45 protein-coding genes are annotated in these 44,539 nt (G+C 70.0%); 19 read left to right on the top strand and 26 right to left on the bottom strand.

Annotation, left to right across the window (positions count from 1 at the left end; genetic code table 11):
- From arfC to purF, 5 genes are all read right to left on the bottom strand, one after another.
- A partial coding sequence (gene arfC / locus N803_RS17715) for a channel accessory protein ArfC (protein ID WP_052112399.1) occupies positions 1–1,443 on the bottom strand: 1,443 nt, incomplete at its 3' end.
- On the bottom strand, positions 1,440–1,595 hold the full coding sequence (gene arfB, locus N803_RS18645; protein WP_035907270.1) for a channel accessory protein ArfB: 156 nt from the start codon (positions 1,593–1,595) through the stop codon (positions 1,440–1,442). The genes arfC and arfB, both read right to left, overlap by 4 nt.
- A 10-nt stretch (positions 1,596–1,605) precedes the next feature.
- Positions 1,606–2,733, bottom strand: a complete 1,128-nt coding sequence (gene arfA, locus N803_RS16270; RefSeq protein ID WP_035907268.1) for a channel-forming protein ArfA/OmpATb — start codon at positions 2,731–2,733, stop codon at positions 1,606–1,608.
- Between the two features lie 203 nt (positions 2,734–2,936).
- Positions 2,937–4,067 carry a phosphoribosylformylglycinamidine cyclo-ligase gene (gene purM / locus N803_RS16265; RefSeq protein ID WP_035907264.1) on the bottom strand — a complete coding sequence of 377 codons (1,131 nt, stop codon included), beginning with the start codon at positions 4,065–4,067 and terminating at the stop codon, positions 2,937–2,939.
- Between the two features lie 25 nt (positions 4,068–4,092).
- On the bottom strand, positions 4,093–5,712 hold the full coding sequence (gene purF / locus N803_RS16260) for an amidophosphoribosyltransferase (protein ID WP_084764627.1): 1,620 nt from the start codon (positions 5,710–5,712) through the stop codon (positions 4,093–4,095).
- Between the two features lie 31 nt (positions 5,713–5,743).
- Here purF and N803_RS16255 point away from each other — a divergent pair, with 31 nt between their 5' ends.
- The 5 genes from N803_RS16255 to N803_RS16235 all read left to right on the top strand — a co-directional run bounded on the left by N803_RS16255 (position 5,744) and on the right by N803_RS16235 (position 10,495).
- The gene (locus N803_RS16255) at positions 5,744–7,321 is read left to right on the top strand and encodes a molybdopterin-dependent oxidoreductase (protein ID WP_052112397.1); all 1,578 of its coding nucleotides are present in this window, start codon (positions 5,744–5,746) and stop codon (positions 7,319–7,321) included.
- A gap of 101 nt (positions 7,322–7,422) precedes the next feature.
- Entirely contained in the window at positions 7,423–8,067 is a 645-nt protein-coding gene (locus tag N803_RS16250; RefSeq protein WP_035907258.1) for a fasciclin domain-containing protein, read from the top strand.
- Between the two features lie 39 nt (positions 8,068–8,106).
- Positions 8,107–8,697, top strand: coding sequence for an ECF RNA polymerase sigma factor SigK (gene sigK / locus N803_RS16245; protein ID WP_211253541.1), 591 nt, complete (start codon positions 8,107–8,109; stop codon positions 8,695–8,697).
- Entirely contained in the window at positions 8,694–9,488 is a 795-nt protein-coding gene (locus tag N803_RS16240; RefSeq protein ID WP_035907252.1) for an anti-sigma factor, read from the top strand. Before sigK ends, N803_RS16240 begins: the two co-directional genes overlap by 4 nt.
- Before the next feature lie 44 nt (positions 9,489–9,532).
- On the top strand, positions 9,533–10,495 hold the full coding sequence (locus N803_RS16235) for an NAD-dependent epimerase/dehydratase family protein (protein ID WP_035907251.1): 963 nt from the start codon (positions 9,533–9,535) through the stop codon (positions 10,493–10,495).
- 40 nt (positions 10,496–10,535) lie between these two features.
- On the opposite strand, the gene N803_RS16230 is transcribed toward N803_RS16235, so the two are convergent.
- The 3 genes from N803_RS16230 to N803_RS16220 are packed head-to-tail and all read right to left on the bottom strand — an operon-like array spanning position 10,536 to position 12,078.
- Complete coding sequence (locus N803_RS16230) at positions 10,536–10,781, bottom strand: hypothetical protein (RefSeq protein ID WP_156969834.1); 246 nt, start codon at positions 10,779–10,781, stop codon at positions 10,536–10,538.
- Positions 10,782–10,791: 10 nt separating this feature from the next.
- Complete coding sequence (locus tag N803_RS16225) at positions 10,792–11,682, bottom strand: LLM class flavin-dependent oxidoreductase (protein WP_035907280.1); 891 nt, start codon at positions 11,680–11,682, stop codon at positions 10,792–10,794.
- 15 nt (positions 11,683–11,697) lie between these two features.
- Positions 11,698–12,078 carry a sterol carrier family protein gene (locus tag N803_RS16220; RefSeq protein WP_035907247.1) on the bottom strand — a complete coding sequence of 127 codons (381 nt, stop codon included), beginning with the start codon at positions 12,076–12,078 and terminating at the stop codon, positions 11,698–11,700.
- Between the two features lie 204 nt (positions 12,079–12,282).
- Here N803_RS16220 and N803_RS16215 point away from each other — a divergent pair, with 204 nt between their 5' ends.
- The gene (locus N803_RS16215; protein ID WP_035907245.1) at positions 12,283–14,043 is read left to right on the top strand and encodes a bifunctional metallophosphatase/5'-nucleotidase; all 1,761 of its coding nucleotides are present in this window, start codon (positions 12,283–12,285) and stop codon (positions 14,041–14,043) included.
- A gap of 94 nt (positions 14,044–14,137) precedes the next feature.
- Positions 14,138–15,001 carry a spermidine synthase gene (locus N803_RS16210; protein WP_035907244.1) on the top strand — a complete coding sequence of 288 codons (864 nt, stop codon included), beginning with the start codon at positions 14,138–14,140 and terminating at the stop codon, positions 14,999–15,001.
- A gap of 23 nt (positions 15,002–15,024) precedes the next feature.
- On the opposite strand, the gene N803_RS16205 is transcribed toward N803_RS16210, so the two are convergent.
- From N803_RS16205 to soxR, 6 genes are all read right to left on the bottom strand, one after another.
- Positions 15,025–15,768: a hypothetical protein gene (locus N803_RS16205; RefSeq protein ID WP_156969833.1), complete on the bottom strand. Its 744-nt coding sequence runs from the start codon at positions 15,766–15,768 to the stop codon at positions 15,025–15,027.
- A gap of 142 nt (positions 15,769–15,910) precedes the next feature.
- Entirely contained in the window at positions 15,911–19,816 is a 3,906-nt protein-coding gene (purL, locus tag N803_RS16200; protein ID WP_052112395.1) for a phosphoribosylformylglycinamidine synthase, read from the bottom strand.
- A gap of 77 nt (positions 19,817–19,893) precedes the next feature.
- Complete coding sequence (locus N803_RS16195) at positions 19,894–20,181, bottom strand: type II toxin-antitoxin system PemK/MazF family toxin (RefSeq protein WP_281175021.1); 288 nt, start codon at positions 20,179–20,181, stop codon at positions 19,894–19,896.
- Positions 20,182–20,202: 21 nt separating this feature from the next.
- Complete coding sequence (locus tag N803_RS16190) at positions 20,203–20,436, bottom strand: ribbon-helix-helix domain-containing protein (protein WP_035907238.1); 234 nt, start codon at positions 20,434–20,436, stop codon at positions 20,203–20,205.
- 81 nt (positions 20,437–20,517) lie between these two features.
- Entirely contained in the window at positions 20,518–21,390 is an 873-nt protein-coding gene (locus tag N803_RS16185; RefSeq protein WP_035907236.1) for a phosphoribosylaminoimidazolesuccinocarboxamide synthase, read from the bottom strand.
- 23 nt (positions 21,391–21,413) lie between these two features.
- Positions 21,414–21,875 carry a redox-sensitive transcriptional activator SoxR gene (soxR, locus tag N803_RS16180; protein ID WP_035907235.1) on the bottom strand — a complete coding sequence of 154 codons (462 nt, stop codon included), beginning with the start codon at positions 21,873–21,875 and terminating at the stop codon, positions 21,414–21,416.
- A 64-nt stretch (positions 21,876–21,939) separates the two neighbouring features.
- Between soxR and N803_RS16175 the strand changes: the two genes are divergently transcribed.
- The 5 genes from N803_RS16175 to N803_RS16155 all read left to right on the top strand — a co-directional run bounded on the left by N803_RS16175 (position 21,940) and on the right by N803_RS16155 (position 26,497).
- Positions 21,940–23,406: an MFS transporter gene (locus tag N803_RS16175; protein ID WP_169743117.1), complete on the top strand. Its 1,467-nt coding sequence runs from the start codon at positions 21,940–21,942 to the stop codon at positions 23,404–23,406.
- A gap of 43 nt (positions 23,407–23,449) precedes the next feature.
- Positions 23,450–24,040, top strand: a complete 591-nt coding sequence (locus N803_RS16170; RefSeq protein ID WP_035907233.1) for a biotin transporter BioY — start codon at positions 23,450–23,452, stop codon at positions 24,038–24,040.
- 11 nt (positions 24,041–24,051) lie between these two features.
- Positions 24,052–24,747 (top strand): energy-coupling factor ABC transporter ATP-binding protein, encoded by a 696-nt coding sequence (locus N803_RS16165; protein ID WP_035907231.1) that lies wholly within the window; start codon positions 24,052–24,054, stop codon positions 24,745–24,747.
- Positions 24,747–25,352 carry an energy-coupling factor transporter transmembrane component T family protein gene (locus tag N803_RS16160; protein WP_035907228.1) on the top strand — a complete coding sequence of 202 codons (606 nt, stop codon included), beginning with the start codon at positions 24,747–24,749 and terminating at the stop codon, positions 25,350–25,352. Before N803_RS16165 ends, N803_RS16160 begins: the two co-directional genes overlap by 1 nt.
- 74 nt (positions 25,353–25,426) lie before the next feature.
- Positions 25,427–26,497 (top strand): hypothetical protein, encoded by a 1,071-nt coding sequence (locus tag N803_RS16155; protein ID WP_035907227.1) that lies wholly within the window; start codon positions 25,427–25,429, stop codon positions 26,495–26,497.
- A 12-nt stretch (positions 26,498–26,509) separates the two neighbouring features.
- Here the strand turns inward: N803_RS16155 and N803_RS16150 are convergent, their stop codons facing one another.
- Positions 26,510–26,953, bottom strand: coding sequence for a VOC family protein (locus N803_RS16150; protein WP_035907226.1), 444 nt, complete (start codon positions 26,951–26,953; stop codon positions 26,510–26,512).
- 71 nt (positions 26,954–27,024) lie between these two features.
- On the opposite strand from N803_RS16150, the gene N803_RS16145 reads away from it, so the two are divergent.
- Positions 27,025–27,954, top strand: a complete 930-nt coding sequence (locus tag N803_RS16145) for an LLM class F420-dependent oxidoreductase (RefSeq protein ID WP_035907224.1) — start codon at positions 27,025–27,027, stop codon at positions 27,952–27,954.
- A gap of 23 nt (positions 27,955–27,977) precedes the next feature.
- Here N803_RS16145 and purD read toward each other — a convergent pair whose 3' ends face one another.
- Complete coding sequence (purD, locus tag N803_RS16140) at positions 27,978–29,258, bottom strand: phosphoribosylamine--glycine ligase (protein WP_035907223.1); 1,281 nt, start codon at positions 29,256–29,258, stop codon at positions 27,978–27,980.
- Between the two features lie 352 nt (positions 29,259–29,610).
- On the opposite strand from purD, the gene N803_RS16135 reads away from it, so the two are divergent.
- Together N803_RS16135 and N803_RS16130 are read left to right on the top strand one after the other, a co-directional pair.
- Positions 29,611–30,603, top strand: coding sequence for a helix-turn-helix transcriptional regulator (locus N803_RS16135; protein WP_211253540.1), 993 nt, complete (start codon positions 29,611–29,613; stop codon positions 30,601–30,603).
- A 117-nt stretch (positions 30,604–30,720) separates the two neighbouring features.
- Positions 30,721–32,934, top strand: coding sequence for a HelD family protein (locus N803_RS16130; RefSeq protein WP_035907220.1), 2,214 nt, complete (start codon positions 30,721–30,723; stop codon positions 32,932–32,934).
- A 106-nt stretch (positions 32,935–33,040) separates the two neighbouring features.
- Here N803_RS16130 and N803_RS16125 read toward each other — a convergent pair whose 3' ends face one another.
- Positions 33,041–33,223, bottom strand: coding sequence for a hypothetical protein (locus N803_RS16125; RefSeq protein ID WP_035907218.1), 183 nt, complete (start codon positions 33,221–33,223; stop codon positions 33,041–33,043).
- 145 nt (positions 33,224–33,368) lie between these two features.
- Between N803_RS16125 and fbaA the strand changes: the two genes are divergently transcribed.
- The 4 genes from fbaA (at position 33,369) to N803_RS16105 (ending at position 37,272) form a co-directional block, all read left to right on the top strand.
- Positions 33,369–34,397 (top strand): class II fructose-bisphosphate aldolase, encoded by a 1,029-nt coding sequence (gene fbaA / locus N803_RS16120; RefSeq protein ID WP_035907216.1) that lies wholly within the window; start codon positions 33,369–33,371, stop codon positions 34,395–34,397.
- A gap of 37 nt (positions 34,398–34,434) precedes the next feature.
- Positions 34,435–34,839 carry a DUF3151 domain-containing protein gene (locus N803_RS16115; RefSeq protein ID WP_035907214.1) on the top strand — a complete coding sequence of 135 codons (405 nt, stop codon included), beginning with the start codon at positions 34,435–34,437 and terminating at the stop codon, positions 34,837–34,839.
- A gap of 235 nt (positions 34,840–35,074) precedes the next feature.
- Positions 35,075–35,878, top strand: a complete 804-nt coding sequence (locus N803_RS16110; protein WP_035907211.1) for a helix-turn-helix domain-containing protein — start codon at positions 35,075–35,077, stop codon at positions 35,876–35,878.
- A 95-nt stretch (positions 35,879–35,973) separates the two neighbouring features.
- A complete protein-coding gene (locus tag N803_RS16105) occupies positions 35,974–37,272 on the top strand; it encodes an adenylosuccinate synthase (RefSeq protein ID WP_035907210.1) in 1,299 nt (432 codons plus the stop codon).
- A gap of 39 nt (positions 37,273–37,311) precedes the next feature.
- Here the strand turns inward: N803_RS16105 and N803_RS16100 are convergent, their stop codons facing one another.
- From N803_RS16100 to N803_RS16060, 9 genes are all read right to left on the bottom strand, one after another.
- On the bottom strand, positions 37,312–38,211 hold the full coding sequence (locus tag N803_RS16100) for a crotonase/enoyl-CoA hydratase family protein (protein WP_035907209.1): 900 nt from the start codon (positions 38,209–38,211) through the stop codon (positions 37,312–37,314).
- Between the two features lie 175 nt (positions 38,212–38,386).
- The gene (locus N803_RS16095; protein WP_084764626.1) at positions 38,387–39,382 is read right to left on the bottom strand and encodes an outer membrane protein assembly factor BamB family protein; all 996 of its coding nucleotides are present in this window, start codon (positions 39,380–39,382) and stop codon (positions 38,387–38,389) included.
- Positions 39,383–39,550: 168 nt separating this feature from the next.
- Positions 39,551–40,132, bottom strand: a complete 582-nt coding sequence (locus tag N803_RS16090) for a hypothetical protein (RefSeq protein ID WP_035907205.1) — start codon at positions 40,130–40,132, stop codon at positions 39,551–39,553.
- A complete protein-coding gene (locus tag N803_RS16085; protein ID WP_156969832.1) occupies positions 40,129–40,365 on the bottom strand; it encodes a hypothetical protein in 237 nt (78 codons plus the stop codon). The genes N803_RS16090 and N803_RS16085 overlap by 4 nt, the downstream gene beginning before the upstream one ends.
- A gap of 19 nt (positions 40,366–40,384) precedes the next feature.
- Positions 40,385–41,626 (bottom strand): AraC family transcriptional regulator, encoded by a 1,242-nt coding sequence (locus N803_RS16080; RefSeq protein WP_052112393.1) that lies wholly within the window; start codon positions 41,624–41,626, stop codon positions 40,385–40,387.
- Between the two features lie 103 nt (positions 41,627–41,729).
- A complete protein-coding gene (locus tag N803_RS16075) occupies positions 41,730–42,971 on the bottom strand; it encodes an RNA polymerase sigma factor (RefSeq protein WP_035907203.1) in 1,242 nt (413 codons plus the stop codon).
- On the bottom strand, positions 42,968–43,426 hold the full coding sequence (locus tag N803_RS16070) for a YciI family protein (RefSeq protein WP_035907201.1): 459 nt from the start codon (positions 43,424–43,426) through the stop codon (positions 42,968–42,970). The genes N803_RS16075 and N803_RS16070 overlap by 4 nt, the downstream gene beginning before the upstream one ends.
- Positions 43,423–43,812 carry a YciI family protein gene (locus tag N803_RS16065; protein ID WP_052112392.1) on the bottom strand — a complete coding sequence of 130 codons (390 nt, stop codon included), beginning with the start codon at positions 43,810–43,812 and terminating at the stop codon, positions 43,423–43,425. Before N803_RS16065 ends, N803_RS16070 begins: the two co-directional genes overlap by 4 nt.
- Positions 43,809–44,258, bottom strand: a complete 450-nt coding sequence (locus N803_RS16060) for a YciI family protein (RefSeq protein ID WP_084764625.1) — start codon at positions 44,256–44,258, stop codon at positions 43,809–43,811. Before N803_RS16060 ends, N803_RS16065 begins: the two co-directional genes overlap by 4 nt.
- Between the last annotated feature and the right edge of the window lie 281 nt (positions 44,259–44,539).

Here is a 44,539-nt window from a genome sequence, read left to right as displayed (position 1 = left end):
GTCGAACCAGATCTCCGCCTTGGTCCGGCCGTAGTAGGGGCTCTCTTCGGTGTGGTAGAGGTTCGAGTCCTCGTTGCCCTTGATGGTCCAGCCATCGGGGCCCGAACCATCCTCGGCCGGGTCAGCCGAACCCTTGCCGAACTTGCCCTCGGGAATGGCGACGAGCTTCGCGGCTCCACCCGAACCAGCCGAACCACCGGAGCGGTCCTTCTCGTCCCAGCGGACGAAGCCGGCACCGCGAGCGGACTCCTCGGTGTCGAACCACACCTCGGCCTTGGTCCGGCCGTAATAGGGGCTGTCCTGAGTGTGGAAGAGCATCGAGTCCTCGTTGCCCTTGATGATCCAGCCGTCGGGCCCGGAGCCGTCCTCGGCCGGGTCCGCGGATCCCTTGCCGAACTTGCCCGCAGCCACCGCTGCACCCACACCAGCGGCACCAGCGCCAGCCGCGGCCAGGCCGCCACCAGCACCAGAACCTGCATCGAGGTCGGCGTCGGCCGTGGCGATGTCACCACCGTCGTCGCTCAGTTCGAGCACGGGCTCCTCGACCACCGGCTCCTCGGCGACCGTCTCCGTGGCCAGGGGTTCCTCGACGACAGGCTCCTCGAGGACGGGCTCTTCGACCGCTGCCTCCTGGGCGGCTTCGAGATCGCCCGCGTCGCGCATCGGCATGACCGAGGTGTCGCCCGGGCGACCCGGAGCGCTGAAGCCCGGCTCGTCGATGGGCTCGACCTCGGTGGCTCCGCCCGTGAAACGGGCCGGCTCCGTTGCCTCGAACTCGGCGTCGGCGTCGGCGTCGGGGACGTCAACGTCGTCACTGCGCGAGGCCCACGAAGCCGCAGCCAGCCCGGTCGCACCGGCAGCCATACCCCCGACGCCCCCAGCCACGTCGGGAGTCTCCACGTCGGGAAGGTCGACATCGGGGGCGTCGACGTCCGGCAGGTCCAGGCTCGAACGTTGAACCGTCGGCGCCTCGACATCCGGGGCATCGAATCCCGCAGCATCGAATGCGGGAACATCGACATCCGGTGCCTCGACGTCCGGGACAGCGAGGTCGGGAGCGTCGATCTCGGGAGCGTCGACGTCGGGGAGGTTCGCCTCGGGGGCATCCCAGGACGGCGTCGGCTCGTCGATGGTGCGGTCGTAGACCTCCGTCGCCGGGGTGTCGACGTCGAGGTCGGCCCGTCGGGTCGTGAGATCCGCATCGGCGTCGAGGTCGACATCGGCTTCGACGTCCCGGTCGCGCAGGGCCGCGGCCCCAACAGCAGCCGCGCCCGCGACACCGGCGCCGACACCCGCCGCCTTGCCGCTGACGGAGAAGTCTCGGTCACGGTCGACCACCGTGCGGGGAACCTCCCGCGTCGCACGGCGCACCATCCAGAACCACGTGATGATCGCGCCGAGCAGGAACGACAGGAGCATGAGCCACCAGTTGACGTCACTCATCGGTTCTCTCCGATCACTCGAGCCTGCGGAAGATCCGCAAAGGCTTCGTCCTCATCGGTCGGCTCGATGCTGCGCGCAGCGAACCAGGCGACGAGTGCACCCACCGCGAAGGCGATGAGGTACCAGAACCACTGGATCAGGAACTCAGTCATGTTGGCCTCCTCAGCCGACCGTGATCTCGACGCGACGGTTGGCGTTCTGGCCAGCGGTCGTCGCATTGGACGCAATGGGGTTGGCCTCGCCCTTGCCGGCGGACGCCACGTTGGCCGCGGTCACGCCGTTGGCCTCCAGGGCCTTCTTGACAGCGGCTGCGCGGGCGGCGCTGATGCGCAGGTTGGTGGCGGTGGAACCCGGGCTGCTCGTGTAGCCGGTCACCACCAACTTCGCGGTGGTGCAGCCCTTCCACTTCTCCGCGACCGCCTTGACCGTCGCCTGGGACGACGCGGCAAGCGTGGTGCCGTTGTTGGCGAAGGTGAGCTTGGACGCGTCGGTGATCGCCTTGATGTCGGCACCGAGCGTCGCGCACCCAGCAGTCCCGGCTGCGTCTGCACCACCTGAGGCGGATGCGGACGGGCTGGCCGACGGAGTCGGCGTCGCCGCACCGGATCCGACCGTGAGCTGGTTGTCGATCGTGGCGTCGGGGAAGGCGGACTTCGCGGCGGCCTCAGCGGCGGCCTTGGCCTCCTCGGTGGCAGCCACACCCTTGAGGACGAGCGCGTTGCCGTCGAAGTCGAACGAGAAGTCGCCACCTGCCGCGGCCGCATCGGCCAGGGCTCCCAGCGCAGCGGTGGGCGCTGCCGCCGCTCCCGCGGTCACCGTGACCTGGTCGACGATGTTGACTCCGGGAACCTTGGCCTTGATGTCGTCGAGCAACGCCGTCTTCGCAGCGTCATCAGGAACGACGCCCTTGACCGTGAGGTCGTTGCCCACTCGCTGGAGCGAGAACGGCGTGGCCGAGGCGTTGGCACTCGACGCGTCGCTCGGGCTGGCCGATGAGGCGCCGCCTGAACCATCCGTGGTCTGGGAGGACGTCGATCCACCCGCCGCACCGTCGGTGTCGTTGTCGTCGCCGTTGATGCCAAGTCCCACGGCCGCGAGGATGGCCGGGACGCCGATGAGGGCGAGCCACCAGGGTCCGCCGAGCCCGCGCCTGTACCTTCGCGTGACCGTGTCCCACTCGGTCGTCGTCGTCTCTCTGACGGTGCTGCCGAAGGTGCCGTCAGCGCCAAGGGCGCCGCGGGCAGACTCGCTGTCGGAGTTGGTGATGGGGCGGTTCTCTGGTGTGTCCATGACGCCTCTCGTTTCACCGGGCCCGGCGGCCCGAACGATTCGGAAGTTACTCGGCGTCAGCCATGGAATGGGGCGCAGCTATCCCCAAGATTTGGCAAAGACCATTCCCCGGACAGCGTCCACGCCGCGTCAGAATCCAACGAGAGTCGCGATCGCAAAACCCTGGACAAGCCCAATCACGTTGGGACAGAGCAGAACTCGCGTCAGGCAGGATGCGTGCCGACGACCTGCACCGAGCCACCGTCGACGCCCTTGGCGCCACGCACGACCTCGACACCGTCCGCGACCTGGGCGTCCTCGAGCGCGGAAACCTCACCCATAACCCAGGTGTCGATGCCCCGTGCGGCGAGCGTCGCGACAGCCAGGTCGGCCTGTTCGGCAGGAAGCATGGCGACGAAACCGACCCCCATGTTGAGGGTGCGTTCGATGTCGGCCTGCGGCACCCGACCCAGCGCCTGGACGGTGGAGAACACAGCCGGCGGCGTCCACGTCGAGCGGTCGACGCGGGCGAAGGCGTCCGACGGCAGCACCCGCGCCAGGTTGGCCGCGAGGCCGCCCCCGGTCACGTGCGACAGGGCGTGCACATCGAGCCCGTCGGTCCGGATGAGCTCGAGCAGGTCACGCGAATAGACGCGCGTCGGCACCAGCAGCTCCTCACCCAGCGTGCGCCCGAACTCGTCGACGTGCCGGTCGAGCTCCCAGCCGGAGCTCGCCACGACCTTGCGCACCAGCGAATAGCCGTTCGAGTGCAGACCCGACGATGCGAGACCCAGCACGACGTCTCCGGGTCGGACGCGCTGCGGACCCAGCACACCGGCATACTCCACAACGCCGGTCGCGGCACCCGCGACGTCGTACTCGTCCGGCTCCAAGAGCCCCGGGTGCTCGGCGGTCTCGCCGCCCACGAGGGCGACGCCGGCCTGCTCGCACGCCCGGGCGATGCCGCCGACGATAGCGGCGATGCGCTCCGGCACGACCTTGCCGGTGGCGATGTAGTCGGTCATGAAGAGCGGCTCGGCGCCGCAGACGACGATGTCGTCGACCACCATGCCGACGAGATCGAAGCCGATGGTGTCGTGGATGTCGAGGGCCTGCGCGATGGCCACCTTGGTGCCCACCCCGTCCGTCGACGTCGCGAGAACGGGACGGTCCATGCGCGCCAGCGCACTCGCGTCGAACATGCCTGCGAAGCCACCGAGACCACCCAGGACCTCCGGACGGGTCGCCCGGCGGACGTCGGCCTTCATCAACTCGACGGCCTTGTCACCCGCCTCGACATCGACGCCTGCCGCGGCATACGTGATCTGTTCGCCCGAGGTGCCCTGGTCACTCACGCGGGTCAGCCTAGTCAGCGGGCGATCATGGCCGACGGACGGCCTCGGCCGCCCCACCCGACGCCGTGACGGAGACGCGCTCGACGTCGAGCGTGCCCGCATCGGTCGCGTTCGCCTCGCCCTCGGCGACGGGGAACTCCAACTCGAGCAAACCCTTGCCGAGCCGATCGGCCGACGGCAGCTCCAGCGGGTACTCACCCGTGAAGCACGCCGTGCAGAGACGCTCGCGCGGCTGCTCGGTCGCGGCGATCATGCCGTCCTGGGAGATGTAGCCGAGCGAGTCGGCCCCGATGGAGTTGCAGACCTCCTCGACCCCGATGCCGGTCGCGATGAGCTCCGCCCGCGTCGCGAAATCGATGCCGTAGAAACAGGGCCAGCGCACCGGCGGCGACGAGATCCGGACGTGCACCTCGGCCGCGCCCGCCTCCCGGAGCATCCGGACGAGCGCGCGCTGCGTGTTGCCGCGCACGATCGAGTCGTCGACCACGACGAGCCGTTTGCCCTTGATGACTTCCTTGAGCGGGTTGAGCTTGAGCCGGATGCCGAGCTGGCGAATCGTCTGCGACGGTGCGATGAACGTGCGCCCCACGTAGGCGTTCTTGACCAGACCCTGCCCGTAGGGGATGCCCGACTCCTGCGCATAACCGATCGCAGCGGGCGTGCCCGACTCCGGCGTCGGCATGACGAGGTCGGCCTCGACCGGGTGCTCGCGCGCGAGCGCCCGGCCCATCTCGACCCGGGACTCGTGGACGACCCGGCCGTTGATCGTGGTGTCGGGGCGGGCGAGGTAGACGTACTCGAACACACACCCCTTGCGGTCGGGCTCGGCGAACCGCTCGGACCGCAGCCCGTCCTCGTCGATGGCGATGAGTTCGCCCGGCTCGACCTCGCGGATGAAGGACGCACCGACGATGTCGAGCGCGGCCGTCTCGGACGCGACGACCCAGCCGCGCTCGAGGCGCCCCAGGACGAGGGGACGAATCCCCTGAGGGTCGCGGGCGGCATACAGGGTGTGTTCGTTCATGAAGACGAAGCAGAACGCACCACGCAGGCGCGGGAGGACGTCCTTGGCGGCGTCCTCGACCGTGCGGTCCGGGTCGGCGGTGAGCAGCGCGGTGACGAGCGCGGTGTCGGTGGTGTTGCCGCGACCGATCTCGCCGCGGTGACGGCCGTCGCCGTTGGCCTCGCCGACGAGGTCGCGCAGCTCGGCGGAGTTGATGAGGTTGCCGTTGTGGGCGAGGGCGAGGGTGCCCCCGTCGTGGCCGCCGAGCGTCGGCTGGGCGTTCTCCCAGGTCGAGCCGCCGGTCGTGGAGTAGCGACAGTGGCCGATCGCGAGGTGCCCCGTCAGCGACCCGAGCGAGCGCTCGTCGAAGACCTGCGACACGAGGCCCATGTCCTTGTAGACGAGCAGGCGGCGGCCGTTGCTCGCGGCGATACCCGCGGATTCCTGGCCGCGGTGCTGGAGCGCGTAGAGCCCGTAATAGGTCAGCTTGGCGACGTCCTCGCCGGGGGCCCAGACACCGAAGACGCCGCAGGCGTCCTGCGGCCCCTTCTCGCCCGGCATCAGATCGTGCGTGAGTCGTCCATCTCCGCGTGCCACACTCCCAGTGTCCCACGAGTCCGCGGGACACCCGTGCACACCCATCCGGTGTGCGGATCGCTCCGAACGGCTTGTCATGGACGTTTCTGTTTCCGCGTGGCGAAGAAGCTTCCCGTATGCCGTGAGCGGGCTTCTCGCCGCGGCCGCCGGTGCCGCTGTGGGCCACTTGGTGGCGGCGTTCGTCGCTCCGGAAGCCTCGCCCGTTCTGGCCGTGGGGTCGCAGGTCATCGATGCCACACCGACCCCGGTGAAGGAGTGGGCCGTCCGAACGATGGGCACGGCCGACAAGCCCGTCCTGATCGGCAGCGTCACCGTCGTCACCCTGCTGGCGGCGGCCCTCGCTGGCGTGGTCGCACGACGTCGTCCGACGGCCGGTCGGCTCATCCTCGTCGGGCTGGCGATGCTCGCCACGGCGGCGGCCGTGCTGCGGCCCGCTGCCGGGCAGCTCGATGTCCTCCCCGGACTCGTGACGGGACTCGTCGGCGTCCTCGTCCTCGGCTGGCTCCTCGGCCTCCTGCCCTCCGCGAGTGCTGAGTGCGCCGTCGGCCCCGAGAGTCCGACCGATCACAACGCCCGCGCCACCGGAGAACCCAGTCCGACCGGGCGGCGTGCCTTCCTCCTCGGTGCGGGAGGGGCGACTGTCGGCGCGGTGGGCATCGGAGCCCTCGGGCAGAAGCTCACCGTCGATGCCGTGGCCCCCTCGACCCTGACGCTCCCGGCGCCGTCGACCGCGTTGGCGCCCCTGCCGACCGGCCTGGAGTCGCGGGTCAAGGGACTCGAGCCCTGGCGGACGCCCAACGCCGACTTCTACCGGATCGACACCGCCCTGGTCATCCCCCGCGTCGACGTCGACGAGTGGCGACTGAGCATCGACGGAGAGGTCGACTCGCCCTTCGAAGTCAGCTACTCGGAACTGGTCGCGATGCCGCTCGTGGAGAAGGACATCACGATGTGCTGCGTCAGCAACGAGGTCGGCGGCGGCTACATCGGTGGTGCTCGCTGGCTCGGCGTGCCGGTGCGAGAACTGTTGTCCCGAGCGGGAGTTCGCGCCAGCGCCGACCAGATCCTCAGCCGATCGGTCGACGGCATGACGATCTCGACACCGGTGCAGGCGCTCATGGACGACCGCGACGCCCTGCTCGCGATCGGCATGAACGGAGAACCGCTCCCCCGGCGCCACGGCTACCCAGTGCGGCTCGTGACGCCCGGCCTCTACGGGTTCGTCGGGTCGACCAAGTGGGTCGAGCGTCTCACCGCCACGACCTACGACTCCGAGGAGGCCTACTGGACCCAGCGCGGTTGGGCCATCGACGGCCGCATCCTCACGCAGTCCCGCATCGACACGCCCCGCGGACTCGCCCGCCTGAAGACCGGAACGAACGTCATCGGTGGGGTCGCGTGGGCCCAGGGTCGCGGCATACAGAAGGTGGAGGTGCGCATCGACGACGGTCCGTGGCTGGAAGCCACGCTGGGACCGGACGGTGGCATCGACTACTGGAGCCAGTGGTACCTCGAGTGGGACGCGCCGTCGGGCAACCACGAACTGTCGGTCCGCGCGACCGACCGCACCGGCGCCGTCCAGACCGAGCAGCGAGCCGAGCCGTTCCCGCGGGGTGCCACCGGGTGGCACACCATCCCCGTCACCGTCGGATGACCGCCGCTGCAACTCAGCGAAAAAGGCTGCGGCACAGCCCATCCGGAGCCAGCACGGCGACGAACTCCTTGTATCTACACATCCTCTCAAGGAGAACGACCATGATCCTCACGCACCGCACCGCAGCACTCGGCCTGGCGCTCGTCCTGCCCCTCGGGCTCGCCGCCTGTGGCAGCTCGGATGACAACGCCGACACCGGCTCGTCCATGAGCGACTCGACCACGCCCTCCCCATCCACGTCACCGTCCGAGTCGATGAGCGACTCCATGTCCGGCGCACCGTTCGGCGCCGCCTGCGGCCAGGTGCCGACCACCGGCGCCGGTTCGTTCGACGGCATGATGACGGCGCCCGTCGCCACGGCTGCCAGCGCGAACCCGCTGCTGTCGACCCTCGTGACGGCCGTGAAGGAGGCCGGTCTCGTCGACACCCTCAACGGCGCACCGGAGCTCACGGTGTTCGCACCGACGAACGACGCCTTCGCCGCCGTGCCCAAGGCCACCCTCGACGCAGCCATGGCAGACCCGAAGGGCCTGCTCACGAAGGTCCTGACCAACCACGTGGTCGCCGGCAAGATCGCGCCGGACAAGATCGCCGGCGAGCACAAGACCCTCGGTGGCGGGACGATCACCGTCTCCGGCAGCGGAGAGGACTTCACCGTCGGCCAGGCCAAGGTGGTCTGCGGCAACGTCCAGACGGCGAACGCCACCGTCTACATCATCGACGGCGTCCTGCTGCCCGCGTCGTGAACCGGGACGGGCGAGGAGGAATGAGGGAGCATGGGTGACATGGCGGCATTCGGACGGGGCGATTCCGTGCCCAGTCCTGCCGTCGGCACTGACCTTGCCGACCTCCTCGCCCGGTCCGCTCGTGGCAACGAGCAGGCCTTCGCGGCCCTCTACGACGCCACGGCGGCCCGGGTGCACGGGCTCGTCGTCCGCGTCGTCCGGGATCCGGCCCAGAGCGAGGAAGTGACCCAAGAGGTCTTCCTCGAGATCTGGCGCCAGTGCACCCGCTTCGACCCTGCCAAGGGATCGCCCCTCTCGTGGATGCTCACCATCGCCCACCGCCGGGCCGTCGACAGGGTCCGGTCCGCCGAGGCCGCGAGGGCACGGGAGATCACCTGGGAAGTGAAATCCGCAGAGCGCGACCACGACCGCACCCTCGAGGAGGTCGAGGTCCGACTCGACCAGCAGCGAGTCCGGCGTGCACTCGCCACGCTCACGGAGACCCAGCGCGGAGCCGTCGAGCTCGCCTACTTCGGCGGCCACACGCACACCGAGGTTGCTGCCCTTCTCGGCATCCCCCTCGGCACGGCCAAGACCCGCATCCGGGACGGCCTCATCAGACTGCGAGACACCTTGGAGGTGACGGCATGAATCCCGATACCCACGCCCTGGCCGGCGCGCATGCCGTCGATGCCGTGACCGACGAGGAGCGCCGGTCCTTCGAACTGCACCTCGAGGAGTGTGCGGACTGCCGCGCCGAGGTGGCTGAGCTCCGAGCCACGGCAGCCGCCCTGGCCGCAGACACCGAACTCACGCCACCCCCGGCCCTGCGCGGCTCCGTCCTGTCCGCCATCTCCCGGACCCGTCAGCTCTCGCCCATCACGGACGGCGGCTCCTCGGCGTCCGCGCCCACCGATGCCTCCGCCTCGAGTGACGAGCAGGACACCGAGGCACAGGAAGCCGACGCGGTCGGGCAGACCGACGAACTTGCTGCCCGCCGCACTTCGTGGCGCCCCTGGCTCGCCGCGGCGGTTGCGGCTGCTGTCCTCGCGTTCGGCGCCGTGGTCTGGCAGCCCTGGGACGACGCCCCCGCCCAGATCACCGCAACGGATCAGATCCTCCGGGCTCCCGACGCCGAGCGGGTCTCGCTGCCGATGGACGGCTCGGAGATCACCATCGTCCGCAGCCCTGCGAAGCGGCAGGCCGTGTTCGTCGCGGACGACATGCCGGCGGCACCGGCCGGCAAGGCGTACCAGCTCTGGCTCGACCTGCCCGGCAAGGGCATGGTCAGCGCCGGAATGATCCCGACCGCCGGTTCCTCGGTCACGGTGATGCTCACCGGTGACGCGACGGCTGCCACAGGGGCGGGCATCACGCTCGAACCGGCTGCGGGCTCGACCCAGCCGACGAGCGACCCCGTCGCCCTCTTCGCCTTCACCTGACGCGTCCCGGACCAACGGGTCCGGGACGGGTCAATACTTCACCCATGCGCTACGCACTCACCGGGGCGACCGGATTCGTCGGGGGCGAACTCGCCCGCCAGCTGGTTGCCGACGGACACGACGTCGTTGCCCTCGTCCGCAACCCCGGCCGAGCCGGATCCCTCTCCGACCTCGGGGCCACCCTCGTGCAGGGCGACCTCGACGACCTGACCGCGCTGGACACGCTGGTCGACGGCGCGGACGGGCTCTTCCATGTGGCCGGTTGGTACAAGCTCGGCGAGCGCGACCGATCGCCCGGCCAGCGGGTCAACGTCGACGGCACCCGCAACGTGCTGACCGCAGCACTGAGTGCCGGCACGGCCAAGGTCGTCTACACGAGCACGCTTGCCGTCAACAGCGACACCGGAGGCGCTGTGCGGGACGAGAGCTACCGGCATACCGGATCGCATCTGACGGAGTACGACCGCACGAAGGCCGACGCGCACCGCATCGCCGAGGAGTTCGTCGAGCGCGGCCTGCCGGTCGTGACCGTGATGCCCGGCGGGATCTATGGCCCCGGCGACACCTCGCAGGTCGGCGAACTCATCGCCCTGGCGGCCCGGGGCGGGCGACCGATCGCCCCACGCGGCGGCGGAACCCTCGTGTGGACGCACGTGTCCGACGTCGCCCGCGGCCATGTCGTCGCCATGGAGCGCGGGACTCCCGGCGAGGCCTACATGCTCTCGGGTGAGCCGTCGTCCCTGGCCGGGCTGCTCCAGCGCGTGGCCCGGATCGCCGGCGGCAAGGGACCGCTGCTCGTCCCCGACGTGGCGCTGCGCGTCGGCGAGAAGCTCATGACCCCCGTCGCGGCCGCGCTGCCCGTGCCGCCGACGTACCACCCGGAGTCACTGCGCGCCGCCCTGTCGAGCTACGTCGGCACGCGGGCCAAGGCCGAGCGGGAACTCGGCTGGGAATGCCGCTCCCTCGACGAGGGCCTCGCCGACACGGTCGCCGCCCTGCGCAACTGAAGCCACGCGGTGCCGGGCATCCGGCCAGGGCTCGGGCGCGTCAGCGGTTGCGGCGCTCGGAGATCGACTCGATGAGCACCGACACCCCGGCCGCGAGCAGGCCGACGACGAGCGCGCCGAGCAGCCCGAGGTAGCCGACGGCCGACGCCGTGGAGTACTCGCCCTGCACCGCCGTCGAGTTCGTCTCGAGCCCGCGGTAGACCCCGAGGAACCCGCCCACGGCGAAGCCGACGGCGGCCCCGACGATGAGGATTCGCAGGTGGTTGGGGTGGCGGGGCGCGTTCACGGAGTCCACGCTACTTCGCCTCCGGTGCACAGCCGCCGCCGGTGCCGGTGTCTCCCCCGCTCACGAAGCGTGAGGCGACCTCGTCGAGCGTCGCCTCCGACCCGGCATACGGGGATCCCGAACGCGGCCAGTGCGTGATCGTGTCGGTGAAGCCCAACTCCGCCGCGCGCCCGGTCATCTCCTCATAGACGCCCACGGACTCCAGCGAGAACTGCGGCGACGCGTCGAGCAACAGATAGCGGTCCATCGAGTCCGTCCCGGGCAGGTCACTCAGCCGTGATGCCAACCCTGCGACACCGGACCACCACTCGTCGAGCGTCTCGACGCCACCCGGCCCCGTCGTCACCCACCCCTGTCCGAAGCGCGCGGCCAACCGCAACGACCGCGGCCCGTTCGCCGCAATGATGAAAGGCACCCGATCGCGCACGGGGCCGGGGAGCGTGCGGGCGTCGCGGACGGCATACCAGTCTCCTTCGTGGTCGACATGGTCCTCGCGCAGCAGCCGATCCAGCAACGGCACGTACTCGTGGAACCTGTCGACGCGCGCCTTGACCGTGTGCGACTCCCCGAGCACTGCCGAGTCGAGATCACCGCCCGTGCCGAGCCCGCAGATGAACCGGCCGGCGGACAGATCGTCGAGCGCGAACACGTCGCGCGCGAAGACATAGGGGTGCCGGAAGTTCGGCGACGTCACGAACGTGCCGAGCCCGATGGTCGACGTCACGCCCGCCGCTGCCGCAAGCGTCGGCACCGCCGGGAACCACGTCGAGTCCGGCAGCCCACCCCACACGAGGTGGTCATAGACCCACGCGTGCGCAAACCCCATCTCCTCGACCGCGCGCCACCGCGACCCCGCCTCGCGCCAGGGCAGGTCGGGAAGGATCGAGATTCCGTGTCGCAGCTCGGTCATGTGGGCTCAGTTCTCGTCATGGTCGGGGAAGAGCGGCAGGTATGCCGTGAGGTCGGCTCGGGTGCCCGACACCCGCAGGCGCCCCTGGGCCTCGGCCTCGGCGGGCTCGAGGTGCCCGACGGCGAGGGCGAGCCAGGTCGCGGCATCGGTCTCGACGACGTTGGGTGGGGTGCCGCGCCGGTGCTGGAGGCCCTCGATGCACTGCACCACTCCGAACGGCGGCACGCGCACCTCGACGCTGCGGCCGGGCGCCCGTTCGCCGAGTTCCTCGAGCGTGAATCGCACCGCGGTGGCTGTGGTCGTCCGATCGACCTCACCCGGGGCGGCCATCCAGGAGGTGAGTGCAGCGCGACCGGCCGCGACAGGCACACGGCGACGGGACGGCATACCGGGATGGTAGTTCGGCGCGGCGAGCGCTCCGCGAGGGGACATTCTTCATGCCCAGTTGACAAATAGTTATGCGGTCCTACTGCATCCGCACGTTTCGTCCGGCAGCATGGGCGGGCACACACCAGCGTTGCGGGCTCCCTGTCGTCACCCCTGTGACACCGCGCGCACCCACCCCGGCCATCAGGCCGAACAGGAGTAGGCATGACGATCTTGACCCCGCGCACCCTGAGTGCGTCCCTCCTGGCTGCCGCCTGTGCAGTCACCCTCGCCGCCGCGCCGGCCCTGGCCGACCGCCCCGCCGACAAGGGCAAGCCCACCACCAAGGGCAACCCCAACCTCACGACGGTGCAGCTGCTGTCGTTCAACGACTACCACGGCCACCTCGAGGCGACCGACCCGAAGCTCACGCCGGTCGAGGACCCGAGCCAGACGGCCGTCGGTGGCGCCGAGTACCTGTCGTCGACGCTCCAGGCGCTCCGCAACGCCCCGGGTCACGACGGCAGCCTGACCGTTGCCGCCGGTGACCTCATCGGTGGATCGCCGTTCCTGTCCGGCATGTTCCACGACGAGCCGTCCGTCGAGTCGCTCAACGCGATGAAGCTCGACGTCAGCTCGGTCGGCAACCACGAGTTCGACGAGGGCACCGACGAGCTGCTCCGCATGCAGAACGGTGGCTGCCACCCGACCGACGGTTGCTACTTCCCCGACCAGCCGTACGCCGGCGCCGACTTCCAGTGGCTCTCGGCCAACGTGGTCAAGAAGGACACGGGCAAGCCGCTCCTCCCGGGGACCTCCGTCAAGACCGTCAACGGCGTCAAGATCGGCTTCATCGGCATGACGCTCAAGGCCACCCCGACCCTGGTCAGCCCGGCCGGCGTCTCGTCGGTCAACTTCCTCGACGAGGTCGAGACGGCCAACGCACAGGCTGCGGCGCTCAAGAAGCAGGGCGTCAAGTCCATCGTCGTGCTCCTGCACGAGGGCGGCTACCAGACCGGCAACATCAACCAGTGCAACGGCATCTCCGCGCCGATCGCCCAGATCGCGGCCCAGATCTCGCCCGAGGTCGACCAGATCATCACCGGCCACACGCACCAGGGCTACATCTGCTCCCTCCCGGACCCGGCCGGCAACCCGCGCCTCGTGACGAGCGCCCACGACTACGGCCGCACCGTCACCGACACCAGCCTCGTGATCAACACCAAGAGCGGTGAGGTCATGCGTGACCGGTCGACCGCGGTCAACCGCCTCGTCGCCCAGACGGCGCCGAAGGACCCGGCCATCACGAGCATCATCAGCAAGTGGAACACCCTCGCCGGTCCGCTCAAGGCGCAGATCGTCGGCACCCACTCCGAGGACATCCTCGGCGACTCGAGCGGCAACCGCGGCATCGAGACCCCGATGGCGGACGTCGTCGCCGACGCGATCCTGGCCGGTACCGACGGTGCTGACGAGGGTGGCGCCGAGATCGCCTTCATGAACGTCGGTGGTGTCCGTGAGGACCTGCCGATGGCACCGAAGTACGCCGAGGCTCCCGGCCAGATCACCTACGCCGAGGCCTTCGACATCGCGCCGTTCAACAACATCCTCGTGAGCGTTGACCTGACCGGTGACCAGATCCGCCAGGTCCTCGAGCAGCAGTACCAGCCGGTGGCCGCCCGTGGCTCGCGCCCGATGCTCGCGCTCGGCGTGTCCAAGGGCTTCACCTACGCCTGGGACGCCTCGCAGCCGCAGGGCTCGCGCGTCGTCAACGGCACGATGGCCCTCAACGGCACGGCGATCAGCATGACCGAGACCTACCGCGTCGGCACGCTGAACTTCCTCGCCGATGGTGGCGACCTGTTCACGGCCTTCAAGGGCGGCACGAACCGTGTCGGTGGTCCGGAGGACCTCGCGAACCTCGTGGCCTACTTCGGCGCCAACCCGGGCCTGATCGCTCCGGCGAGCCGCGTCGACGGTCTCTGACCGGACCGAGTGGTTCACGGCAGCACCCAGCACGACCCGGTTTCACCAGCACCCCCTGCGTCCTCGCGGCGCAGGGGGTGCTTGGCTGTGTGCCGTGAGTGAAGCGTCCGACGCGCCCGTCTTCGAGCAGGACGGCGACGTCACGTGGATCCGCATCGGGGAGCACGCGCAGTCGGCGGTGTCGCTGGCCGATCCGGAGCTGCTCGTTTTCGAGTACGTCCAGTCGCTCGCCCTCTGCATCGACGCGGTGTTCGCGCGGCCGGCGCCGTTGCGAGTGACGCACATCGGTGGCGCTGGCCTCACGCTGGCGCGCTGGATCCACGCGACCCGACCGGGTTCGCCGCAGATCGTGCTCGAGCCGGACGTTGCGCTGACCGAGGCCGTGCGACGTGAACTGCCGCTGCCGCGCGGTCACCGAATCCGGGTGCGCCCGTTGACGGGTGAGGCCGGGGTGGCCGGATTGGCTTCCGGCAGTGCGGATCTCGTCATTCTTGATGCGTATGCCGGCGGGCGCGTCCCAGCCTCGCTCACCACGGTCGAGTGGCTGGGTGAGGTCGCGCGAGTCCTCGCACCGGGCGGGCTGTTCTTGGCGAACCTCGGGGATCGGCCCGGGCTGAAGTACTCCGCTCGCGTGGCCTCGGGTGCCCGCGCCGCACTGGGTCCGAACGGGGATGACAGGGCGGACGGGAGTCGCGAGGAGGTCGCGGGTCGCAGGGAAGGTGCGCGGACGGCATACGTGGGTTTGCACCACGTCCTCAAGGGGAAGGGCTACGGCAACGTCGTCCTCGCTGCGTCGCGTGGGCCACTGCCTCTCTTTGAGATGCGGCGCGCGACCGCACGGCTGCCGCTGCCGACCGGTGTCGTGGGCCCGGACGAGGTGCTGTCGCGTGGTGCCGGAGCGCAGCCGTTCAGCGAGGCCACCGGCGACACCGCGTGGTCCCCGGCGCCGCCAGACTGACCCGTCGGCAGGCATGAGACGACTCAGCTCGGACGTCGGAAGTCCTCCGGAGACCACTCCTGTGAGTGGTCCGCGTCAGAGTCCTGGTTCGGTCGGCCCGAGGCCATGGCGGACGCGCGCACTGGCGCTGCCTCGCTCGTCGTGGCCTCCTCAGCGTCCACGTCCTCAGGGTGCTCGGGTGTGCCCTCCGGTGCGTCGCGGGCCACGGCGTCCTCGTCCTCGGCCGGGTCCGACGCGTTCGAGGCGTCGTCGGGGTGCCGCCACCAGAGACCAGTGACGACCAGGATGACGAGGCAGGCGCAGAGCGTGAAGAGGCTCGACATCGCCAGCTCGGTCATCGGCGGGGGACCGAAGATGTCAGTGAAACCCTCGCCACCGTCGCCTCCGGTCACGACGTAGAGGTCGGCCAGCGTCAGCCCCACGACGGGGAGCGCCACGAGGACCCCGGCAATGAGTACCTCCCATCGGGGCCACCCTGCCTGCTTCCACGTGGAGAGGCGGCGGAGGAGCACCGTCGCCGCGAGCAGGAGCAGGCATGCGACGAGGAGGGTGACACCGTGCGGCCGGTAGGAGAGGTCGAGGGCGAGCCTCACCAGCCTCTGGCCGAACGGCACGGGATCGCCGATGGACTGGCCATCGGGCCCGTAGGCGTGGCTGCTCTGGTTCCAGGTGAATCTGAGATCGGACAGCACTGCGAGGGCGGTCAGCGCCGCAGCCCCGGCGAGCAACCGCCCCGTCAGCCGCGTCCGTGCAGGCTCTTCGGTCACGAGGTGAGCGTACGGCTCGGCCGCTCACGGCGCGTGCGTCGTCGAGCCTCCGCTTCATCCACCGAGCACGAGACGACCACTTCTGAGTGAGACGACCAGTTCGAACTGGTCGTCTCACGCAGAAGTGGTCGTCTCGTGGCCGTCAGCCGATGAAGGTGCGGGCGTTGCGGAACATCCGCATCCATGGCGAGACGTCCTCGATGCGTCCGTCCGTCCACGACATCTGGGCGTTCCGCTGCACCCGCTCGGGGTGCGGCATCATCGCCGTGAACCGGCCGTCCGTCGTGGTCACCGCGGTGAGCCCATCCGGGGAGCCGTTGGGGTTGAACGGGTAGGCCGTCGCGACGCCACCATCGTTGTGGACATAGCGAGCAACCCGCTGCACCGCGCCCGAGTCGCCGCGGGCGGCGAAGTTCGCGAAGCCCTCACCGTGCGCGACGGCGATCGGGATGCGGGAGCCGGCCATGCCCGAGGTGAAGATCGACGGCGACTCGAGGACCTCGACGAGCGAGAGGCGGGCTTCGTACTGCTCGGACACGTTGCGGGTGAACCGCGGCCACGCCTCGGCGCCCGGGATCAGGTCGGCGAGAGCGGCGAACATCTGGCAGCCGTTGCAGATGCCGAGACCGAACGTGTCGCCGCGATGAAAGAACTCGTGGAATTGGTCCGTCAGGGCGGAGTTGAAGAGCACCGAGCGGGCCCAGCCCTCACCGGCGCCGAGGGTGTCGCCGTAGGAGAAGCCACCACAGGCCACGAGACCGACGACGTCGGCGAGCGACGCGCGACCGGTCTGGAGGTCGGTCATGTGCACGTCGAGCGTCTCGAAGCCGGCACGGTGGAAGGCGTAGGCCGTCTCGACGTGGGAGTTCACGCCCTGCTCACGCAGGATGGCGACGCGCGGTCGGGCACCGACGTTGAGGAACGGTGCCGCAATGTCGTCGGTCGGCTCGAACGTCGTCGACACGTGCAGGCCCGGGTCGTCGTCGGCACCGAACGCCGCGTGCTCCTCGTCGGCGCACTCGGGGTTGTCGCGCAGCGCGGAGATGCGCCACGACACCTCGTCCCACGCCTGGGCCAGGTCGCGCAGCGACTCGTCGACGACAGCCGCACCATCGACCGAGACCTGGACGCGCCGCTCCGGGTGCGTCCCACCGATGACGGACGCGAGATCTCCGACGCCGGCCGCGACCAACACCTCGATGACCTCGGTGACCGAGTCGGCACGGACGCCGAGCACGGCTCCGAGTTCCTCGGCGAACAACGCCTCGACCGAGTCCACCGCAATCTCGACACCAAGTCCGGAGGCAAAGGCCATCTCGCACACGGTCGCCCAGAGACCACCGTCGGAGCGGTCGTGATAAGCCGAAACCAGCCCACGAGAACGCAATTCGCGCACCGCCTCGGCCAGAGCCACGAGTCGCGCCGGGTCGTCGAGGTCGGGGACCTCGCCGCCGAAAGCACCCGACACCTGGGCGAGCATCGAGCCACCGAGACGGTTGCGGCCGGCGCCGAGGTCCACGAGAACGAGTGCCGACTCGGGTGCGAGCTGCGGTGTGAGGGTCCCGCGCACGTCGGGCAGCGCGGCGAACGCGGACACGACGAGCGACACGGGCGACGTCACCTGACGCGCCTCGCCCGACTCCGCGTCGGTCCACTTGGTCCGCATCGACATCGAGTCCTTGCCGACCGGGACCGAGATACCGAGCGCCGGGCACAACTCCATCGCGACGGCCTGCACCGTGTCGTAGAGCGCCGCGTCCTCACCCGTCTCCCCCGCGGCAGCCATCCAGTTGCACGACAGCTTCACCGACGACAGCGATGCGATCGGCGCGGCGAGAAGGTTCGTCAGGGCCTCGCCGACCGCCATGCGACCGGAGGCGGGAGCGTCAACGGACGCGAGCGGCATACGCTCCCCCGACGTCATCGCCTCACCCGCGAAACCGGCGTGGTCCGCCAGGGTGACCGCGACGTCGGCGACAGGAACCTGCCACGGACCGACCATCTGGTCGCGGTGGGTGAACCCGCCGACCGTGCGGTCTCCGATGGTGATGAGGAACCGCTTGCTCGCGACCGTGGGGTGCCGAAGGACCGCGTATGCCGTGTCCCGCAATGCAATTCGGCTCACGTCGAGCGAGTCCCCGGACCACGACACGCGGCTGACGTCGCGCGTCATGCGCGGCGGCTTGCCGAGGAGAACCTCCATCGGCATGTCGATCGGGACCTCGTCGGCTTCGTCGGACTCGCCGGCAACGAAGAGCTGCGCGTCGTCCGCGGCGACACCGATGACAGACAGCGGGCACCGCTCGCGCGCGGCGAACGACTCCAGCAGCTCGAGCGACTCGGGCGCGACGGCGAGGACGTAGCGCTCCTGGCTCTCGTTGACCCAGATCTCCTTGGGCGCGAGCCCCGACTCCTCGAGCGGCACCGCCGAGAGGTCGAAGCGGGCACCGAGACCGGCGTCGTCGACGAGCTCGGGGAAGGCGTTGGAGAGGCCGCCGGCGCCGACGTCGTGGATCGCGAGGATGGGGTTGTCGGCACCGAGGCGCCAGCAGTGGTTGATGACCTCCTGCGCGCGCCGCTCCATCTCGGGGTTGCCGCGCTGCACGGAGTCGAAGTCGAGGTCGGCCGCATTGGCACCTGCGGCCATCGAAGAGGCCGCGCCGCCGCCCATGCCGATCCGCATGCCCGGCCCACCGATCTGGATGAGCAGCGTGCCCGCGGGGAAGCGCACCTTCTCGGTCTGGTCTGCATCGATCGAGCCGAGGCCGCCGGCGCTCATGATCGGCTTGTGGTAGCCGCGGCGCACGCCGTCGACCGTCTGCTCGTAGACGCGGAAGAAGCCGCCGATGCCCGGACGCCCGAACTCGTTGTTGAACGCTGCTGCCCCGATCGGACCCTCGACCATGATGTCGAGCGGCGTCGCGATGTGGTCGGGCGCGCCGTAGGGGTCGGCCTCCCACGGCTCGTCCGTCCCGGGGAGGTGGAGGTTCGAGACGACGAACCCGGTGAGCCCCGCCTTGGGCGTCGAGCCACGACCCGTCGCGCCCTCATCGCGGATCTCGCCACCAGCGCCGGTCGCGGCCCCGGGGAACGGCGAGATCGCGGTCGGGTGGTTGTGCGTCTCGACCTTCATGAGGACGTGGACGTCCTGCTCGGTCGCGACGTAGCGCGTCGGGCCGTCGCCGCGCTCGGGCTGCCAACGCTCGATGCGCCCGCCCTCCATGACGGACGCGTTGTCCTTGTAGGCGACGATCGTGCCCGCGCCGGCGACGGCCTCGGTGTGCCGGATCATCCCGAAGAGACTCTTGGTCTGCGGCTCCCCGTCGACGATGAAGTCGGCGTTGAAGATCTTGTGGCGGCAGTGCTCGGAGTTGGCCTGCGCGAACATCATCAGCTCGACGTCCGTGGGGTTGCGGCCGAGTCCCGTGAACGCGGCGACGAGGTAGTCGATCTCGTCCTCGGACAGAGCAAGCCCGTATGCCGTGTTCGCACCTTCCAGCGCGGCGCGCCCTCCGGCGAGGACGTCGACGTGCTCCATCGGCTCGGCGTCGCGCTCCTCGAACAGGGCGGCCGAGGCCTCACGCGACGGGAGCGCCGTCTCGGTCATCCGGTCGTGGAGGACAGCAGCGAGCGCGCCCCACTGGTCGCTGCCGATCGTGTCTGCGTCGATGCCCTCGAGGGCGTACTCGGTGACGCGTTCGACCCGGCGGATGTCGATGCCGCAGTTGTGGACGATGTCGGTGGCCTTGCTCGCCCAGGGGGAGATGGTGCCCAGACGGGGCCCGACCACGACGAGAGTCCGCGGAGCCTCGGAAGGCGACTCACCGGCATACGCCTCGCCGTAGGTGAGGATCTGCTCGAGCTGCGCCGCTGCACCCTCGGTGAGTGGTGTCTCGCTCGCGACCCAGTGCACGAAACGGGCGGTGACTGCGGTGATGCCGGGTTCGACCGCCTGGAGCCGGGTGAGGAGGGCTCGGGCCCGGAAGGGCGAGAGCGCAGAACCTCCCTCGACGGTCGTCAGGGCGAGGTCATGCGTCGTGACAGTCACTGGGCTACTCCGGGGGAGGTGCGGCGGGGCCGGGTCACAGGCTACTGGCCCGGACGGATGTGCCGACGAAGGGCACCTCAGCCCTGAAGCTCGAAGGCCAGAACGATCGCCCTGGTGAGCGAGCGCTCCTGACTCGGCAGCAACGACCCCACGCGGCGCCCCACCTGCCCGGCGTCCAAGGTGAGGATGTTGTCGCAGTTCACCACGCATTCGTGATCCAGCCCGTTCTCGGGGCCCAGGCGCACCTCCGTGGGGATGCCCAGGATCGTCGAGGTCACCGGCGCCACTGTCACCTTCGTGAGGAACACCTGAGCTGTTTCGCGAGTGAGGATGACGCAAGGTCGTGACTTTCCACCATGTCGCACGAGATGGATCGCGCGCACTCCTCAGTCGTCCCAGGTGACGGTGGAGGCAGCAGCGCTGACCCACTCATCGAGCTCAGGGTCCCGGGGTGCCGCCGCGAGGACTTCCGCTTCGCGCGCGTAGATGCGTGCACGCAATTCACGTTCCAGCGCCGACTCGATGATGGCGGCACGGCTGCGGGCTCCCCCCGATGACACGAGGGCGTCGAGTTGGGCGACAAGTCCATCGCTGAGGCGAACGGAGATCTGCGTGCTCATGCTCCGACGTTACGCCTCATGGGTGACAGAGTGAATCCCACTCATCGTAGGGCACCTGAGGCACCGTGGGGCGGATTCTCCTCAGGCGAACGTGCGCCCAGTCAGCCGCTCAAATGCCTCGACGTACTTCGCCCGCGTCCGCTCGACCACGTCGGCGGGCAGCGCCGGCGGAGCCTCACCCGACGCCTTGTCCCAGCCACTCGCCGTTGAGAGCAGCCACTCACGCACGAACTCCTTGTCGAAGCTCGGCTGCGTGTGCCCCGGCTCCCACTGGTCGGCGGGCCAGAAACGGGACGAGTCGGGCGTGAGGACCTCGTCGGCCAGCACCAGCTCGCCGTCCGGGCCAACCCCGAACTCGACCTTGGTGTCGGCAATGAGGATGCCCCGCTCGGCGGCAATCTCGTTGCCCCGAGCGAGAATTCGCGTCGTGAGGTCGCGCAGTTCCGCGGCTCGGGCGTCGCCCACGGCCCCGACGACGGCGTCGTACGACATGGGCTCGTCGTGCTCCCCCATCGGCGCCTTGGTCGAGGGCGTGAAGATCGGGACATCGAAACGGTCCCCGTCGACCAGTCCCTCGGGCAGGGCAATGCCACTGACCGTCCCGTCGGCGCGGTACTCCCGCAGCCCACCGCCCGTGAGATAGGCCCGGGCCACGCACTCCACCGGCACCATCTCGAGGCGCTGCACCAAGACCGCGCGTCCCGCCACCACCGAGGGCACGTCGGTCGACACCACGTGGTTCGGCACGATGTCGGCGAGCTGCTCGAACCACCACAGGGACAGCTGCGTGAGGACTGCACCCTTGTCCGGGATCGGCGGGTCGAGAATGAAGTCGAACGCCGAGATGCGGTCCGACGCCACGAGCAGCAACTGGTCGTCGCGCCCGTCCGGCGCGTAAAGGTCACGCACCTTGCCCGAATAGACGTGGGTGAAGCCGGGGATCTCAAGCGCCATGCCGCTGATTCTGGCAGCCGCGCTCACTCCTGGACCGCCCGGGCCGCGACGGGCCAACGCTGCGCGCCCGGCCCGTCGGCGGCGTGCACGTCCTCCGCGTTGTAGATCGGGCACGTCGCCATCGACAGGCATCCGCAGCCGATGCAGTCGGTCAGTCCGTCACGCACCCGGGTCAGGGCTTCGATCCGCTCGGTGAGCGCGTCGTGCCACACCCGCGACAGTCGCGCCCAGTCACGCTTCGTCGGCGGGTGGTCGTCGGGCAGGGTCGCGAGCGCCTCACCGATCTCGGCGAGGCTCAGTCCGAAGCGTTGCCCCGCGCGGATGACCGCAATGCGGCGCAGCGTATGCCGTCCGTAGCGGCGGTGGTTGCCGGCATTCCTTTCGCTGTGGATGAGTCCGCGGTCCTCGTAGAACCGCACGGTCGGGACGGAGACGCCACTACGGGCGGCCACGTCACCGATGGGCAGGAGGTCGCGCTTGTCCATGTCGTCACCCTGTCAGGGAGACGCAGTTGATCTCAAGCGCACTTGAGATATGACACTCCTCGGCATGACTTCGACGACCCGAGTGCCGACAGCGACGACCCGAGTGCCGACAGCGACGACCGGCGACTTCCCCACTCCCGAGCGGCTGTTCAGCGCCCGTCACTTCCCCGTCGCCCTCGGCATCGTCGCCCTCGTCACGCTCGGCGCCTTCGAGAACCGGGCGACGATCAGCATCATGCCGACGGCGGCCCGCGCCCTCGACGGACTGGCGTGGTTCGGACCGGCCAACGCTGCGTCGATGGTGACGTTCATGGTGGCCGTGGCCGTGGGCGGCCGGTGGGTGGACCGGGTCGGCTCCCGCACCGTCCTGCTGAGCGGGCTCGCCACGTTCGCCGTCGCCCAGGTCGTCACGGCGAGCGCACCCTCGATGACGGTCTTCATCGCCGGCCGCGGCATCTCGGGCGTCGCCGAGGGTCTCATCGACGTGTCCACCCTCGTCTTCGCCGCTCGCGCCCTCCCCGAACACCTGCGCGCCAAGGTGTTCGCGACGTTCGCCGCCGCGTGGATCCTGCCGAGCCTCGTCGGACCGGGAGCTGCCGGCGCCGCAGAGGCGCTCATCGGGTGGAGGCTCGTCTTCCTCCTCCCGAGCGTCCTCCTCGTCCCGGCCGTCCTGCTGATCCTCCCCGGCCTGCGTCGCGTCTCTCCTCGGCGCGACGCCTCGGCCCCCACGCCATCCGACCCGGCCCACGGCACGTCCGGGCCGCTCCTCCCGGCACTGGGACTCGCCACCGCGGTCGCGCTCCTCAGCGTCGGCGGCCCGCTCGCCTTCGACGGCGGACCCCACCGGTATGCCGGTCTCACCAGTCTCGTGATCGGTTCGGCTCTGCTCGTGGTCACGATCCGAGCGGCACTGCCGGCGGGCACGCTCCGGGCGGCGCACGGCATACCCGCTGTCGTCGCGCTGCGCACCCTCCTCGTCATCGCGTTCGGCGGCATCGGTGGCTATCTCCCACTCATGCTCGACGTGACCCACGACGTGGGCCCGGCCCTCGCGGGCATCAGCCTGAGCGTGACAGGGGTCTTCTGGGCCGCGGGTTCGGCCATCCACGGCCTGGACCCCGTGCAGCGCCGCCTCGACGCCGCAGCCCGGGTGCGCCTCGGCCTGACCCTCATCGCCCTCGGTGGAGTCGGCCCGGTCCTCCTCTCGCTCGACGTCATCGGCCTCGTCCCCGGCCTGACCGGCTGGGCTGTCGCCGCCACCGGTATGGGTCTGTCGTCACCGAGCCTCGCGACCGAGATCTTCACCCTGGCGCCGGAGCGCGAACAGGGCCAGGCCACCGCGGCGTCGCAGATCGGCGCCAGCCTCGGCTCCGCGCTCACGACGGCCGGCGGTGGAGCGCTCATCGCCGCTCGTCACGACACCCTCGATGGCGGCGTCTTCGCACTACTCATGGGTATCTCCATCGCCACCGCCGTGATTGCCCTCACGGTCACGCACAGGATGCGTCCGGAGACGATTTCCGGACATTGAGGTGGGTGCCGCAACCCCTTGGCGGACTGGCACACTCCCTCCCATGCTCAAGTCCCGCGACCTCGCGCTCATCGCCATCTTCACCGGCATCATCGCCGCCCTCGGCCTCATCCCGGCCATCTCGCCGTTCGGCGGTGCAGTGCCCATCACCGCGCAGTCGATGGGCATCATGCTCGCCGGCGCCATCCTCGGCTCGAAGCGCGGCGCACTGTCGGTCCTCCTCTTCCTCGCCCTCGTCGCGATCGGCCTGCCTCTCCTCTCGGGCGGCCGCGGTGGCCTCGGCGTCTTCGCGGGCCCGAGCGTCGGCTACCTCATCGGCTTCCCCGTCGCGGCCTTCTTGGTCGGCCTGCTCACCGAGCGCGTCGGCCGGCCCTACAGGCTGACCCTCGGCACCATGGCCAACATCCTCGGCGGCGTCATCGCCCTCAACGCCATCGGCATCGTCGGCATGGCGATCGTCCTCGAGGTCAGCCTCATCAAGGCGACCACCCTCGCCGCCGCGTTCATGCCGGGCGACCTCATCAAGGCCGTCCTCACCGCGTTCGTCGCTGCCGGCGTCCACGCCGCCTACCCGGGACTCATTCCGGCCCGCGCCGAGCGCAACGTCGCCAAGGGCGAGCGCGTCTCCGTCTGAGCGCCGCTCTCGTGCCCGAGATCCGCGTCGCCTCCGTCAGCCACTCCTTCGGCGACGGGGCGGCGCGGCGACCGGTTCTCCGGGACGTCGACGTCGTCCTCACCGAGCACCGCATCGGCATCGTCGGCGCGAACGGGTCCGGCAAGTCGACGTTCGTCCGGCTCCTCAACGGACTCATCCGACCCGATGCGGGGACGGTCACGGTTGACGGTCGGGACACGGTCAAGGACGGTCGTGAGGTCCGCCGCCGAGTCGGCTTCTGCTTCACCGACCCCGACGCCCAGATCGTCATGCCCACCGTCGCCGAGGACATCGCGTTCGGTTTGCGGCGACGCGACCTGAGCCGAGCCGAACGCGAGGAGCGCACCCGGGCCGCACTCACGGCATACGGGCTCGACGGTCACGCCGACCACCCGGCGCACCTCCTCTCCGGCGGCCAGAAGCAGCTCCTCGCGCTGGCCAGCGTCCTCGTCACCGAACCCGACCTGCTCGTCCTCGACGAGCCCACCACGCTGCTCGACCTGCGCAACGCAGCGATGGTCCGTCGGGTCGTCGACGGCCTCCCCCAGCAGGTCGTCCTCGTCACCCACCACCTCGACTTGCTCGACGGCTTCGACCGCGTCCTCGTCTTCGACGACGGTCGGATCGTTCACGACGCGGGGCCCGCCGAGGCCGTCTCTGCCTATCGAGCCCTCGCGGCCGGCTGATGCCCAACCCCGTCCCGCTCTATCTGCCCGGCGACTCCGTCGTCCATCGACTCGGCGCCGGGACCAAGTTGCTCGTGCTGCTCACCGCCGGTGTCGCCCTGGCGCTGTGGCGGTCCCCCTGGCAGGTCGGAGTCGCCCTCGCGCTCGTGCTCTTCGGGTATGCCGTGGCGCGCCTTCCGCTGCGAACCCTCCTCCGCCAGGTGGTCTCGTTGGCGTGGATCGCGGTGCCGTTGTTGGTGATTCAGTGGATCTTCGCCTCGTGGGAGATCGGCGTCGGGGTGGTCGGATCGTTCGTGACGCTCGTCCTGCTCGCCGGGCTCGTGACCCTCACGACGCGCACCACGGCGATGATCGACGTTGTCGTCCGGGCCGCCGGATGGCTGCGCCGCCTCGGCGTCGACCCGGAGCGTGTCGGGCTCATGCTCGCCCTCGGCATCCGGTCGGTGCACGTCGTCCTCGGGCTGGCCGAGGAGGTCCGCGAGGCGCAGTACGCCCGTGGGCTCCGAGCGAGTCCGCGGGCCTTCGCCGTGCCTCTCATCGTGCGCTCCCTCCGCCACGCCGACCGCCTCGGCGAGGCCCTGACCGCGCGCGGCGTCGACGACTGACACTGCGCTGCGACCTCACGCTTCGACGGCGACGGGCCGCTCGCCCCGATGACCCACTCGCGTAGGTTCCGAACATGCACTCCGACGTGGCCTCGACACCTGCGGACCGGGCGCACGGGGCCGCACATCTCGGCGGCGACGACGTCGCGTTCACCGAGGGCGAGGTGGTCTGGCACCACACCAACGGGCCCGGCCTCCTCTCGATCCTCGATCGGCACTGCCTCTGGGCCACCGCTGCGCCGTTCCTCAACGACCAGCAGGAAGTGGCCCTGGGGGGTGACCTCATCGTCCGCCGGCTGGACGAGCTCGCCCAGGGGTCGGACGCCGACGAGGTCTACGTCGAGATGGCGGCGCGCGTTCGCGAGGGCCTGCGGGACGGGCACGGCCCCAGCGCGGCGGCCTTCCACATCCTCAGCGCCTCCCGCACGTGGGACAGCCTCGTCATGTGGCGCAATTACGGCGGCAGCCGGGAGTCCTATGCGATCGGCCTTGACGCGTCTGCGCCCCTCCAGGTCCTCGGGGATCCCGAGATCGACCCCACGGCCTACGGCTGGTCGCCGGGTGGGGTGGCGATCCGTCGGACTGCGTGGGAGCCGGTGCGCTACACCGAGTCCGACCAGCTCGCCCTCGTCGACGCCGTCCTGGACGACCTTCCAGGCCAGATGCGGCGGCTGCGTGACCACGTCCACGAGTTCGTCGGCGGTCCCGGCTCCACCATCGATCCGGGCGAGCGCCCGGCCGCCCGTCCGGAACTGCCTGCCGACCTGGAGGCCGAGTTCGGGCAGACCCGCGACGACCTCGAACAGGCGCTGCTGCTCATCAAGCACCGCGGCTTCGTCGACGAACGCGAAGTGCGCAAGGCGATCGTGCTCTGGTCCGACGAGTCGGAGGCGGCGCGCGAGTCCGCGGCCCGGCTCATCCGCTACCGATCCACGGCCTACGGCATGGCCCCCTACGTCGAACTGACCGGAGCATCCGACGACCACCCGGTGGCGCGGCACCCCTCTCCCCTGCCCATCCGCGCCGTGGCCATCTCGCCGTCACCGAACGGCCCGGAAGCCACCGAGTCGCTGCGCGGTCTACTGGCCTCGCGCGGGTATGCCGGGACGCCCGTCCTCCGATCCGTCATCCCCTTCCGCGGCTGACCGGAGCTGCCCTCACCCGATGCAGAACTCGTTGCCCTCGGGGTCGAGCATCACCAAGTGGTCCAGGTGGCCGTCGACGACGTCCTCCCGCAGGGTCGTCGCGCCGTGTGCCACGAGGTCGGCTTCCTTGGCGCACATGCGTGAGAGCCGCAACTCCTGGTCGAGGTGACGGCCCCCGCTGACCTTGACGTCGAGGTGCACGCGGTTCTTGACGGTCTTGGCCTCGGGCACCTTGAGGAAGCTGATCGTCGGCCCGTCGCCAGCGGCCGGTCGGATCGCCGCGCCGTCACCCCACTCCTCCTCGGGCACCTCGTGATCCCGCAGGAACGTCGGCCAGTCGTCCCACCCCTCGGGCGGTGGCGCCTCCACCCAACCCAGCGCCCGGGCCCAGAACCGGGACACCACCTGGGCGTCGGCGCAGTCGCACGTGATCCCCAGAACCAGTGCCTCATCCATGGTGCCTGAACCTACGGTCGGGCACCGACAGGGCAGGCGCTCCCCCACCGTCCCCTCCTAGTCTGGGGTCCATGGACTTCCGGATCTTCACCGAACCGCAGCAGGGCGCGACCTACGACGACCTCCTCGCGGTGGCGCGTGCAGCCGAGGACGCCGGGTACGACGGGTTCTTCCGGTCCGACCACTACCTCCACATGAGTGGCGATGGTGCCCCCGGCCCCACGGACGCCTGGATCACGCTCGCCGGGCTGGCCCGGGACACCCAGCGCCTGCGTCTCGGGACGCTCGTGACGGCAGCGACGTTCCGCCTGCCCGGACCACTTGCCGTGGCCGTTGCCGGCGTCGACCAGATGTCGGGTGGTCGAGTCGAGTTGGGCATCGGTGCGGGATGGTTCGAAGCCGAGCACGCGGCATACGGAATCGACTTCCCGGACGTCCGGGAACGGTTCGACCGGCTCGAAGAACAGCTGGCAGTGATCACCGGCCTCTGGACCACGCCGCGCAACGAGACCTTCAGCCACGACGGCTCCCACTACCCGATCGTCGACGCCCCCGGACTCGTTGCGGCGGCGCAGCCGGGTGGCGTGCCGATCATCATCGGCGGCAGCGGGAAGCGCCGCACACCCTCACTCGCGGCCCGCTACGCCGACGAGTTCAACGCCGCCTTTGACTCCGTCGAGACGAGTGGTGAGCTGTTCGCGCGCGTGCACGGCGCCTGCGAGGAGCACCGTCGGGACCCCGACGAGCTCGTCCTGTCGGTGGCGCAGGTGCTCTGTGTCGGCAACGACGAGACGACGCTCCGCCGCCGGGCCGCCGCGATCTCCCGTGACGTCGATGAGCTCCGCGCCAACGGCCTCGCGGGATCGACGGACGAGATCGTCGACAAACTCGGCCGCTTCGCCGAGGTCGGTGCGACCCGCGTCTATCTCCAGGTGCTCGACCTCGCCGACCTCGACCACCTCGAGGACTTCGCCGCGGACGTGCTGCCCCAGCTCGGCTGAGGCGGCGGGGAGGCGGCGTCGGGTCAGCCGACGCTGATCTCGTCGCGCGCCGCCCGGAGCGCGATGTCGCTGCGGTGGTGCGACCCGTCGAGTTCGACGAGTTCCACTGCGGCATAGGCGCGTTCGCGCGCCTCGGCAAGGTCAGCGCCGGTCGCCACGACCGACAGCACGCGCCCACCCGCAGAGACCAGAGCGCCGTCACCATCGAGCGCCGTTCCGGCGTGGAGCGCGTATGCCGTGGGCACGCTGTCGATGCGGTCGAGACCGACGATGGGGTCACCCGTGCGCGGCGTGCCCGGGTAGTTCTCCGAGGCCACGACGACGGTGACGGCATGGTCGTCGGACCAACGCAGCGCGTCGTAGTCGTCCAGCCGGCCCGTTGCCGCCGCCTTGAGGAGTCCACCGAGGGGCGTGAGCAGACGGGCGAGGACGACCTGGGTCTCGGGGTCGCCGAAGCGGGCGTTGAACTCGATGACCCGCGGCCCGCGCGACGTGATGGCGAGGCCGATGAAGAGGACGCCGACGAACGGGGTCCCGCGGCGCCGCATCTCGTCGATCGTCGGCTGCGCGACCCGGCGGACGAGCTCGTCGGTCAGGTCCTCCGGCGCCCAGCCCAACGGGCAGTAGGCACCCATACCGCCGGTGTTGGGCCCGGCGTCGTCATCGGCCACCCGCTTGAAGTCCTGGGCCGGGGAGAGCGGCAGCACGGTGACCCCGTCACTGAGCACGAAGAGCGACACCTCGGGACCGTCGAGGAACTCCTCGACGACGACCCGGCCGCCGTCCTTGGCGAGGCAGGCCTCGGCGTGCGCCAACGCGGCGTCACGGTCATCGGTGACGACGACGCCCTTGCCGGCAGCGAGCCCGTCGTCCTTGATGACGAACGGTGCCCCCAGCGCGTCCATCGAGTCGGCGACCTCATCGAGTGTCGTGGCGAGGTGCGCCAAACCAGTGGGAACCTCCGCAGCCGACATGACCTCCTTGGCGAAGGCCTTGCTGCCCTCAAGCCGAGCGGCGTCGGCAGACGGCCCGAAGACGTCGAAACCGCTGTCCCGCAACGCATCCGCGACACCGGCGACGAGGGGAACCTCGGGGCCGATGACGACGAGGTCGACCTCGTGCCGCTGCGCGATGGCCACGACGGCTGCACCGTCGGTGACGTCCGCCAGGGGTTCGCACAGGGCAAGGGTGTCGATGCCCGGGTTGCCCGGGGCGGCCACGACGGCATCGACGGCCTGGTCCCGGGTGAGGCTGCGGACGATGGCGTGCTCGCGGGCACCGGATCCGATGACGAGGACCTTCATGGGCGCCAAGCCTAGGGGCGCGGAGTCGGGCCGCCGACGGCAGTCCGCGGACGGCATACGCGATGCTGGTCGGCCGGTCCGACCGCGGATCGCGAGGTGCTGCGCCAGCCCACCACAACGGGCGGACCAGAATCCCTGGCACAAAAGGGTGGGCGCGGTGCGCCCGGGGAGCAGGGGGGTACCCCCGGGTGCACCGCGCCCGTCCACGCGGCTCACGGTTGGGGGGAACCGGTGCTCTGCGTGAACGTCGACGAGGTCGACGTGTCCCACCATGACACGTCGTTCACGGTTCATTCAAACCGAATGGCGGCGGGTTCCTGACAATGTCGCTTTTCCGCCATAGTGTGTGCGCGTGACGGAGGCCAACCCCCGCCCCTTGGGCGACGAACTCACGACACGCATCTATCTCCTCCTCCTGCGCATGCCGAACCCGCGACGGGCCGCGCTCCTGCACGAGGGCTTCACCGAGAGCGAGGTCGCGTCGGCGCTGGCCAGCCTCCAGCGCCGCGGCATGGTCGACGCGAGCCGCCGCGAGGTCATCGAGGTCTTCCCGCCCGACGCGACGCTGCCGGCCTACGCCGCCGAACTCGACCGACAGGCGCGGGCGACACGGTCGGCGATCGACGGTTTGGCGCACATGTATTACGAGGCGCGCAGCGGCGAGTCGGGCGTTCGGACCAGCCCCGAGGTCTCGCTGCTCGACACCGTCGACGAGATCGAATCGGCGTTCTTCCGCGCCGGCGCCCGGGCCGAGAGCCGGATCGTGCGACTCATCGCGCGCAGCGAACGCATGGACCGGGTCGTCATCCGGCACGCGGAGTCGATCCTCGCGGACCGCCCCACGACGACGCCCCGCAACCTGGAGCGTCTCGTCGTCTTCGAGCAGTCGATTCTCGAGGTCGAGGGTGCCTTCAGCGCGCTGGAGACGATGCGCGCCGACGGGATCGACGTGCGCCTCACACCACACCTGGCGTTCTCCGTGCTTGCGGTCGACCGATCCGTCGCGGTCATCGACATCAGCCACCTCGAACCCGGGGGCGGCGGATCCCTCTATGTCCAGCAGCGGCAACTCGCGAGCGCCCTCATGGACATGTGCATCGGCCTCTACGCCCTGAGCACCCCTCTGCCCCGCACCCCGAGCGGCCCGGCCCTGCGTCGCCTCACCGAGCGCGACGGTCAGATCCTCGCCCTGCTCGCCGCCGGTGCGAGTGACCTGACGATCGCCCGCCAGCTCACGATCTCCCAGCGCACGGTCGAGCGTCGCGTGCGCATGATCATGGACGAACTCGGGGCGACCACCCGGTTCCAGGCGGGCACGAATGCCGTGCGGCGAGGCTTCCTCTGACGGAGGCGCGCGGTTGCGCGAACTCCGTCCGTCCTGCGCGGTCGCGCCGCGTAGACTTTCCGCTTCCGTGTGCTTTTGACCGCGCACACTCGCAGCTCTGCAGGGAGGGCCTCGCCCGTGACGACCACGCGCCCCGGTGCCACTGACACCTCGGCTGACGTCGCTCGTGAGATCGAGTTGGAACAGGCGCACGTCGACCGCGTCTACGCCGAGCTCGAGAAGGCGTCCGGACGTGCCGCCGATGTCGAGGCCGACGGCCTCGCCCGCGGCCGGACGAGCCGCACCGGCGATGTCCGCGACGAGGAACTCACCGGGCTCTTCGAGCGCGATGCCCTCGTGTATGCCGCCGCGAAGCGCCGTTCCGCGATCGAGAAGCAGTACGAAGGGCTCGTCTTCGGCCGCCTCGACCTCGGCGAGGTCTCGACGCCGGCAGCGGACCGGGAGATCCGCCACATCGGCCGGCTCGGGGTGCGCGACGACGACTACGAGCCGCTCGTCGTCGACTGGCGCGCGCCTGCGGCTGCCGCGTTCTATCGCGCCACCCCGGTCGACCCCATGGGGGTCCTGCGCCGGCGCGTCCTGCGCTGCAGCGGGTCGACCGTCGTCGGTGTCGAGGACGACCTCATGGTCCCCGAGGCCCCCGACGACATCGTCGTGGTCGGCGACGGCGCGCTCATCGCCGCGCTGACGCGCAGCCGTGGACGCCAGATGCGCGACATCGTCGCCACGATCCAGCGCCACCAGGACGAAGCGATCCGGGCCCCCTCACGAGGGATCACCGAGATCACTGGTGGACCCGGAACGGGGAAGACGGTCGTCGCACTGCACCGTGCGGCATACCTGCTCTATTCGGAACGGCGTCGCTTCGAGTCCGGCGGCATCCTCGTCGTCGGCCCGTCGGCCGCCTACACCGCCTACATCGAACGCGTCCTGCCCTCGCTCGGCGAGGACAGCGTCGCCCTGCGAGCCCTCGGCGACCTCGTCGACGGTGTGACCGCCGTCCGGCTCGACTCCCCCGAGGTCGCGGCGATCAAGGGTTCGCTGCGGATCCGTCGCGTGCTGTCCCGCGCCGCCTCTCGGCCTCCCGAGGGTGCCCCGTCCGAGTTGCGCGCGTTCATCAACGGGCACGCAGTCCGGCTCGATTCCGGTGTCCTCAGCGGCATCCGGCGCCACATCCTGCGATCCAGCCAGCACAACCTCGCCGCGAAGCAGGCCCGCGAGGAGCTGGCCCAGGCCGCCTGGAAGTCCGTGCGCCAGGGCGACCGTGACCAGTTCTTCGACGCCTTCGACTCCTCGCGCGACATCGACGCCTTCGTCCAGTCCTGGTGGCGCCAGGTCGATCCGCGCGAAGTGCTGCTGACCCTCGCCGACACCGACCACGTCCTCGGGCTGGCCCGGGGTGTCCTCAACCACGAGGAGTCGGCCGCACTCGCGCAGTCGATGCGTGAGGCCATCGAACTCGGCACCTGGTCGGTCGCCGACGTCGCCCTCATCGATGACGTCTCGGCGCGACTCGGACCGGTCCAGCAGCCGGAGGCCGAGGAGCGCGGGTTCTATGAGATCGAGGAATTCGACGACCTCTCGTCCTATGGAGTTCTCGACGTGCGCGCCGGCGTCGACCGACGTGACGGTGCGACCTCCACCACGAGCGTGGTGACACCGAGCACGGCCCGCGAGCGACTGCTCCACGGCCGGATCGAGCGATCGTCGAGCAGTGCCCACGTCCTCGTCGATGAGGCCCAGGACCTCTCACCGATGCAGTGGCGGATGCTCGCGCGTCGGGGCCGCAACGCCTCGTGGACCGTCGTCGGTGACGCGGCGCAGGCGTCGTGGGGCGACCTCGAGGAGGCCCGCTCGGCGCGCCGCGAGGCCTATGGCAGCCAGCAGCTGCGCGAGTTCCACATGGACACGAACTACCGCAACGCGCGCGAGATCTTCGACTACGCCCGCGACGTCATCCTCCCCCTCGTGCCCGACGCGGACATCCCGGAGGCCGTGCGAGAGACCGGCGTGGCGCCGGTGGACCGGGGCTTCGAGGACAGTCCCGCATCGGCGACCGACGATGCTGTGCTCGAACTGCTCGGCGATGTCGAGGGATCGATCGCGGTCATCACGCCGGCCCGATGGGCCGACCGGCTCCAGCACCTCGACGGCGCCGGCGAGGGCCGCGTCCAGGTCATCGACCCGCTGTCCACCAAGGGTCTCGAGTGGGACGCGACCGTCGTCGTCGACCCGGATGCGATCGTCGAGGAGTCACCCGGTGGGGTGCGAGTGCTCTACGTCGTGCTCACCCGAGCAGCCCACCGGATGACGGTGCTCCGCCCGAACTGATCCTCGCGGGCGTGACACCACCGGAGCGACTCCGGCGCGGTGGCATGCAGCGGCGCCGCCCGAACACTCGGACGGCGCCGCAGGAACCGCAGTGGCGCTGGTGCGCTCAGGCGGCCTGACTCTTGGCGAGGCGCGCTGCCCGCTTGCGGGAGAGGCGACGCAGTTCCTTCGTGTTGTGCTTCTCGATCTCGGCCTCGGAGTGCGGGGTCCACGCCGCAGCAGCGGTTGCTCGCGAGTCGGCCGCGGCGGCATCGGCCTGATTGTCCGCGTCGCCTCGACGTGGCGTCACCGCGTCGGCGCGTCCACGCTGCCGTTGCGCGGCCGACCATCCCCGCGACCCTGGGTGACTGGCCGGTAGTTGGGCACGGTGTTGCCACCACGTGGCGCCGTGGAAGGATCGGCAACGATCCGGCTCGCCCGTCAAAGGAGACCCCATGCCCATCGCAACCCCCGAGATCTACGCCGACATGCTCGACCGGGCCAAGAACGGCTCGTTCGCCTACCCGGCCATCAACATCACGTCCAGCCAGACCGTGACCGCCGCGATCCGCGGTTTCGCCGAGGCCGGCAGTGACGGCATCATCCAGGTCTCCACGGGCGGTGGCGAGTACGCCTCGGGCTCGACGATCAAGGACATGGTCACCGGCGCCAAGGCGCTGGCCGCCTACGCCGAGGAGGTCGCGAAGAACTACCCGGTCAACATCGCGCTCCACACGGACCACTGCCCCAAGGACAAGCTCGACGGCTTCGTCCGCCCCCTCCTCGCCGCGAGCGCCGAGCGGGTCAAGGCCGGCGGTCTCCCGATCTTCCAGTCGCACATGTGGGACGGCTCGGCCGTGCCGCTCGACGAGAACCTCCGGATCGCCGAGGAGCTCCTCGCCCTGTGCAAGGAGGCGAACGTCATCCTCGAGATCGAGGTCGGCGTCGTCGGCGGCGAGGAGGACGGTGTCGACAACGAGATCAACGAGCAGCTCTACACGACTCCCGAGGACGCGGTGGCCACGGTCAAGGCCCTCGGTGCGGGCGAGAACGGTCGCTACCTGACGGCTCTCACCTTCGGCAACGTCCATGGCGTCTACAAGCCGGGCAACGTCAAGCTCCGCCCCGAGATCCTCAAGACAGCCCAGGAGGCCGCGGCGGAGGCCCTTGGCCTGGGCGCCGACGCACGCCCGTTCGACCTCGTCTTCCACGGCGGTTCGGGCTCGACGGCCGAGGAGATCGCGGCCGCCGTCGACTACGGCGTCATCAAGATGAACGTCGACACGGACACCCAGTACGCCTTCACCCGCCCGGTCGCCGAGTGGATGATGCGCAACTTCGACGGCGTCCTCAAGATCGACGGCGAGGTCGGCAACAAGAAGCAGTACGACCCGCGCGCCTGGGGCAAGGAGGCCGAGGCGGCCATGGCCCGTCGCGTCGTCGAGGCCTGCGAGAACCTCCGCTCCGCCGGCACCCACGCCTGACGAACCCTCACCGGCGACGAGCGAACGGACCAGCACAGTGAGTGACAACCTGCTCGGCATCCCCGAGACGAAGCTGCCCGAGGATCCCGCGGCGGCCCGGCTGGAAGCCGGCGTGGCCGCGGACCAGGTGGCGGCGGCATACCCGGCTTCTCCGATCGCGTGGGCGACCCTCGCCGAGGACGCCCTCGAGGACGGCCGGACGATCGAGGGCTACGCCTTCGCCCGCACGGGCTACCACCGTGCCCTCGACGCGCTGCGCCGCAACGGCTGGCGCGGTCAGGGGCCGGTGCCGTGGGAGCACGAGCCCAACCGCGGCTTCCTGCGCGCCCTCGCGGCACTGTCGCGCGCGGCCGGGGCGATCGGTGAGACCGACGAGGAGCGGCGCTGCGCCGACTTCCTGCGCGACTCGTCGACGACCGGCGCCCGCGAACTGGGGCTCTAGCACCCACACCCACCGCAGCGGCGGCACAGCACAGCGAGAAGGGCTCGGACCAGGTGGTCCGAGCCCTTCTGTGTCCCCTGCCAGGGAGCGCCGCGCCGAAGCGCGCTGCCCATCCAGGCGTGTCCCCTGCCACCTCTGGATGAACGTGGCTCCATGATGCACTCTGCACAACGAATTCTGAGACACTTAGATGCCATTGGCAGCAACCTGCCAGTTCTCTTGCTCTGGAGTCGTCATGACCGATACCTCCCGCGACCTCGTGGCCCCCGCTCGACTGCTCGAGGAGTACTTCGATCGAGAGGACTCACGCATCGAGGAACGCCTGCGCGACCTCGGTCAGGTCCGGCAGCTCCTCACCCGGCTCGAGCGGTCCCGCCCCTCGCACTCGAACCAGGGCATCGAACCGATCAGTGACGAGATCGCACCCACCGTCGTGCAGCGACTCCTCGGCGAAGCCAGCGGCGTTCTGCGCAACGTCGCCATGGTGGTGGACGCCGGTCCGGCCATGGACGACACGACGATGCGCGACGGCCAGCAGTGGGTGAGCGCCGGGAACGTCCAGCGCACGCTGTATCCCGCGAGCGTCCTCGACACCCCGCAGGGCCTGCAGTGGCTGCGGTCGTGGGCCGGAGTCGGTGAGGAGCAGCGGCTCCTGCCCGAGGTGGGTTCGGAGTTCGCCGTCTTCGGCGACGTCGGCGCGGTCGGCCTCGCGCGGTGGGGGGATCTCACTTCTGGATACGTGCTCGTCCGCGACCCACTGGTCATCGCGACCCTCACCGCCTACTTCGACCTCGCCTGGGAGCATGCGCACGCCGTTCCGTTCGCCGCGAGCCTCCCCGGCGACGAGCGCCTCATCGAGCTGCTCGGCATGGGACTCAAGGACGAGGCGATCGCCAGGTTCCTCGGGATCGGGCTGCGCACCGTCCGCCGACGCATCGCTGCGCTCATGTCCGTCCACGGCGTCGACACCCGCTTCCAACTCGGCGCTGTCCTCGCGGTGACGCGGAACGGATCGGTGGGCGGACGGCATACCCGATAGGCTGTTGGCTCACCCGGGGCCCGCCGCGTGACGCGCGACGGGCCTCACGCATGTCACGCAGGCACGGGTCCGCCCCGTGCAGGGAAGGACACCAGATGCCGGCAATCGTGCTGGTCGGCGCCCAGTGGGGCGACGAGGGCAAGGGCAAGGCCACCGACCTCATGGGCGAGGACGTCGACTACGTCGTCAAGTTCAACGGAGGCAACAACGCGGGCCACACCGTCGTCATCGAGAAGGACGGCAAGCTCGAGAAGTACGCCCTGCACCTGCTCCCCTCCGGCATCCTCACGCCGAGCGTGACCCCCATCATCGGCAACGGCGTCGTCGTCGACCTCGAGGTGCTCTTCGAGGAGCTCGACGGCCTCGAGGAGCGTGGCGTCGACACGAGCAAGCTGCTCATCAGCGCCAACGCGCACGTCATTGCGCCCTACAACCGCACCCTCGACAAGGTCACCGAGCGCTTCCTCGGCAAGCGCAAGATCGGCACGACCGGCCGCGGCATCGGCCCGACCTACGCCGACAAGATGAATCGCGTCGGCATCCGGATCCAGGACATCTTCGACGAGGGCATCCTGCGCCAGAAGGTCGAGGCCGCACTCGACTTCAAGAACCAGGTGCTCGTGAAGATCTACAACACGCGCGCCGCCGAGGTCGACCGCGTCGTCGAAGAACTTCTGTCGTATGCCGACCGGTTGCGTCCCATGGTCGCTGACACTGCGCTCGTGCTCGAGCAGGCGCTCAACGAGGACAAGAACGTGCTGCTCGAAGCCGGGCAGGCGACCCTGCTCGACGTCGACCACGGCACCTACCCGTTCGTCACGTCGTCGTCGGCGACCGCGGGTGGTGCGTGCACCGGCTCGGGCATCCCGCCGACCCGGGTGTCGCGTGTCATCGCGATCCTCAAGGCCTACACGACCCGCGTCGGTGAGGGCCCGTTCCCGACGGAGCTCGACGACGACAACGGCGAGTTCCTGCGCAAGACCGGTGCTGAGTACGGCACGACGACCGGCCGCCCGCGCCGCTGTGGCTGGCTCGACGTCGTCATCGGCCGCTACGCGACGCGCATCAACGGTGTCACGGACTTCGTCATCACCAAGCTCGACGTCCTCACCGGACTCGAGCGGGTGCCGATCTGTGTGGCCTACGACGTCGACGGCGTCCGTCACGACGAGATGCCCGTGGGCCAGACCGACTTCCACCACGCGCAGCCGATCTACGAAGAGATGCCCGGCTGGTGGGAGGACATCTCCGGCTGCCGCACCTTCGAGGAGCTGCCGGCGAACGCGCAGGCGTACGTCCTGCGTGTCGAGGAGCTCATCGGTGCCCGCGTCTCGGCGATCGGTGTCGGCCCCGGCCGCCACGAGATCATCGAGCGCCACGCGCTGCTGGACTGACGCAGGTCGCCCAGCGACCGAGCCCGAAGCTGTGAGGCGTCAGTCGCTGAGGCGTCGCGCGCTGCTGCGGGCGATCCAGTCGTCGTAGAACGGAGGCATCTCGCTGGCGCGGGAGCCGTAGTTCGGCGAACGCTTCTCGAGGAAGGCGTGCACGCCTTCGTCTCCGTCGCCGATGCTCGTCCAGAACATTGCGAGCGAGTCGGCGAAGTGGGCCTCGAGCGGACTCGACGCTGCTGCGTTGCGCAGGATGAGCTGGCGGGCGAGGGCGACGCCCACGGGTGAGCGCCCGAGCGTCCAGGTGTCGATGAGAGCTCGGGCCTGGGCAAGCAGGTCTTCGGGCGCGTGGACGGCACGCACGAGCCCGACGTCCAGCGCTGCGTGGGCGTCGAGGATGTCGGCGGTCAGGATGAGATCGAGGGCCTTGTCGAGACCGACGATGCGTGGAAGGAAGAAGGACGAGCACGCCTCCGGGACGATGCCGAGACGGCCGAAGACGAAGCCGATGCGGGCCTTCTCCGAGGCGAGACGCGCGTCCATCGCGAGGGTCATCGTCGCGCCAATTCCCACGGCGGCGCCGTTGATCGCCGCCACGACGGGCTTGCGGCAGTCGTGGATCGCCAGGGTGACGCGGCCGCCGGTGTCGCGGACGGCTCGGGCGGACTCGCCGTCGAGGTCCGCGAGGTCGTCGAATCCCGGACGCAGGCTGGCGTCGAGTCCGAAGACGTTGCCGCCGGCCGTCAGGTCCATGCCGGCGCAGAAGGCCCGACCGGCGCCGGTGACGATGATGCCGCGCACGTCGTCGCGCTCGTTGGCGTCGCGGAACGTGCGTTCGAGCTCGTCGGCCATCGTCGTCGTGAATGAGTTGAGCTGCTCCGGCCGGTCGAGGGTGACCGTGAGGACCCCCTCGTCGACGGTGTGGCTGAGGGTGGTGAAGTCCACGGTGGCTCCTCGGGTGGTGGTCACGGTTCGATCAGCGGGCGGCGCCGGCGGCAACCGGCGCGTCCTTGCACGAGTGCAGGCAGAGCACTCCTGCGCTGCTCCGCCTCGGCCATGATCGTCGACACGATGGTCTCTCACGACTCGACCGAAGTCGCGACGGCTGCCGCGACTGCCCTCAGTCGAGGCGGTAGCCGGTCAGCCAGCCAACCTGCGTGGTTGAGTCCGGACGCAGGAACACGACCACGTTGTCGAACCTCGCCACGAACTCGATCGCCGGCACCGATCCCGGCGTGCCTTCGGGAGACCACGTGCGACCGTCGACTCGGGTGAGGGCCATCGCAGCGCCCTCGGGAAGCACCCGGACGAACCCGCGGTCGTCGGCGAAGACGGTCTCGCCGTTGACCCGCGCCCGCTGCCAGAGCTGCCTTCCGGACTTCTCGTCGAACGCGAAGAGCTGGCTCGCGCTCTCCGTTGCGAGCCACCCCAGAACGACGCCGTCATGGCGAGCCAACTCCCGGAAGTCGTTGTGCACCACCGGTTTTCCGTCGCTGCGCACCAACTCCAGTTCGGCCGCCGCCGCAGTGCACGCCGAAGAGCCAGCCGCCACCGGCGAGCCGTCGGCAGAGGCGAAGCATGTGAGGGGTCCATCCCCTTGCCCGAGTGAGCCGCCACCCCCGAGCACGATCGCGCCAGCACCCGTCCGGAGCGTCCTGTCGCCATCACTCACGGGGCGCGACCACTGGAGCGCGCCCGTTGCGACATTGACTCCGGCGAGCGTTGCGCACCCCTTGCCGCCCAGGACGCCCACGACGGCCGCGCCGTCGTACCTGGGAGAGATCGCACAGATCGGGGTCTCCCCCAGGGGCCGCGTCGACCACGACTGCTCACCGGTCGCGGCGTCGTAGGCGATCATCGGCCCCGGCACGGACGCGCCAGCGCGTGTCACAGGGGTGTCGGTGGTCGAGATCCACGATGTCGCCCCGACCAGGTTGGCCTGTGCCAGGAAGGCACTGCGCTCCCACACGCGGACGGGCTCGATCTCCGACCGGGCGGCCGGCGATGCCGACGTCGTGTGGCCGGCCGTGGTTGCGGGCTCATCCGTGCAGCCCGTCAGACCAGAGAGCATGAGGACGGCTGCAACCCCCGCGGCAATTCGCCGATACCCCACCATGTCCGCAGTGTGGCACGGCGCGTGCGGGGTGCCTCCCGGATTCAGGAAGACACTCTCGCCCCGGGACAGCCGCGCCGACGGCGCGCGGACGGCATACACCGCCTCCCGGACCCCGGCGGCCCGGGAGGCTGTGTATGCCGTCCGCTCACGTCTGTCAGCAACCTCGCCTCAGGCGGTGGTCGCCGCTCGCGCCCGCCTCAGGAGGACGGACCCGACGACCCCGGTGGCCAGCAACCCCACGAGCAGTCCGACGGCGATGGGGGCGGTCCACGTCGCCCACGCGATGTCGGAGTGGTGCCACGCCATGCCGATGAGTCCGAGCGTGCCGATCGAGGTCAGCGCCAGCAGTCCCGGTCCAACACGGTCCAGATCGGCCTCGACGAGCGCCTGAAGGAGGGCGACACCCAGAGTGAGACACCAGACGCCAAGGGCACGACTGTCGATGGTCGAGACCGACCACGGCACGAGCTCTCCCCAGAAGTCCGGCCGGACGATGAGCCCGAGACCGAGCCCGAGGAACGCCGAACCCTCCAGCGCGATGAGCGGGACGACGGGCTTGGGGAGTGGCGCGACCTCGGCGAGGGGGAAGCCCGGCTCGCGTAGCTGAGTCACGAGGACCAGACCGACGAAAAGGGTGAGTCCGAGCATGGCGAGCAGCCAGCCCCAGGCCACGGCGAAGGCAATGACGTCGCCGCCACCGAGGGCGAGGTCGCCGCGGTGCACGAGCGAGACGCCGAGCATTCCGGTCACGAGGACCCCGGCAGGGACGACACCGATCCGGAGCTCCTCCCACAGCGATCCTCTTCGAGGGCCTCGATGACGTGGTCCGGCGGGTTGTTCGGGTCAAGGCCCGCGACGAGGTCGATCAGCGGGATGACGACGAAGACGACGATTGTCGGGGCAAACCAGAAGATGCCCTGGCCAGTGACCGTGACGAGGCCCCAGCCGACGAACGGCAGGATGGGAATGACGAGCCCAAGCACCCACAGGGGCTTCTTGTTGTCACGCCAGGGACGGGCGGCCCGAACGCGACCGGGCGGGGTGACCGCCTCGGTCTGTCGAGTGCGCGCCGACGCCTCGGCGGAGAGCGTCATTGCTCCTCCAGGAGTGGTCCAGCAAGGGTGGTGATCGAACGCTACTGACCAGTAGGCGCGCGCTGGACATACTCGAAGACGACAGCTTGGCCGGCGATGCGGACCGTCCACGGGTCGCGTGCCGCCGCGACAACGGCGCTGCACCCACGCTGCTGCGGTAGGTACTGGGTGCCACACCGCGCCACCGGTGGAAAGCCTGGGAGAAGCTCGACACCTCGACGTAGCCGAGGCGTTCGGCGACGTCGACCACCGGCATCCCGGTCGCGAGGAGCTCCATCGCCAACTCCTCCCGGACGCTGGCGACGAGGTCGCAGAAGGACGTCCCTTCCTCGATGAGCCGACGCTGCAGAGTGCGCTCCGAGATGTGCAACCCCGCCGCGATGGCGACGATGTCACCCCACTGCTGCGGACCGGAGATGAGAGCGGAACGGACGGCGCCGGCATACCCGACTCTCGCGCGCTTGCTCTGGAGCAGTTCGCGACATTCCCGGATGGCAATCTCTGCCCGAACGGGGTCGGCATGCATCAGCGGTGCCTCGAGCAGGGCCGCGTCGAAGGCGCCGAAGGTCGTCGGTGCGTTCATGCGCACCGGCGCACCGAGGAAGGCTTCCAGCAGCGCCTGGTCCTCGGGCGTGCCCTGCTCCTGGGTGTCGATGTAGCGCAGGTCGAGGAGGTAGCCGAGGAGTTCGAGTTCGATGCGTCGCGTGGCCATTCCGTCCCGCTCGAGGACGAAGGACCGAATCTCCTCGGGCAGCTGGGACGTGTCGTAGTACAGGCGAGCCTCGTCACCCACCACGCGGAGGGAGAACGAACTCATCGCGAAGCTCAGGTCGAGGAACCGCGTGGCGGTGCGCAGTGCGCTCCCGACGTTCGGGCTGGTGAGGAGGGCGTAGCCCCGCACACCGAATGTCTTCACCGGGTACTGGATGCCCACCTGAGCGCCCAGACCGACCACGTGACCCAGCTCGCGGACGATGTTGGAGACGAGGGTGACCTCCTGCTCGAGGACCACCTCACCGTCGGGGTCGACGAGGAGCTCGGAGGTGATGCCGGTGCCGCGCAGCGTGACGTCCCGGGGCACGCCACGCTCGGCGGCGACCGCGACCGTCACGGCGGATGCGTGGACCGAGCGCGGGACACTCAGCTGCATGATTCACCTCCCGGGAGACGACGCCGTCGCCGAGGAATCCTCGGAAGGCGATCGCCGCATTCGGGGCGGATTGGGCGCTATTGGGGGCAAAGCGTGACTGCGATCACGTGTCCTGTGCGGGTTCATCCGGGGCGAGATCGGCCCAGCGAACCTCCAGGTGGCGCCGTTCGATGTCGTTCTCACACACGGCAATGGCCTGCCGCAGCGCGATCCGTGCCGCCTCCGCCTCACCTGCTCGAGCCAGGAGTTCGCCACGCACGGCAAGGATTCGGTGACCCGCCATCTCGACACCGTCGAGCAACTCGAGGCCGGCCGCCGGCCCGTCCGCCTCGGCGACGGCCACGGCTCGCGCCACACGCACGGCGGGAGAGGGCGAGATCGTCTCGAGCTCCGCGTAGAGGTCCGCGATGCGTTCCCATCGAGTGTCCGCGGCACTGGGCGCCGTGGCGTGCTCCACCGCAATGTGCGCCTGGAGGCGATAGCTCTCGGACAGCGCGGACGTCGCCGCCCCCGTGGCCTCCAGCAGGCTCAGAGCGTCGGCGATCTCGTCGTGGTGCCACCGCCCGCGGTCCTGGTCCGGGAGGAGGACGAGCTCGCCGTCGTCGCCGATCCGGGCGTCGCGGCGGGAGTGCTGCAGAGCCATGAGCGCGATGAGGTGCGCGAGCGTGTCGGATGGTCGCAGCGCGTGCGCGACGCGGGCGAGCCTGATCGCCTCGCCCGCGAGTTCCGCGCGGAGGAGGTCGGGTCCGCTCCCGGGCGCGTAGCCGGCCGTGAACGCGAGGTATGCCGTGTGGCCCACGACGTCGAGCCGCTCACCGATCGCTTCGGTCCCGGGGATGGCGAACGGGATGCCGGCCGTGACGATCTTCTTCTTGGCGCGGGTGATGCGGGCCGCCATCGTCGACTCGCTCACGAGGAAGAGGCGGGCGATGTCTGCCGTCGAGATACCCATGACGAGTCGCAGGGAGAGTGCGCTCGCCCCCTCGGGTGGCAGCGCAGGGTGCGCGCACATGAGGACGAGGCGCAGGAGATCGTCGTCGACGACGTCGCCGGTGTCGGCCATGACCCCCTCCTTCGGTCTGCGCTCGGCCTCGACGGTGAGCAGTGGCTCCTTGCGGGCGGCCATCGCCTCGGCCCGCAATCGGTCGAGGATGCGACGACGGGCCGTGGTGACGAGCCATCCGCTGGGGTTGTCGGGCTCACCGTCGTCGGGCCACCGCTTCTGCGCAGCCTCGACGGCGTCAGCCAGCGCGTCCTCGACGAGATCGAGGCGACGGAACTGCGCGAGGAGGAGGGCCACCAGGCGCCCCCACTCCTCGCGCACGACCCGTTCGAGTGTCGTCATCCCACTCGCTCACCGCGCGCGTCGAGCTCGACCACGGAACGGATCTCCACGGCATACGCCGGTGGGAGGAGGGACGCGGCCGCGATGGCGGAGTCGAGATCGGGAAGCTCCACGTCGTAGTAGCCGCCGATCATCTCCGCCGACTCCGCGAACGGTCCGTCGCTGACGACCACTCGCCCACGCGCTCCTTCGCCCGGGCGTGCATCCGCGCGCTCGACGGCCTGTGCGTCGGCGTGAGTGTCGGCTGGAGCATCACCGTGTTGAGTCACTCGCGTGTGCCGAACGGTCGTCGCGGTATCCGCGTCGGCGAGAGGCGCGCCGCTGATGCGGCGGCCGCGCGCATCGACGAACCGGTGGAACGCTTCGTGACCGTCGACGTAGACCTGGCGCTCCTCCGGCGTGGCCGATTCCCAGCCTCCGGGCTCGTAGGCAATGAGAAACAGGTAGCGCCTCACGGTTCTCGGTCCTCGGCAGTCGGGACGCGGCGGACCTCGACGGCGCCCATTCCCGCCGACGCGTGGTCGGGCCCGGCGACGATCGCAACGAGGCTCAGGAGATCGTCCAGGTTGTCGGTCTCGACGTCGTAGTAGCCGGTCAACTGCTCAGTCGTTTCCGCGAACGGCCCGTCGCTGACGACGACGTTGCCCTCGGCGTCGGCCCGCACGAGCTTGGTCTCGCGCGAGTGCGTGAGCTCTGCGCCGCCGAGGACCGTGTGACCGTTGGCGCGGAGTTTGGTGCCGAACTCGTCGTGTCGCGCATAGACGGTGTCGCGTTGCTCCCGAGTCAGCGCCTCCCACGCGTCTTCGTCCCCGGGCAGGAGGATGAGGTAGCGCTGCGTCATGACTGGCGCTCCTCGTCCGTGACGACCGGGCGGACCTCGATGCCCTCGCCGATGGCGGCCAGTTGCTGACAGCAGTCGAGGAGGTCGTCGAGGTCGCTGGTCACGATCTGGTAGAAGCCGCCGACATGCTCGACGCTTTCCGCGAATGGCCCGTCCACGACCGGCCCGCCACCGGTCGGGATGGACTTGGCGGAGGCCCGACCGTGAAGTTCGGCGCCGCCCGTCACGGTGTGCCCGCGCTCGGCGAGTTGCTCCGAGAATCGGCCGTAGACGGCATACCCGTTCTGGCGCTCCTCGTCGGTCATGGAGGTCCACCAGCGGTCGGGGTCCCCGACGATGAGGACGACGTACTCCCTCGGCTCGCCGCCAGGCGTCGTCGTGGTTGTGGTCGTGAGAGCCGTGGTCGTGGGAGCCGTGGTCGTGGTGGTCGTGGCCTGATTGCTCATGTCGTGCCCCTTCGGTATCGACAGGTCGCGGACGCGACCTCACTCCACTGACGAGCGAACCACACCCCGATCGACAGCGGGTGGCCGAAAGTCCAGCAGGAAATTTCAGAAGGGGATGGGGTCGGGTGGTCGTGGGGGTCGGGGTGGGAAGGCGACGACGAGGTCGTGTCCGGGGGTGACGAGGGCGGTTGTGAGGTCGATGCGGGGCTGGTCGCCGTCGTGGAGGGGGGTGCCGTCGAAGGCGTAGGTGACACGGCGGCTCTGGCCGCGGAGGGCGTTGT

This window comes from Knoellia subterranea KCTC 19937, assembly GCF_000768685.1.
GTDB lineage: Bacteria > Actinomycetota > Actinomycetes > Actinomycetales > Dermatophilaceae > Knoellia > Knoellia subterranea.
The sequence above is the reverse complement of the archived record's forward strand: the minus strand, read 5'-3'. Positions and strand labels throughout refer to the sequence as shown.

What these genes read in the sequence shown, in the direction of transcription:
- arfB (WP_035907270.1), bottom strand. Translation starts at nt 1,595, where the DNA reads ATGACTGAGTTCCTGATCCAGTGGTTCTGGTACCTCATCGCCTTCGCG.
- arfA (WP_035907268.1), bottom strand. Translation starts at nt 2,733, where the DNA reads ATGGACACACCAGAGAACCGCCCCATCACCAACTCCGACAGCGAGTCT.
- purF (WP_084764627.1), bottom strand. Translation starts at nt 5,712, where the DNA reads ATGGGTGTGCACGGGTGTCCCGCGGACTCGTGGGACACTGGGAGTGTG.
- N803_RS16255 (WP_052112397.1), top strand. Translation starts at nt 5,744, where the DNA reads ATGGACGTTTCTGTTTCCGCGTGGCGAAGAAGCTTCCCGTATGCCGTG.
- N803_RS16250 (WP_035907258.1), top strand. Translation starts at nt 7,423, where the DNA reads ATGATCCTCACGCACCGCACCGCAGCACTCGGCCTGGCGCTCGTCCTG.
- sigK (WP_211253541.1), top strand. Translation starts at nt 8,107, where the DNA reads ATGGCGGCATTCGGACGGGGCGATTCCGTGCCCAGTCCTGCCGTCGGC.
- N803_RS16240 (WP_035907252.1), top strand. Translation starts at nt 8,694, where the DNA reads ATGAATCCCGATACCCACGCCCTGGCCGGCGCGCATGCCGTCGATGCC.
- N803_RS16235 (WP_035907251.1), top strand. Translation starts at nt 9,533, where the DNA reads ATGCGCTACGCACTCACCGGGGCGACCGGATTCGTCGGGGGCGAACTC.
- N803_RS16220 (WP_035907247.1), bottom strand. Translation starts at nt 12,078, where the DNA reads ATGCCGTCCCGTCGCCGTGTGCCTGTCGCGGCCGGTCGCGCTGCACTC.
- N803_RS16215 (WP_035907245.1), top strand. Translation starts at nt 12,283, where the DNA reads ATGACGATCTTGACCCCGCGCACCCTGAGTGCGTCCCTCCTGGCTGCC.
- N803_RS16190 (WP_035907238.1), bottom strand. Translation starts at nt 20,436, where the DNA reads ATGAGCACGCAGATCTCCGTTCGCCTCAGCGATGGACTTGTCGCCCAA.
- N803_RS16185 (WP_035907236.1), bottom strand. Translation starts at nt 21,390, where the DNA reads ATGGCGCTTGAGATCCCCGGCTTCACCCACGTCTATTCGGGCAAGGTG.
- soxR (WP_035907235.1), bottom strand. Translation starts at nt 21,875, where the DNA reads ATGGACAAGCGCGACCTCCTGCCCATCGGTGACGTGGCCGCCCGTAGT.
- N803_RS16175 (WP_169743117.1), top strand. Translation starts at nt 21,940, where the DNA reads ATGACTTCGACGACCCGAGTGCCGACAGCGACGACCCGAGTGCCGACA.
- N803_RS16170 (WP_035907233.1), top strand. Translation starts at nt 23,450, where the DNA reads ATGCTCAAGTCCCGCGACCTCGCGCTCATCGCCATCTTCACCGGCATC.
- N803_RS16160 (WP_035907228.1), top strand. Translation starts at nt 24,747, where the DNA reads ATGCCCAACCCCGTCCCGCTCTATCTGCCCGGCGACTCCGTCGTCCAT.
- N803_RS16155 (WP_035907227.1), top strand. Translation starts at nt 25,427, where the DNA reads ATGCACTCCGACGTGGCCTCGACACCTGCGGACCGGGCGCACGGGGCC.
- N803_RS16150 (WP_035907226.1), bottom strand. Translation starts at nt 26,953, where the DNA reads ATGGATGAGGCACTGGTTCTGGGGATCACGTGCGACTGCGCCGACGCC.
- N803_RS16145 (WP_035907224.1), top strand. Translation starts at nt 27,025, where the DNA reads ATGGACTTCCGGATCTTCACCGAACCGCAGCAGGGCGCGACCTACGAC.
- purD (WP_035907223.1), bottom strand. Translation starts at nt 29,258, where the DNA reads ATGAAGGTCCTCGTCATCGGATCCGGTGCCCGCGAGCACGCCATCGTC.
- fbaA (WP_035907216.1), top strand. Translation starts at nt 33,369, where the DNA reads ATGCCCATCGCAACCCCCGAGATCTACGCCGACATGCTCGACCGGGCC.
- N803_RS16110 (WP_035907211.1), top strand. Translation starts at nt 35,075, where the DNA reads ATGACCGATACCTCCCGCGACCTCGTGGCCCCCGCTCGACTGCTCGAG.
- N803_RS16105 (WP_035907210.1), top strand. Translation starts at nt 35,974, where the DNA reads ATGCCGGCAATCGTGCTGGTCGGCGCCCAGTGGGGCGACGAGGGCAAG.
- N803_RS16095 (WP_084764626.1), bottom strand. Translation starts at nt 39,382, where the DNA reads ATGGTGGGGTATCGGCGAATTGCCGCGGGGGTTGCAGCCGTCCTCATG.
- N803_RS16080 (WP_052112393.1), bottom strand. Translation starts at nt 41,626, where the DNA reads ATGCAGCTGAGTGTCCCGCGCTCGGTCCACGCATCCGCCGTGACGGTC.
- N803_RS16075 (WP_035907203.1), bottom strand. Translation starts at nt 42,971, where the DNA reads ATGACGACACTCGAACGGGTCGTGCGCGAGGAGTGGGGGCGCCTGGTG.
- N803_RS16065 (WP_052112392.1), bottom strand. Translation starts at nt 43,812, where the DNA reads ATGACGCAGCGCTACCTCATCCTCCTGCCCGGGGACGAAGACGCGTGG.
- N803_RS16060 (WP_084764625.1), bottom strand. Translation starts at nt 44,258, where the DNA reads ATGAGCAATCAGGCCACGACCACCACGACCACGGCTCCCACGACCACG.